The organism is Kitasatospora sp. NPDC053057, from assembly GCF_044546945.1.
Classification (GTDB): Bacteria; Actinomycetota; Actinomycetes; order Streptomycetales; family Streptomycetaceae; genus Kitasatospora.
The window spans coordinates 1-55,244 of sequence record NZ_JBITZP010000005.1; the positions used below are offsets into that span (position 1 = coordinate 1).

At 71.8% G+C, this 55,244-nt stretch carries 52 protein-coding genes, 1 tRNA gene and 2 pseudogenes (1 of these 55 running past the window's edge); 39 read left to right on the forward strand and 16 right to left on the reverse strand.

Features of this window, described 5'->3' with window-relative positions:
* The first annotated feature begins 403 nt into the window (after positions 1 to 403).
* From ACIG5E_RS07840 to ACIG5E_RS07850, 3 genes are all read left to right on the forward strand, one after another.
* Positions 404 to 485, forward strand: a tRNA-Leu gene (locus ACIG5E_RS07840).
* Between the two features lie 141 nt (positions 486 to 626).
* Complete coding sequence (locus ACIG5E_RS07845; protein ID WP_396532290.1) at positions 627 to 1,493, forward strand: Bax inhibitor-1/YccA family protein; 867 nt, start codon at positions 627 to 629, stop codon at positions 1,491 to 1,493.
* 83 nt (positions 1,494 to 1,576) lie between these two features.
* A complete protein-coding gene (locus ACIG5E_RS07850; protein WP_396532291.1) occupies positions 1,577 to 1,945 on the forward strand; it encodes a hypothetical protein in 369 nt (122 codons plus the stop codon).
* Between the two features lie 127 nt (positions 1,946 to 2,072).
* Here ACIG5E_RS07850 and ACIG5E_RS07855 read toward each other — a convergent pair whose 3' ends face one another.
* The 3 genes from ACIG5E_RS07855 to ACIG5E_RS07865 form a co-directional block, all read right to left on the reverse strand.
* The gene (locus ACIG5E_RS07855) at positions 2,073 to 3,014 is read right to left on the reverse strand and encodes a hypothetical protein (protein WP_396532292.1); all 942 of its coding nucleotides are present in this window, start codon (positions 3,012 to 3,014) and stop codon (positions 2,073 to 2,075) included.
* A gap of 288 nt (positions 3,015 to 3,302) precedes the next feature.
* Positions 3,303 to 4,523 carry an acetyl-CoA C-acetyltransferase gene (locus ACIG5E_RS07860; protein WP_396532293.1) on the reverse strand — a complete coding sequence of 407 codons (1,221 nt, stop codon included), beginning with the start codon at positions 4,521 to 4,523 and terminating at the stop codon, positions 3,303 to 3,305.
* Between the two features lie 64 nt (positions 4,524 to 4,587).
* Positions 4,588 to 5,637 (reverse strand): SGNH/GDSL hydrolase family protein, encoded by a 1,050-nt coding sequence (locus tag ACIG5E_RS07865; protein WP_396532294.1) that lies wholly within the window; start codon positions 5,635 to 5,637, stop codon positions 4,588 to 4,590.
* A 213-nt stretch (positions 5,638 to 5,850) separates the two neighbouring features.
* Here ACIG5E_RS07865 and ACIG5E_RS07870 point away from each other — a divergent pair, with 213 nt between their 5' ends.
* From ACIG5E_RS07870 to ACIG5E_RS07890, 5 genes are all read left to right on the forward strand, one after another.
* On the forward strand, positions 5,851 to 7,251 hold the full coding sequence (locus ACIG5E_RS07870) for a cystathionine beta-synthase (protein WP_396532295.1): 1,401 nt from the start codon (positions 5,851 to 5,853) through the stop codon (positions 7,249 to 7,251).
* A gap of 518 nt (positions 7,252 to 7,769) precedes the next feature.
* Positions 7,770 to 8,102 carry a hypothetical protein gene (locus ACIG5E_RS07875; protein ID WP_030286581.1) on the forward strand — a complete coding sequence of 111 codons (333 nt, stop codon included), beginning with the start codon at positions 7,770 to 7,772 and terminating at the stop codon, positions 8,100 to 8,102.
* Between the two features lie 189 nt (positions 8,103 to 8,291).
* Entirely contained in the window at positions 8,292 to 9,569 is a 1,278-nt protein-coding gene (locus ACIG5E_RS07880) for an Ig-like domain-containing protein (RefSeq protein WP_396532296.1), read from the forward strand.
* 94 nt (positions 9,570 to 9,663) lie between these two features.
* A complete protein-coding gene (locus ACIG5E_RS07885; protein WP_396532297.1) occupies positions 9,664 to 10,221 on the forward strand; it encodes a SigE family RNA polymerase sigma factor in 558 nt (185 codons plus the stop codon).
* Positions 10,218 to 11,030 (forward strand): hypothetical protein, encoded by an 813-nt coding sequence (locus ACIG5E_RS07890; protein ID WP_396532299.1) that lies wholly within the window; start codon positions 10,218 to 10,220, stop codon positions 11,028 to 11,030. The genes ACIG5E_RS07885 and ACIG5E_RS07890 overlap by 4 nt, the downstream gene beginning before the upstream one ends.
* Before the next feature lie 10 nt (positions 11,031 to 11,040).
* On the opposite strand, the gene ACIG5E_RS07895 is transcribed toward ACIG5E_RS07890, so the two are convergent.
* On the reverse strand, positions 11,041 to 11,403 hold the full coding sequence (locus ACIG5E_RS07895) for a cupin domain-containing protein (protein WP_396532300.1): 363 nt from the start codon (positions 11,401 to 11,403) through the stop codon (positions 11,041 to 11,043).
* A 152-nt stretch (positions 11,404 to 11,555) separates the two neighbouring features.
* The gene (gene msrA / locus ACIG5E_RS07900) at positions 11,556 to 12,221 is read right to left on the reverse strand and encodes a peptide-methionine (S)-S-oxide reductase MsrA (protein ID WP_396532520.1); all 666 of its coding nucleotides are present in this window, start codon (positions 12,219 to 12,221) and stop codon (positions 11,556 to 11,558) included.
* Between the two features lie 116 nt (positions 12,222 to 12,337).
* Here msrA and ACIG5E_RS07905 point away from each other — a divergent pair, with 116 nt between their 5' ends.
* Entirely contained in the window at positions 12,338 to 13,492 is a 1,155-nt protein-coding gene (locus ACIG5E_RS07905; RefSeq protein ID WP_396532301.1) for a cystathionine gamma-synthase, read from the forward strand.
* Positions 13,493 to 13,500: 8 nt separating this feature from the next.
* Here the strand turns inward: ACIG5E_RS07905 and ACIG5E_RS07910 are convergent, their stop codons facing one another.
* Positions 13,501 to 13,980: a MarR family winged helix-turn-helix transcriptional regulator gene (locus tag ACIG5E_RS07910; protein WP_396532303.1), complete on the reverse strand. Its 480-nt coding sequence runs from the start codon at positions 13,978 to 13,980 to the stop codon at positions 13,501 to 13,503.
* Positions 13,981 to 14,102: 122 nt separating this feature from the next.
* Between ACIG5E_RS07910 and ilvA the strand changes: the two genes are divergently transcribed.
* The 3 genes from ilvA (at position 14,103) to ACIG5E_RS07925 (ending at position 17,485) form a co-directional block, all read left to right on the forward strand.
* The gene (gene ilvA, locus ACIG5E_RS07915) at positions 14,103 to 15,314 is read left to right on the forward strand and encodes a threonine ammonia-lyase (RefSeq protein ID WP_396532305.1); all 1,212 of its coding nucleotides are present in this window, start codon (positions 14,103 to 14,105) and stop codon (positions 15,312 to 15,314) included.
* Positions 15,315 to 15,513: 199 nt separating this feature from the next.
* Entirely contained in the window at positions 15,514 to 16,620 is a 1,107-nt protein-coding gene (locus tag ACIG5E_RS07920; RefSeq protein ID WP_396532306.1) for an ATP-binding cassette domain-containing protein, read from the forward strand.
* A 1-nt stretch (position 16,621) separates the two neighbouring features.
* Complete coding sequence (locus tag ACIG5E_RS07925; protein ID WP_396532307.1) at positions 16,622 to 17,485, forward strand: ABC transporter permease; 864 nt, start codon at positions 16,622 to 16,624, stop codon at positions 17,483 to 17,485.
* An 83-nt stretch (positions 17,486 to 17,568) separates the two neighbouring features.
* On the opposite strand, the gene greA is transcribed toward ACIG5E_RS07925, so the two are convergent.
* Positions 17,569 to 18,069, reverse strand: coding sequence for a transcription elongation factor GreA (gene greA, locus ACIG5E_RS07930; RefSeq protein WP_396532308.1), 501 nt, complete (start codon positions 18,067 to 18,069; stop codon positions 17,569 to 17,571).
* Positions 18,070 to 18,366: 297 nt separating this feature from the next.
* Positions 18,367 to 18,780 (reverse strand): DUF4307 domain-containing protein, encoded by a 414-nt coding sequence (locus tag ACIG5E_RS07935; protein ID WP_396532309.1) that lies wholly within the window; start codon positions 18,778 to 18,780, stop codon positions 18,367 to 18,369.
* Positions 18,781 to 19,020: 240 nt separating this feature from the next.
* On the opposite strand from ACIG5E_RS07935, the gene mca reads away from it, so the two are divergent.
* The 3 genes and pseudogenes from mca to ACIG5E_RS07950 form a co-directional block, all read left to right on the forward strand.
* Positions 19,021 to 19,926 carry a mycothiol conjugate amidase Mca gene (mca, locus tag ACIG5E_RS07940; RefSeq protein WP_396532311.1) on the forward strand — a complete coding sequence of 302 codons (906 nt, stop codon included), beginning with the start codon at positions 19,021 to 19,023 and terminating at the stop codon, positions 19,924 to 19,926.
* 48 nt (positions 19,927 to 19,974) lie between these two features.
* Positions 19,975 to 20,166 carry a hypothetical protein gene (locus ACIG5E_RS07945; protein ID WP_270144532.1) on the forward strand — a complete coding sequence of 64 codons (192 nt, stop codon included), beginning with the start codon at positions 19,975 to 19,977 and terminating at the stop codon, positions 20,164 to 20,166.
* Between the two features lie 113 nt (positions 20,167 to 20,279).
* A pseudogene (locus ACIG5E_RS07950) lies at positions 20,280 to 20,397 on the forward strand (DUF255 domain-containing protein); the annotation flags it as partial.
* A gap of 207 nt (positions 20,398 to 20,604) precedes the next feature.
* On the opposite strand, the gene ACIG5E_RS07955 reads toward ACIG5E_RS07950, so the two are convergent.
* Both ACIG5E_RS07955 and ACIG5E_RS07960 read right to left on the reverse strand, forming a co-directional pair.
* Positions 20,605 to 20,736, reverse strand: a complete 132-nt coding sequence (locus tag ACIG5E_RS07955) for a restriction endonuclease fold toxin-2 domain-containing protein (RefSeq protein WP_396532312.1) — start codon at positions 20,734 to 20,736, stop codon at positions 20,605 to 20,607.
* A 144-nt stretch (positions 20,737 to 20,880) separates the two neighbouring features.
* The gene (locus ACIG5E_RS07960; RefSeq protein WP_396532521.1) at positions 20,881 to 21,579 is read right to left on the reverse strand and encodes a sulfotransferase family protein; all 699 of its coding nucleotides are present in this window, start codon (positions 21,577 to 21,579) and stop codon (positions 20,881 to 20,883) included.
* A 528-nt stretch (positions 21,580 to 22,107) separates the two neighbouring features.
* On the opposite strand from ACIG5E_RS07960, the gene ACIG5E_RS07965 reads away from it, so the two are divergent.
* From ACIG5E_RS07965 to ssuE, 14 genes are all read left to right on the forward strand, one after another.
* Positions 22,108 to 23,928: a non-ribosomal peptide synthetase gene (locus ACIG5E_RS07965; RefSeq protein WP_396532313.1), complete on the forward strand. Its 1,821-nt coding sequence runs from the start codon at positions 22,108 to 22,110 to the stop codon at positions 23,926 to 23,928.
* Positions 23,918 to 26,962 carry a condensation domain-containing protein gene (locus ACIG5E_RS07970; protein ID WP_396532315.1) on the forward strand — a complete coding sequence of 1,015 codons (3,045 nt, stop codon included), beginning with the start codon at positions 23,918 to 23,920 and terminating at the stop codon, positions 26,960 to 26,962. Before ACIG5E_RS07965 ends, ACIG5E_RS07970 begins: the two co-directional genes overlap by 11 nt.
* Positions 26,944 to 27,309: an acyl carrier protein gene (locus tag ACIG5E_RS07975; RefSeq protein WP_396532316.1), complete on the forward strand. Its 366-nt coding sequence runs from the start codon at positions 26,944 to 26,946 to the stop codon at positions 27,307 to 27,309. The genes ACIG5E_RS07970 and ACIG5E_RS07975 overlap by 19 nt, the downstream gene beginning before the upstream one ends.
* A gap of 64 nt (positions 27,310 to 27,373) precedes the next feature.
* Entirely contained in the window at positions 27,374 to 30,826 is a 3,453-nt protein-coding gene (locus ACIG5E_RS07980) for a thioester reductase domain-containing protein (protein ID WP_396532317.1), read from the forward strand.
* On the forward strand, positions 30,823 to 31,683 hold the full coding sequence (locus ACIG5E_RS07985; protein ID WP_396532319.1) for a 3-hydroxyacyl-CoA dehydrogenase family protein: 861 nt from the start codon (positions 30,823 to 30,825) through the stop codon (positions 31,681 to 31,683). The genes ACIG5E_RS07980 and ACIG5E_RS07985 overlap by 4 nt, the downstream gene beginning before the upstream one ends.
* Positions 31,683 to 31,955, forward strand: a complete 273-nt coding sequence (locus ACIG5E_RS07990) for a phosphopantetheine-binding protein (protein WP_396532320.1) — start codon at positions 31,683 to 31,685, stop codon at positions 31,953 to 31,955. The genes ACIG5E_RS07985 and ACIG5E_RS07990 overlap by 1 nt, the downstream gene beginning before the upstream one ends.
* A complete protein-coding gene (locus tag ACIG5E_RS07995; RefSeq protein ID WP_396532321.1) occupies positions 31,948 to 33,057 on the forward strand; it encodes an acyl-CoA dehydrogenase family protein in 1,110 nt (369 codons plus the stop codon). Before ACIG5E_RS07990 ends, ACIG5E_RS07995 begins: the two co-directional genes overlap by 8 nt.
* Positions 33,054 to 34,022, forward strand: a complete 969-nt coding sequence (locus ACIG5E_RS08000; RefSeq protein WP_396532323.1) for a 3-oxoacyl-[acyl-carrier-protein] synthase III C-terminal domain-containing protein — start codon at positions 33,054 to 33,056, stop codon at positions 34,020 to 34,022. The genes ACIG5E_RS07995 and ACIG5E_RS08000 overlap by 4 nt, the downstream gene beginning before the upstream one ends.
* A gap of 27 nt (positions 34,023 to 34,049) precedes the next feature.
* Entirely contained in the window at positions 34,050 to 35,156 is a 1,107-nt protein-coding gene (locus ACIG5E_RS08005; RefSeq protein WP_396532324.1) for an HAD-IIIC family phosphatase, read from the forward strand.
* Positions 35,149 to 36,744, forward strand: coding sequence for an AMP-binding protein (locus ACIG5E_RS08010; protein ID WP_396532325.1), 1,596 nt, complete (start codon positions 35,149 to 35,151; stop codon positions 36,742 to 36,744). Before ACIG5E_RS08005 ends, ACIG5E_RS08010 begins: the two co-directional genes overlap by 8 nt.
* A gap of 8 nt (positions 36,745 to 36,752) precedes the next feature.
* Positions 36,753 to 37,799, forward strand: a complete 1,047-nt coding sequence (locus ACIG5E_RS08015) for a MupA/Atu3671 family FMN-dependent luciferase-like monooxygenase (protein WP_396532326.1) — start codon at positions 36,753 to 36,755, stop codon at positions 37,797 to 37,799.
* A gap of 3 nt (positions 37,800 to 37,802) precedes the next feature.
* Positions 37,803 to 38,762: a 3-oxoacyl-ACP synthase III family protein gene (locus ACIG5E_RS08020; protein WP_396532327.1), complete on the forward strand. Its 960-nt coding sequence runs from the start codon at positions 37,803 to 37,805 to the stop codon at positions 38,760 to 38,762.
* Positions 38,763 to 38,779: 17 nt separating this feature from the next.
* Positions 38,780 to 39,655: a thioesterase II family protein gene (locus tag ACIG5E_RS08025; RefSeq protein WP_396532328.1), complete on the forward strand. Its 876-nt coding sequence runs from the start codon at positions 38,780 to 38,782 to the stop codon at positions 39,653 to 39,655.
* Between the two features lie 82 nt (positions 39,656 to 39,737).
* A complete protein-coding gene (gene ssuE / locus ACIG5E_RS08030) occupies positions 39,738 to 40,316 on the forward strand; it encodes an NADPH-dependent FMN reductase (RefSeq protein ID WP_396532329.1) in 579 nt (192 codons plus the stop codon).
* Here ssuE and ACIG5E_RS08035 read toward each other — a convergent pair.
* Positions 40,300 to 41,274: a LuxR C-terminal-related transcriptional regulator gene (locus tag ACIG5E_RS08035; protein WP_396532331.1), complete on the reverse strand. Its 975-nt coding sequence runs from the start codon at positions 41,272 to 41,274 to the stop codon at positions 40,300 to 40,302. The two genes, ssuE and ACIG5E_RS08035, sit on opposite strands and share 17 nt — an antisense overlap.
* Positions 41,275 to 41,367: 93 nt before the next feature.
* Here ACIG5E_RS08035 and ACIG5E_RS08040 point away from each other — a divergent pair, with 93 nt between their 5' ends.
* The 4 genes from ACIG5E_RS08040 (at position 41,368) to ACIG5E_RS08055 (ending at position 44,905) form a co-directional block, all read left to right on the forward strand.
* Positions 41,368 to 42,234: an NAD(P)-dependent oxidoreductase gene (locus tag ACIG5E_RS08040; RefSeq protein ID WP_396532332.1), complete on the forward strand. Its 867-nt coding sequence runs from the start codon at positions 41,368 to 41,370 to the stop codon at positions 42,232 to 42,234.
* 74 nt (positions 42,235 to 42,308) lie between these two features.
* Positions 42,309 to 42,713, forward strand: coding sequence for a RidA family protein (locus tag ACIG5E_RS08045; protein WP_396532333.1), 405 nt, complete (start codon positions 42,309 to 42,311; stop codon positions 42,711 to 42,713).
* A gap of 75 nt (positions 42,714 to 42,788) precedes the next feature.
* On the forward strand, positions 42,789 to 43,634 hold the full coding sequence (locus ACIG5E_RS08050) for a hypothetical protein (RefSeq protein ID WP_396532334.1): 846 nt from the start codon (positions 42,789 to 42,791) through the stop codon (positions 43,632 to 43,634).
* 62 nt (positions 43,635 to 43,696) lie between these two features.
* A complete protein-coding gene (locus tag ACIG5E_RS08055) occupies positions 43,697 to 44,905 on the forward strand; it encodes an MFS transporter (protein ID WP_396532335.1) in 1,209 nt (402 codons plus the stop codon).
* Positions 44,906 to 45,035: 130 nt separating this feature from the next.
* On the opposite strand, the gene ACIG5E_RS08060 is transcribed toward ACIG5E_RS08055, so the two are convergent.
* Positions 45,036 to 45,317, reverse strand: coding sequence for a response regulator transcription factor (locus ACIG5E_RS08060; RefSeq protein WP_396532336.1), 282 nt, complete (start codon positions 45,315 to 45,317; stop codon positions 45,036 to 45,038).
* A gap of 85 nt (positions 45,318 to 45,402) precedes the next feature.
* Here ACIG5E_RS08060 and ACIG5E_RS08065 point away from each other — a divergent pair.
* Positions 45,403 to 47,468: pseudogene (locus ACIG5E_RS08065) on the forward strand (thioredoxin domain-containing protein).
* Positions 47,469 to 47,506: 38 nt separating this feature from the next.
* Positions 47,507 to 48,370: a GNAT family N-acetyltransferase gene (locus ACIG5E_RS08070; protein WP_396532337.1), complete on the forward strand. Its 864-nt coding sequence runs from the start codon at positions 47,507 to 47,509 to the stop codon at positions 48,368 to 48,370.
* 5 nt (positions 48,371 to 48,375) lie between these two features.
* Here ACIG5E_RS08070 and ACIG5E_RS08075 read toward each other — a convergent pair whose 3' ends face one another.
* A complete protein-coding gene (locus tag ACIG5E_RS08075) occupies positions 48,376 to 48,702 on the reverse strand; it encodes a hypothetical protein (RefSeq protein ID WP_396532338.1) in 327 nt (108 codons plus the stop codon).
* Positions 48,703 to 48,828: 126 nt separating this feature from the next.
* Between ACIG5E_RS08075 and ACIG5E_RS08080 the strand changes: the two genes are divergently transcribed.
* Together ACIG5E_RS08080 and ACIG5E_RS08085 are read left to right on the forward strand one after the other, a co-directional pair.
* A complete protein-coding gene (locus ACIG5E_RS08080) occupies positions 48,829 to 50,499 on the forward strand; it encodes an alpha/beta hydrolase (RefSeq protein WP_396532339.1) in 1,671 nt (556 codons plus the stop codon).
* 44 nt (positions 50,500 to 50,543) lie between these two features.
* Positions 50,544 to 51,113, forward strand: coding sequence for a hypothetical protein (locus tag ACIG5E_RS08085; protein ID WP_396532341.1), 570 nt, complete (start codon positions 50,544 to 50,546; stop codon positions 51,111 to 51,113).
* 9 nt (positions 51,114 to 51,122) lie between these two features.
* Here the strand turns inward: ACIG5E_RS08085 and ACIG5E_RS08090 are convergent, their stop codons facing one another.
* Positions 51,123 to 52,049, reverse strand: coding sequence for a hypothetical protein (locus ACIG5E_RS08090; protein ID WP_396532522.1), 927 nt, complete (start codon positions 52,047 to 52,049; stop codon positions 51,123 to 51,125).
* A gap of 292 nt (positions 52,050 to 52,341) precedes the next feature.
* On the opposite strand from ACIG5E_RS08090, the gene ACIG5E_RS08095 reads away from it, so the two are divergent.
* On the forward strand, positions 52,342 to 53,007 hold the full coding sequence (locus ACIG5E_RS08095) for a papain-like cysteine protease family protein (protein WP_396532343.1): 666 nt from the start codon (positions 52,342 to 52,344) through the stop codon (positions 53,005 to 53,007).
* Between the two features lie 8 nt (positions 53,008 to 53,015).
* The gene (locus ACIG5E_RS08100; protein WP_396532345.1) at positions 53,016 to 53,939 is read left to right on the forward strand and encodes a hypothetical protein; all 924 of its coding nucleotides are present in this window, start codon (positions 53,016 to 53,018) and stop codon (positions 53,937 to 53,939) included.
* A gap of 73 nt (positions 53,940 to 54,012) precedes the next feature.
* Here the strand turns inward: ACIG5E_RS08100 and ACIG5E_RS08105 are convergent, their stop codons facing one another.
* Together ACIG5E_RS08105 and ACIG5E_RS08110 are read right to left on the reverse strand one after the other, a co-directional pair.
* Positions 54,013 to 54,684, reverse strand: coding sequence for a TetR family transcriptional regulator (locus tag ACIG5E_RS08105; protein ID WP_396532346.1), 672 nt, complete (start codon positions 54,682 to 54,684; stop codon positions 54,013 to 54,015).
* A gap of 8 nt (positions 54,685 to 54,692) precedes the next feature.
* Positions 54,693 to 55,244, reverse strand: the end of a protein-coding gene (locus tag ACIG5E_RS08110; RefSeq protein ID WP_396532347.1) for an MFS transporter. It continues 1,053 nt past the right edge of the window; only the last 552 of its 1,605 coding nucleotides appear in the window; its start codon lies beyond the right edge, outside the window — the gene reads right to left on this strand; the stop codon is at positions 54,693 to 54,695.

The window sequence follows — 55,244 nt, forward strand, 5'->3', positions numbered from 1 at the left end:
GTCGAGGGCGACGACCCGGGTGTCCCCCTCCCCGTAGACCTTGTTCAGACCGGTGGCGCGGGCGGCCGCCAGGCCGGTGTGGACGGCGGTTGCGGTCGGCGTGGTCACGGGGGTGCTCCTTGCTGGTTCGCGGATTCGTACCTCCATGCTCCGCTACGTGATCATGGTCCGGCGTCGCTCCGCCGGACGGTTGGCCCGACCACCGCAGGGCGTAGGGAGGGGTGGCACCCTCCTCCTCCGGTATGACGGGGACCCTGAGCTCCGGCGCGGTGGCCGGAATCACGTGCTTCGTGGCCGGATGCCGAACAGTTCGTCAGATGGCAAGGAAACATGACAACTTCCCGGGCCAGGAACATGCGAAAGGGTGATCCGGGCGACTACTCTCAGGGGTGGTTCGCAGAACGCCCGGATGGTGGAACGCAGACACGGGCAGCTTAAAACTGCTTGGCCGCGAGGCCGTGCCGGTTCGAGTCCGGCTCCGGGCACCGCGACGACCCGCGGGGGCGCCGCCGGCGCCCCCGCCGGGAGTCGTTCACCGAATCCTCCTCGCGGCGTATCCCGTAATTTTTGCCAAGCCATTACCCTGGTGCGCGGGCGGTGCAGTGCCGCCACGGAGGGAATGAGCAATGAGAAGCAGCAACCCGGTCTTCTCGCGGGAAGGGTCGTTCACCCGCGAGCCCGGTTACGCGGGGTTCGGAACGAGCGGTCAGGCCGGGGGCCCGTACGGCAACCCCTACGCGGGGACGCAGTACGCCCAGCCCCAGGGGCAGGGCCCGCTGACGGACGAGCAGCTCTACCAGATGTACAACGGGCAGTCGGCCGGCCCCGCGGCCACCGGGCGGATGACGCTCGACGACGTGGTCGCCCGCACCGCGATGACGCTGCTGACCGTGGTCGCGGCCGGCGCGGTGTCCTGGCTGACCCTGCCGTTCGAGAACTACGGCTTCGCGATCGGCGCCTCGTTGGTCGCCGCGATCGTCGGTCTGGTGGTCCAGTTCCGGGAGAAGATCAGCCCCGCCCTGGTCCTGACCTACGCGGCTTTCCAGGGCTTCGCGCTGGGTGCGCTCACCCACGTCCTCAACACCATCTGGTCCGGCATCGCGATCCAGGCGGTGCTGGGCACGGCGGTGGTCTTCGGTGCGACGCTCTACGTCTACAAGAGCGGTCGGCTCCGGGTCGGTTCGAAGTACCGCAGGATCGGCCTCGCGATCGGCCTGGGCTTCTCGGGGCTGCTGCTGATCAACTGCATCGCCTGGGCCTTCGGCGGCGGCCTCAACACCTGGGGAGGCCCGCTGGGCGTCGGCATCGGCCTGCTCGGCGTCGCCCTCGGCGCGTTCTACCTGACGCTGGACTTCAGCGAGGTCGAGGAGGCGATCGCCCGGGGCGCCCGGCAGGAGGAGGCCTGGCGTGCCGCCTTCGGGCTCACCTTCTCGCTGGTGTGGATCTACGTCGAGATGATGCGCCTCATCGCGAGCCTGCGCGGCGACGACTGACGCCCACCCCCGCCGTACCACTGCCGCCGGGCCCCGGAGCACGCCGCTCCGGGGCCCGGCGGCGTTTGGTTAGGCTCCTGTGCATGCATGACGTACAGCCCCTGGTCGAAGCCGTCGACAAACTGGCGGATCGTTTCCGCTCGCTGCCGCAGAGCAAGCTGCTGGGCGCGGTGCCCGGGTACCCCTCGCGGGCGGCGGCCGTGCTGGCGCTGGCCCGGCGGCTGGCCGGGCTCGCGCTGGCGGCGGAGGGCGGGCCTGAGCGGGAGTTCCCGGACGCCGGGGCCTTCGCGGCGGGGGACCAGCTGGCCGTCGCCGGGCACGACCTGGCGGCCGCGCTGACGGCGCTGCCGGAGGGCGCCGCGGTGGCGCTGCCGGACGGGCCGGTGGCGGCGGGCGAGGTGCTGGCCGGGGCGGTGGCCGCAGTGCGGGAGACCGCCGAACTCTGTGCCTGACGTGCCTGACGTGCCTGACGTGCCCGATCCCCGGAGTGGCTACGGACGCGGACACGCCGAAGGCCGGCCCGGTTGCTAACCCCTTGACCCGGCCGGCCTTCGGTCCCGCTGCGTGGATGAGGTGGCGTCAGATGCTGGCGACCACCCGGTCCGCGAGCACGTAGACGGCCTCGTCGTCGGTCGAGAAGGTCAGCGAGTACGAGCCGGAGAACCGCGAGCCGCCGAGCAGTCGGACGTGCTCACCGGCACGGACCGCGTCGATCAGCCGGTAGGCGGCCTCCCGGTCGCCCGGGGCCACGCACAGCGTGGTGCCGTCGGCGAAGGCGTACACGTCCAGGGTGCCCAGCGGGCCCGGGCGGACGTCGATCAGGGCGACGGCCTCCTCGGCGAGGGCGGCGAGCCGGGTGTCGGTCCACTCGTGGGAGGGCGTCTGGCTCGGCACGAAGTCGGGGTGCGAGGGGTGGCGGCGCGGATCGGGCGCGGCGACCGGGGCGTCCTCCACGGCCGGCTCGGCGTCCAGCAGTCCGGCCTCCAGGCCGGTGGCCAGCAGGTCGGCCTCACGGCGGGCCCGGGCGTCCTTGGCGGTCTCGCCGACCGGGTGGCCGGGGCGCAGCGGGGTGCCGCCCTCGGTGCCGGGCTCGGCCGGGCCGGTGCCGCCCTCGCTGATCAGGTCCTCCAGCGCGGAGCGCAGCGCCTCGCCGAACTCCGGGTCCATCGTCCCGGAGTTGTCCGCGGCGTCCTGCGGGCCGGTGGGGCGGGGGAAGAACAGCGGCCACTCGTCGGCGTCGGTGAAGGTCCCGGTGAACGGGGAGTCGAACAGCGGTGCGTCCTCGGCCGCGCGGGCCTCCTGCTCGGCCCAGAACGCCCGGGCCTCGGTGATCTCCCGCTCGCGGTCGGCGGCGAGCGCCTCGGCGACGGCCCGGCGTATCGCGGCCTCGTCCACCGGTGCGGGCACGGCCGGGGCCGCGGCCTGCGCGTCCAGCCGGCGGGAGATCCCGCGGAGGCGGAGCAGCACGGCGGTCGACACGGTGATCAGGATCAGCAGCAGGATGGTGTAGACGGCGCTCACGGAACGTACTCCTAGCGAGGAGCGGAACGGGGTTACGTGTCCACACTGCCGCATGCGGGGCTGTTACCGCAGTGGCGAATGTCTAATTCGTCCGGGACTTTCGCTCTTGTCCCCAAATTGTTAGGTAACACCGTTCTACGCAGTGGAGTTGATCCGCTCCGCAGTGTCGATTCCGGGGTCGGAAATGACGGAGAAGAGGGCCGGATCGACCTCGCGGTGTGATCCGGCCCTCAATTACGCTGCGTCACTCCAAATGGGTGGTCCAGACCCTTCGGAGGCGCGGGTGGGTCAGCTGAGGCGCTCGATGACCATGGCCATGCCCTGGCCGCCGCCGACGCACATGGTCTCCAGGCCGAACTGCTTGTCGTGCCACTGCAGGGAGTTGATCAGCGTGGTGGTGATCCGGGCGCCGGTCATGCCGAAGGGGTGGCCGACCGCGATGGCGCCGCCGTTGACGTTCAGCTTGTCCAGGTCGATGCCCAGGTCGCGGTAGGAGGGGATCACCTGGGCGGCGAAGGCCTCGTTGATCTCGACCAGGTCGATGTCGTCGATGGTCAGGCCGGCCCGCCGGAGCGCCTGCTTGGAGGCCTCGACCGGGCCGTGGCCCATGATCTCGGGGGAGAGGGCGCTGACGCCGGTGGAGACCACCCGGGCGAGCGGGGTGATGCCGAGCTCGCGGGCCTTGGTGTCGGACATGATGACCAGCGCGGCCGCGCCGTCGTTCAGCGGGCAGCAGTTGCCGGCGGTGACGGTGCCGTCCGGGCGGAAGACCGGCTTCAGGCCGGACACGCCCTCCACGGTCACGCCGGCGCGCGGGCCGTCGTCGGTGCTGACCACGGTGCCGTCCGGCAGCGTGACCGGGGTGATCTCGCGCTCCCAGAAGCCGGCCTTGATGGCGGCCTCGGCGAGGTTCTGCGAGCGGACGCCGAACTCGTCCTGCTCGGCGCGGGTGATGCCCTTGAGTGCGGCCAGGTTCTCGGCGGTCTGGCCCATCGCGATGTAGGCGTCCGGCAGCAGGCCGTCCTCGCGCGGGTCGTGCCACTGGCCGCCGCCCTCCTCGGCGCGCTTGGCGGTGCGGGCCTGGGCCTCGTCGAAGATCGGGTTCATGGTGCCCGGCAGGCCGTCCGAGGTGCCCTTGATGCTGCGCGAGACGGTCTCGACGCCGGCCGAGATGAAGACGTCGCCCTCGCCGGCCTTGATCGCGTGCAGCGCCATCCGCGTGGTCTGCAGCGAGGAGGAGCAGTAGCGGGTGATGGTGGCGCCGGGCAGGTAGTCCATGCCCATCTGGACGGCCACGATGCGGGCCAGGTTGTGGCCCTGCTCGCCGCCGGGCAGGCCGCAGCCGAGCATCAGGTCGTCGATCTGGCGCGGGTCGAGCTGCGGGACCTTGGCGAGGGCGGCCTGGATGACGTGGGCGGTCAGGTCGTCCGGGCGGACGTCCTTGAGCGAGCCCTTGAAGGCCCGGCCGATCGGCGAACGGGCGGCGCTGACGATGACGGCTTCGGGCATTGCGGTGCTCCTCGCTGAGTGACGACGGACTGGCGGTCCGGGAGGAAAGCTACCGGTTGGTAGCTCAACCGTCACCGGCCCCGGCGTGTGAGCTGGCCGACGTGTTCCCGGGGCCCTCCCCCGCCTCCGGGCCGACCCGCAGCCGGTGGCGCAGCAGGGCCCAGCGCCGGCCCGCGCCCTCCGCCTCCACGGCCGCCACCTCGGTGCCCGCCCGCCCGGCCGCCGCGGCGGCGGCCACCGCGACCGGCAGCACGGTCTCGCCCGGGACGGCCGCGTTCGGGCGCTCCTCCTCCGGCCACAGGCCCAGCGCGGCGCACACCGAGGGCAGGACGGCCATCGCGGCGGTGGCGTAGCCCTGGGCGGAGGGGTGGTAGCGGTCGGCGGCGAACATCTCCGGGCGGGCGGCGAACTCCGGGCCGAGCAGTGAGCCCAGCGAGACGGTGCGGCCGCCCGCCTCCACCACGGCGATGGTCTGCGCGGCGGCCAGCTGGCGGCTCAGCCGCCGGGCCACCCAGCGCAGCGGCGGGCGCACCGGCTTGATCGTCCCGAGATCCGGGCAGGTGCCCACCACCACCTCGCAGCCGTTGGCGCGCAGGGCGGCGACGGCCTCGCCGAGCTGGCGGACGGCGAGCTGGGCGGGGCTGTGCCTGGTCACGTCGTTGGCCCCGACCATGATCACTGCGATGTCCGGGCGGTGCCGCAGTGCCTGCTCCAGCTGGCCGGAGAGGTCGGCGGAACGGCCGCCGGAGCGGGCCACGTTGACCATCCGCACCGGGCGCTCGGCCACCGAGGCCAGACCGGCGGCCAGCAGCGCGCCCGGGGTCTCGCGGGCCCGGGCCACCCCGAGGCCGGCGCCGGTGGAGTCGCCGAGGACGGCCAGCACCAGCGGTGCCTGCGGGGCGGCGCAGCGGTCGGCGAAGGCCTCGCCGTAGACGCCGTCGGCCTTGGGCGGGACGGTCTCCAGGACGCCGATGGCCTGGATGGCGAGCTTGCTCTCGGTCAGCAGCACGCCCACCAGGCCCACGCCCAGCAGCCCCAGCCCGCCGCCGCCGTACGCAGCCGCGGTGGCGATCCGGCGGGCCACCCGGGCCCGCGAGTCCTGTGCGCCTGGCATCCGGCGCCCCCTTCGCGTCATCGTGCCGTCCCCTCCGGGCACGGCAACGCCTGCACAGCGCTCTTACCCGCACCGGGGGTGGGAGTACCGGGGGCACGGGTGGGGGTGGGCCATTGGGGGCGGTGCGCCGGAGGGGAACCCCGGGGCGCCACCCACGCCCTAGGCTTTGCAGTACCGAATGCACTCGCATGCCCATAGACCGGGAGGACCCCCGTGCGGTACCACAACTCGATCATCGACCTGGTCGGCAACACGCCGCTGGTCAAGCTGAACAAGGTCACCGAGGGCATCAGCGCGACTGTGCTGGCGAAGGTCGAGTACTTCAACCCCGGCGGCTCGGTGAAGGACCGCATCGCGATGCGCATGATCGAGGCCGCCGAGGCCTCGGGCGCCCTCAAGCCGGGCGGCACGATCGTGGAGCCGACCTCCGGCAACACCGGCGTCGGCCTGGCGATCGTGGCCCAGCAGAAGGGCTACAAGTGCATCTTCGTCTGTCCCGACAAGGTGTCCACTGACAAGATCAACACTCTGCGCGCCTACGGTGCCGAGGTGGTCGTCTGCCCGACCGCCGTCGCCCCGGAGCACCCGGACTCCTATTACAACGTCTCCGACCGCCTGGTCCGCGAGACCCCGAACGCCTGGAAGCCGGACCAGTACTCCAACCCGGACAACCCGGCCTCGCACTACCACTCCACCGGTCCGGAGCTGTGGGAGCAGACCGACGGGAAGATCACCCACTTCGTGGCGGGCGTCGGCACCGGCGGCACCATCTCCGGCACCGGCAACTACCTGAAGGAGGTCTCCGGCGGCAAGGTCAAGGTCGTCGGCGCCGACCCGGAGGGCTCGGTCTACTCGGGCGGCACCGGCCGTCCGTACCTGGTCGAGGGCGTCGGTGAGGACTTCTGGCCGACCGCCTACGACCGCAACGTCGCGGACGAGATCGTCGCGGTCTCCGACAAGGACTCGTTCCAGATGACCCGCCGCCTGGCCAAGGAGGAGGGCCTGCTGGTCGGCGGCTCCTGCGGCATGGCCGTGGTGGCCGCGCTGGAGGTGGCCCGCAAGCTCGGGCCGGACGACGTCGTCGTGGTGCTGCTGCCGGACGGCGGCCGCGGCTACCTGTCGAAGATCTTCAACGACGACTGGATGGCCGACTACGGCTTCCTGCCCTCCTCCACCGACGAGGCCCACATCGGCGAGGTGCTGGCCCGCAAGGAGTCCATGGAGCAGGGCGGCGTCCCGCAGTTCGTCCACATGCACCCGAACGAGACGGTCGCCGAGGCGGTCCGGGTGCTGCGCGAGTACGGCGTCTCGCAGATGCCGGTGGTCTCCCCGGGCGCCGGCCACCCGGACATCATGGCCGGCGAGGTGATCGGCTCGGTGGTGGAGAAGCTGCTGCTGGAGGGCATCTTCGCCAAGGAGATCGAGCTGACCGACACCCTGGACAAGGTGATGTCCAAGCCGCTGCCGGTGGTCGGGTCGGGCGAGACCGTCACCAACCTGATGACCGTGCTGGAGAAGGCCGACGCGGCGGTCGTGCTGGTCGAGGGCAAGCCGCAGGGCATCGTCACCCGGCAGGACCTGCTCGGCTTCCTGACCACCCGCGGCGCGCACTGACGCCCGCTCGCGGCGTCGGTACGCGCTGACGCCCGCTCACCCGGCTTCGCCCGTGGACGGATCGGAGGGATTCGTCCACGGGCGAAGTGGTACACCGGCGTCACCTGCCCGCAGCACGTGGTTAACAACGCTCCGGCATCGTGGTGGTCAACGGCGAGACGCCGAGCGAGACGGCAGCGGTCGACCGGGAGCGGCTCCCCGGCGGGCGCGGCCGGCTCCGGACACGTCGGACGGTCCTGACCCGGCCACCGTGTCCGCCCTCCCCGACCGGCATCGGAGGGAGGGGCCCTCCGCGGGAGGCGCCGTCGTCCCGCCCCTGTCCGGCTCCGGCCGGTCGACAGGGTGCGGCGGCTCCCGCGGCGATCACCGCGCCGCACGGCGCGGCTCCGCGGTTCCCGGGTGGGGGAGCCGATGCGGAGAAGACGGTGGGGCCGGTCCTGTTCCCAGGGCCGGCCCTTCCCGTTCGCCCGGCCTCCGTGTGCGCGCCGGGGTGCCTTCGTTCCCGTACGCTCGCACGCATGACCAGCACTGAAACGACCGACGCCCCGCGCTACGTCAAGCTCAAGATCGAGCTCATCGCGGAGATCACCGACGAGGGCGCCCTCAAGGCGGCGGCCCTGCAGCAGGTCGCCGGGGACGAGTACCTCGACGACGAGGAGCGGGCCCAGTCCGTCGAGGCCATCGAGGTGGACCCGTCGGGTTCGCTCGCCCACTTCATCGACCCCGTCGCGCTGCTCGGCGACGTCCCGGGCGTCGAGCTCGCCTCGGCGACCTGGGAGTCGGCGCAGACCGAGTTCGACCCCGAGAGCGAGGAGTGGGACGAGTACACGGTGGAGGAGTCCGCCGAGTAGCGGCCGACGTGCCGTGACTGCCCGTGAACGCCCGGTCCGCTCTCGGCGGGCCGGGCGTTTTGTCCATGTTCAGCGGGAAGTTGGGTCATCTCATACGATCGCTTACCCTTCGGTGATGGAACCGTGAGCAGCCGGATTGCGTTTCTGTATCCGTAATCGCCCGGGAAGAATTCAGCAGGGAGACGCGACGTGACGGCACGGGACGGTCAGGGGCGGGTGGCCGGGGGCAACTGGAGCCGACGCGGAGTGCTCGCGGGCCTGATCGGTGCGCCGGTCCTGCTGCTCGCGGCCTGCAACGACAACAGCGGCGGCGGCAGTGGCGGCAACGCCGGCTCCGGCGGTGGCGGCGCCAGCGGCACCCCGGGCTCGGGCGGCGGCGCCACCCCGAAGACCTCGGCCGCCGTGATCACCGTCACCCCCGCGGACGGCACCACCGGCGCCAGCTTCAGCGAGCCGGTCAAGGTCACGGTCAGCAACGGCACCCTGACCACCGTCAAGGTCACCGACTCCACCGGCAAGGAGCTGGCCGGCCAGCTCTCCTCCGACAACACCAGCTGGACCTCGGCGGCGGCCCCGGCCAGCGGTACCAAGTACTCCGTCACCGCCAGCGGCGCCGACAAGGACAAGCTGGAGGCGGACGCCAACGCCACCTTCACCACGGCGACCCCGGCCAACACCTTCGTGGGCTACTTCACCCCCGAGGACGGCTCGGTGGTCGGTGTCGGCATGCCGGTCTCGATCAACTTCAGCAAGCCGATCACGGACAAGAAGGCCGTCCAGTCGGCGATCACCGTGATAGCCGAGCCGGGCGTCGAGATCGTCGGCCACTGGTTCTCCAGCACCCGCCTCGACTTCCGGCCGCAGGAGTACTGGGCCAAGGGCACCAAGGTCACCCTGAAGCTGCGCCTCAAGGACGTCGAGGGCGCCAAGGGCGTCTACGGCACCCAGTCCAAGGACGTCAGCTTCACCATCGGCCGCGCCCAGACCAGCGTCGCCGACCTCGGCACCAGGAAGCTCACCGTCACCACGGACGGCCAGGTCAGCGCCGTCTACAAGATCTCCGGCGGCGCCCCCGAGCACACCACCTGGGGCGGCAAGATGGTCATCTCCGAGCAGTTCACCCAGACCCGGATGAACTCGCAGACCGTCAACCTGGGCAGCGAGTACGACATCGCCGACGTGCCGCACGCCCAGCGCCTGACCACCTCCGGCACCTTCATCCACGGCAACTACTGGTCCTCGCCGTCGATCTTCGGCGGGCAGAACACCAGCCACGGCTGCGTCGGCCTGCAGGACGCCAAGGGCGCCTCGGACAGCAGCACGGACGGCTACAAGTTCTACAAGTCCTCGATGGTCGGCGACGTGGTCGAGGTCGTGAACTCCGGCGACAAGACCGTCGCCCCGGACAACGGTCTGAACGGCTGGAACCTGAGCTGGGCCGACTGGAAGGCCGGCAGCGCGGTCTGACCCGCGTCCGGGCGGCAGCTGCGCCGCTGCTGACCCGCGTCTCTGAAGAAACCTCCCGGGCGGACCGAACCTCGCGGTCCGCCCGAGGAGTCAGATGGGTGTGAAACGCGAGCAGAGACAGCGACAGGACGCCGAGTTCAGCGCGTTCGTCGCCGGGAGCGGCCGCCAACTGCTGCGGCTGGCCGAGCTGTTGACCGGCGATCCGGAGCGGGCCAAGGACATCGTGCAGTCGGCGCTGGAACGTGCCTACCTGCACTGGCACCGGATCACCGGCGACGACCCCACCGCGTACGTCCGCCGGATCGTGGTGAACCAGCACCGCGACTGGTGGCGCCGGTTGCGCAACCGCGAACTGCCCACCGACCACACCCCCGACCGGCCGCTGGCCGAGGACCTCGCCGAACGGCAGGCCGAACGGGCGCTGCTGCACCAGGCGTTGGGCACCCTCACCCGCCGGGAGCGGACGGTCGTGGTGCTGCGGTACTACGGGGACCTCACCGAGGCCGCCATCGCGGCCGAACTGGGAATCGCCCGGGGCACCGTGAAGAGCACGCTCAACCGGGCGCTGTCGAAGCTGCGCGCACACCCCGAACTCGCCGACCGCACCGGCGGCCCGGCGGGTCCCATGGCGCACATCGAGGTGACGGTATGAGCTTCGAGGACCGACTCGGAGAGCTGTTCAGGAACGAGGACCCGCACGCGGCCGGGCCGGAGCCGGCGGCGGTCATCGCCGGCGCCCGGCGGCGCCGCGCCCGGCGCAGGGTGGGGGCCGGGGCGGCCGCCCTGGCCGTGGCGCTGGTCTGCGGGGCGACGGCACTGACGGCCGGCGGCGCCCGGCCGACCGGGGACGCCAGGGCAGAGGCGGGGGCGGCACGGACCGCCTCTGCGGGGGCGACCGCCCTGGTCCCGGCCGCCCCGGCTGCCCCGGCCGCCTCTCCGACAGCCATTCCGGCCCCGACGACGACCTCGCTGCCGCTCTCACCGGTGCGGCAGGTCGCCCCCGGGGAGAAGATCGAGATCGTCGACGGGGCCCAGATGTGGGTCACCGCGAACGAGAAGTGCGACGACTACCGGGTCGGCGGCACCTGGGGCTCCGGTAGCGGCTGCCGGGACATGCGCAGCGACAACCTGGAGCACGACAGGCCCAACATCGCCGCCCAGACGCACGGCGACCGGGACAGGTCCGTCGTGGCCAGCTTCTACATCGGTCCGACGCCAGCCCGGATCGTCGCGTTCTACGACGGCAAACCGACCCTCGCCACGCTCGTCACCACCACCGGGATGAAGGGCTGGATCGGCTACTACGTCGTCCTGCCCCCGATGCCGGCGCCCGATGCGAACCGGCACCGCCCGCCGGCCAGCCCGGCGCTCGGGGCGTACGACGCCGGGGGCAGGCTGCTGGCGACGCTGTCCGGCTTCGCGGCGGACGGCACCGAGGTGAAGGCCCCGGACCGGCTGTGACCGGGCCCGGTCACCGCTTCGCGTAGTCCGCGAAGCCCTGCCAGTCGACGATCACACAGGCCTGGTCGCCAACCGTCCAGGCGTCGTGCCCGGGCGGGCAGATCATCAGATCGCCGGGGCCGACCTCGCACTCCTGGCCGTCGTCCATGACGAGCTTCATCCGGCCGGAGATCACGTACCCGGCGTGGGCCGCCTGGCAGCTGTCGGTCTTGGCGATCGGCTTCACGTGCTTGGACCACTGCCAACCCGGCTCGAACACGGCCCGGCCCACCGGGCCCGCGTCCAGGTTGACCAGCCGAAGCTCCCCCGTGCCCTCCTCGAAGGGGCGGACTTCCTCGGGATCGTCGAAGTTCCGCTGGTAGAGACCGGCCATGGCGCACTCCTCTCCACACGACGGCTCGGCCCGGCCACCGGGGGGTGGCCGGGCCAGCCCTCTCCGGCCATTCCAGTCTGCGCCCGGGCCGGGGAGCGGTCACCTTGAGTGGCCGTTCCCCAGCCGGGCCGGGCCGGGCCGGGCGGCGGAGGTCAGTCCTGGGTGCGGGCCACGCCGATCGGGCAGGAGGCGCCGGTGCCGCCCAGACCGCAGTACCCGTTGGGGTTCTTGGCGTCCGACAGGTACTGCTGGTGGTACGGCTCGGCCGGGTAGAAGGGGCCGGCCGGGGCGATCTCGGTGGTGATCGGGCCGTAACCGAGCGCGGTCAGCGCGGGCTGGAAGGCGTCCCGGGTGGCGGTCGCGGCGGCGGCCTGGGCGGGGGAGTGGGTGTAGAGCGCGGAGCGGTACTGGGTGCCCACGTCGTTGCCCTGGCGGTTGCCCTGGGTCGGGTCGTGGGCCTCCCAGAAGGCCTTCAGCAGCCGCTCGTAGGAGATCACCGCCGGGTCGAACACCACCCGGACCGCCTCGGTGTGCCCGGTCAGCCCGCTGCACACCTCCTCGTACGTCGGGTTGGGCGTGTGGCCGCCCTGGTAGCCGACCAGCGTCGTCCAGACGCCGGGCAGCCGCCAGAACGTGCGCTCGGCGCCCCAGAAGCAGCCCAGCCCGAAGTCGGCCACCTCCAACCCCTCCGGGTAGGGCCCGGTGAGCGGGTGGCCGAGCACGGTGTGCGGCTCGGTCAGGGCGAAGCCCGGGGCCTGGCGGCCGGGCAGCGCCTGATCGGCGGGGACGAGCGAGGTCTTGTGGCGGTTGAACAGCACGGCCTGCTCCAGCGGGTAGGAAGGGTTGCCCAGGGTTAAACGCACCGGGCCGCCCGCGGATTCCGGTCCGCCGATTCCGGCGAGCGCGCGGCCGTACGGCCATTAGGCTCGGAGCCATGACCGAGCACCAGCTTCCCCACGGCTTCGAGACCCTCGCCATCCACGCGGGTCAGGAAGCAGACCCCCAGACCGGGGCCGTCGTCACGCCCATCTACCAGGTGTCCACCTACAAGCAGGACGGGGTGGGCGGCCTGCGGGGCGGCTACGAGTACAGCCGCAGCGCCAACCCGACCCGCACCGCGCTGGAGGAGTGCCTCGCGGCGCTCGAGGGCGGCGCCCGCGGCCTCGCCTTCGCCTCCGGCCTGGCGGCCGAGGACACCCTGCTGCGCACCATCCTCAAGCCGGGCGACCACATCGTGATCCCCAACGACGCCTACGGCGGCACCTTCCGGCTGTTCGCCAAGGTGCTGACCCGCTGGGGCGTCGAGTTCTCCGTCGCCAACACCCAGAAGCTGGACGACGTCCGGGCCGCGCTGCGCCCGAACACCCGCGCGGTGTGGGTGGAGACCCCGTCCAACCCGCTGCTGGGCATCACCGACCTGGCCGGGCTCGCCGAGGTCGCGCACGGCGCCGGTGCGCTGCTGGTGGTCGACAACACCTTCGCCAGCCCGTACCTGCAGCAGCCGATCTCGCTCGGCGCGGACGCGGTCGTGCACTCCACCACCAAGTACATGGGCGGCCACTCGGACGTGGTCGGCGGTGCGCTGGTGCTGGCCGAGGCGGGCCTCGGCGAGGAGGTCGCGTACCACCAGAACGCGATGGGCGCCGTCTCCGGGCCGTTCGACGCCTGGCTGGTGCTGCGCGGCATCAAGACCCTGGGCGTCCGGATGGACCGGCACAGCTCCAACGCGGAGAAGGTCGCCGAGCTGCTGAGCAGCCACCCCAAGGTCAGCCAGGTGCTCTACCCGGGCCTGCCCGAGCACCCCGGCCACGACATCGCCGCCAAGCAGATGAAGGCCTTCGGCGGCATGGTCTCGTTCCGGGTCGCCGGCGGCGAGGAGGCGGCCGTCGAGGTCTGCAACCGCGCGCAGCTGTTCACCCTGGGCGAGTCGCTGGGCGGCGTGGAGTCGCTGATCGAGCACCCGGGCCGGATGACCCACGCCTCGGCGGCCGGTTCGCCGCTGGAGGTGCCGGCCGACCTGGTGCGCGTCTCGGTGGGCATCGAGTCCATCGACGACCTGCTGGCCGACCTCAAGCAGGCGCTCGGTTAGGGCGTGTCTCACTGCCCCTGCTGGTCCGCCGTGTACGACTCCATCGCGAGGTTGAAGCGGGCCAGCAGGGTGCAGAACGCCTGCTGCTCCTCGGGCGGCCAGTCGGCCACCAGGCGGCGGGTCAACTCGGCCCGCCCGTCCCGGACTTCGGCTAGCCGACCGGTGCCGCAGGAGGTCAGCGCGAGCCGTACCGCGCGGCGGTCGGCCGGGTCCTGCACCCGGCCGACCAGCCCGGCCGCGACCAGCGGGGCGACCTGGCGGGTCACCGTGGAGGAGTCCACACCGAGCGCCTCGGCCAGCGCCTTGACGTTCGCCGGCCCGTGCCGCTCCAGGCGGTCGAGCAGCAGGTAGGCGGCCCGGTCCAGCGTGCCGACGCCGCCGGAGGTCCGGACCTGTTCCATCCGGCGGGCGAACACCGCCAGCTGGTACTGGAGTTGGGTGTGCACGGGCTCGGTTCGGTCGGTGGCCTGGGGCGAGGTCGTCGTCATCGCGGCTCACGATCGTCATGCGGTGAGAGAAGCTCAGAAGCAGCAGCGTACGCGGGCGGAGCGGGCCCGGGAACAGGACCGACGTCCCCGATTGCCGCTGCCGCGAGCCCTAGGCTGGGATCATGCACAACTGGCCGATCACCCTCGACGACGTCCGCGGCGCCCAGAAGATGCTCGCCGGGGTCGCCCGGGTGACTCCGATGGAGGGCAGCCGGCACCTGTCCGGGCTGATCGGCGCGCCGGTCCACCTGAAGTGCGAGAACCTCCAGCGCACCGGCTCCTTCAAGCTGCGCGGGGCGTACGTGCGGATCGCGGGACTCTCACCGGTGCAGCGGGCCGGCGGGGTGGTGGCGGCGAGCGCCGGGAACCACGCCCAGGGGGTGGCGCTGGCGGCCTCGCTGCTGGGGGTTCGCTCGACCGTGTTCATGCCGGTCGCGGCGCCGCTGCCGAAGGTCGCGGCCACCCGTGAGTACGGCGCCGAGGTGCGGCTGCACGGCACCACGGTGGACGAGGCGCTGCAGGCCGCGCAGCGGTACTCGGAGGCGACCGGGGCGGTGTTCATCCACCCCTTCGACCACTGGGACGTGGTCACCGGCCAGGCGACCGTCGGCCTGGAGATCCTGGAGCAGTGCCCCGAGGTGCGCACCATCCTGGTCGGGGTGGGCGGCGGCGGGCTGCTGGCCGGGATCGCGGCGGCGGTCAAGCCGTTGCGGCCGGACGTCCGGGTGGTCGGGGTGCAGGCGGCGGCCGCGGCCGCGTACCCGCCCTCGCTGGCGGCCGGGCGGCCGGTGACGCTGGAGCACTTCGCCACCATGGCCGACGGGATCATGGTCGGGCGCCCCGGGGACATCCCGTTCGAGGTGGTCAACACCCTGGCGGACGGCATCCGCACGGTCTCCGAGGACGCCCTGTCACGGGCCCTGCTGCTCGGCCTGGAGCGGCTGAAGCTGGTGGTCGAGCCGGCCGGGGCGGCCCCGATCGCGGCGCTGCTGGAGCAGCCGGACTCCTTCGAGGGCCCGGTGGTGGCGGTGCTGTCCGGTGGCAACATCGACCCGCAGCTGATGCAGCGGGTGCTGCGGCACGGGCTGGCGGCCGCCGGGCGCTACCTGTCGCTGCGGGTGCGGCTGACGGACAAACCGGGCTCGCTGGCGGACCTGCTGGGGGTGCTGACCAGGGTGGACGCCAACGTGCTGGACGTCGCGCACGTCCGGATCGACCCGCGGCTGGGGCTCACCGAGGTCGAGGTGGACCTGCACCTGGAGACCAAGGGGCCGGAGCACTGCGCGCTGGTGGTGGGCGAGTTGCGGGACGCGGGGTACGTGGTCGCGGGCTGAGCGCTTGTTCGACTCCCCTTCTCCGATTTTCGAACCCCTCTTCTCCAAATCCCCTTGACGCGATGTATCGCGAGTTGCCACACTCGCGATACATCGCGTTCTGTGTCGGTGGTCGGAAACCGAGTCGCCCGTGCGCCCGAATGGGGGGGGGCAAATTGGGACAGATCGCTCACATTTGCCCGAGGAGATGAGGCAGGCCATGGCGCCAGCCATCCAAGCCGAGAACCTGGTCAAGACCTTCGGCGACGTACGAGCCCTGGACGGCGTCAGCCTCGACGTCCCCGAGGGCACGGTGCTCGGACTGCTCGGCCCGAACGGCGCCGGCAAGACCACCACCGTGCGCGTCCTCACCACCCTGCTGCGCCCCGACTCCGGCCGCGCGGTGGTGGCCGGCGTCGACGTCCTCGAGCACCCGGACCGGGTCCGCAGCCTGATCGGGCTGTCCGGCCAGTACGCGGCGGTCGACGAGTACCTGACCGGCTTCGAGAACCTCACCATGGTCGGCGAGCTGTACCAGATGCGCACCCGCGACGCGAAGGCCCGCGCGCTGGAGCTGCTGGAGTGGTTCAACCTCACCGAGGCCAAGGACCGCACCGCCAAGACGTACTCCGGCGGCATGCGCCGTCGCCTCGACCTGGCCGCCGCACTGGTGGTGCGGCCGCCGGTGATGTTCCTGGACGAGCCGACCACCGGCCTCGACCCGCGCAACCGGCTCGCACTCTGGGAGGTCATCGAGACCCTGGTCGAGCAGGGCACCACGCTCCTGCTCACCACCCAGTACCTGGAGGAGGCCGACCGGCTCGCCCACGACATCGCGGTGGTCGACCACGGCCGGGTGATCGCCCGTGGCACCGCCGACCAGCTCAAGGCGCAGATCGGCGGCGAGCGGATCGAGGTCGTGGTGCACGAGCCGGGCCTGGTCGCGGACGCGGTCGCGGCGCTGTCCGGGTACGCGCTGGGCGAGCCGGCGGTGGAGAAGAACACCCGGAAGATCACCGTGCCAGTCAGCGGCGGCGCCCGGGTGCTCGCCGACGCGATCCGCGAACTGGACGGCCGGGGCATCGAGATCGACGACATCGGCCTGCGCCGCCCGACCCTGGACGACGTCTTCCTCACCCTCACCGGACACGTCGCCGAGGCGGTCGAGGACGGCGACGGCGACGGCGCCGGCTCCAAGGGCCGAGGCCGGGGCGGCCGGGGCGGCCGGGGCGGTCCCGGTCGCGGGAAGAGCGGCGGCGGCACCGACGGCGACGGCGGTCAGGACCCCGACCAGCAGCAGGCCGTCACGGCCGGAACGGAGCGCTGAGATGAGCACCGGCACGACCATCGGGCACGCCATCGGCGGGGCGGTGCCGACGCCCCGCCGGGGCCTGTCCGCGACCCTGCACGACTCCTGGGTGGTCGCCAAGCGCAATCTGCGCAGGATGTCCAGGATTCCCGAGATCGTGGTGTTCGGGCTCATGCAGCCGGTCATGTTCGTGCTGCTGTTCTCGTACGTCATGGGCGGAGCGATCAAGATCCCCGGGGCGAACTCCAGCTCCGACACGTACATCCAGTTCCTGATGGCCGGCATCTTCGCCCAGACCGTCACCTTCGCCACCGCCGGGGCCTCGGCCGGCATCGCGGAGGACATGACCAAGGGCCTGGTGGACCGCTTCCGCTCGCTGCCGATGGCTCGCTCGGCGGTGCTGGTCGGCCGCACCCTCGCGGACCTGTGCCAGACCGCGTTCACCGTGGTCGTGCTGGCGCTGGTCGCGCTGGCGGTCGGCTGGCGGATCCACGACGGAGTGCTCAGGGCGCTCGGCGCCTTCGGCCTGCTGCTCCTGCTCGGCTACGCCTTCTCCTGGATCGGTGCGTTGATCGGACTGTCGGTGCGCAGCCCCGAGGCGGCCACCTCGGCCGGGCTGATCTGGCTGTTCCCGCTGACCTTCGTGTCCAACGCCTTCGTGCCGGTCAGCTCGATGCCGGACTGGCTGCGGGGCATCGCGTACTGGAACCCGTTCAGCGCGACGGTGCAGGCCTGCCGGGACCTCTTCGGCAACCAGCTCGGGCCGGTGGACAGCGCCTGGCCGATGCAGCACGCGGCGCTGGTGTCGGTGCTGTGGTCGCTGGTGATCACGGCGGTGTTCTCCTGGCTGTCGGTACGCAAGTACCGCTCGGCCGTGGGGTGAATCGTCACTGCCGGAAACGCCCGAGGGCGGCCGCGGGGGTCCTTCGGACTCCGCGGCCGCCCTCGGCGGTGTTCGGGGTCGGGTCAGCCGGCGTGCGGCACGACCTTGACGATCTTCACCATGGCCGGCTTGCCGTTCGGCAGTTCGTAGGTGGCCTCGTCGCCGATCTTCTTGCCGTCGATCGCGCGGCCCAGCGGCGACTGCGGCGAGTAGACGTCCAGGTCGTCGGCGCCCGCCACCTCGCGCGAGGCGAGCAGGAACTCCATGAGGTCGTCCTCGTCGCCGTCGAAGGCGACCGTGACGACCATGCCCGGGGCCACCACGCCGGAGTCGGCCGGGGCCTCGCCGACCTTGGCGCGCTCCAGCAGCTGGGTCAGCTGGCGGATGCGCAGCTCGGTCTTGCCCTGCTCCTCCTTCGCCGCGTGGTAGCCGGCGTTCTCCTTGAGGTCGCCCTCCTCGCGCGCCGCCTCGATCTTCTCGGCGATCTCGATGCGCCAGGGCCCGGTCAGGTGATCCAGCTCGGCCTTGAGCTGGTCGTAGCCGGCCTGAGTGAGCCAGGTCACGTTCTCACTGGTCTGGGTCACGGGTGCTCCTCGTAGGTGCTGGGGCTGTGCTGAGGGTGTGAGTCGTCAGCAGGTTGTCGGTGATATCGGTCTCAACTACAAAGCAACGCCCGCTCCCGTACCATCCGGTGCGGAAGGGGCGAAACCACGAGCGTAACAAGTCCTGCCGACAAGCGGGAGAGGCGTCGTCGTGGCATTGACGGTGGCGTTACGCCACGGTGTACAGGAACCGGGTGCGGGACTTCCTACGGATGCCCGTTCCGACGGACGAATATGCGTCCCCGGGCCGTTCCGCGTCCACTTCCGCCCACTTCCCGCCTACTTCGCCGGGGTGCAGCCCAGCAGCTCGGCGGTGGTGCCGCGGGCGGTGGTGCGCAGGGTGACGGTGGCGTCGTAGTTCGACCCGGCCGCCGGGACCGGGAAGTCGGCCACCCCGACCACCGCGTGGTCGTCGCTCTGCGAGCGGACCGTGCAGGTGCCTGCCGTCCCGTCGCTCTTGCTCACGGTCAGGTGCAGCCGCACCTCGGAGTCGGAGAGCACCTGGAAGGTCGGCACCGAGCCGTTGATCTTCGACTCGCGCAGCAGGTAGGAGCCGCCCAGCCAGGCGATCAGACCCAGCCCGAGCACGCCGCAGACCGCGCCGACGACCTTCAGACGGCGGTCCGACTCGCTGTCGCCGCGCCGGCCGTAGCGCCCCTCGGGCAGCTGCGTGGCGTTGCTCTGTGCAGTCATCGGACTCCGTCCTCTCCTAGGGAGGGGCCGCGCGGGCGGTGCAGGGGAATGCGACGGTCCTCCAGTCCGTCACTATAGGAGGGGCACGCCCGCGGCCGGTCCGGCGGGGGCGGGGCTCGGCCGCGCCGGAGACCGGCCGCAGGCCGGCCTTGCGGCGACGCGGTCCCGAAGTGAGCGGTTCGTACGGTGGGCAGACCGGACTTCGCGGAACGCCCGATGATGTGGAAGGAACGCAAGGCGTTGACTGAGCAGTTGCGACTGATGGCGGTGCACGCCCACCCGGACGACGAGTCCAGCAAGGGCGCGGCCACCATGGCCATGTACGTCGAGCAGGGTGTGGACGTGCTCGTGGCCACCTGCACGGGGGGCGAGCGCGGGTCGGTTCTCAACCCCAAGCTCCAGGGGGACCCGTACATCGAGGAGAACATCCACGAGGTGCGCCGCAAGGAGATGGACGAGGCGCGGGCCATCCTCGGCGTCGGGCAGGCCTGGCTGGGCTTCGTCGACTCCGGCCTGCCGGAGGGCGACCCGCTGCCCCCGCTGCCCGAGGGGTGCTTCGCCCTGGAGGACGTCAAGGAGGCGGCCGAGCCGCTGGTCCGGCTGATCCGCGAGTTCAAGCCGCAGGTCATCACGACCTACGACGAGAACGGCGGCTACCCGCACCCGGACCACATCATGACCCACAAGATCACCATGCTGGCCTTCGACGCCGCGGGCGACCCGGACGCCTACCCCGAGGCCGGCGAGCCCTGGCAGCCGCTCAAGCTGTACTACAACCACGGCTTCCCGATGGACCGCATCCGCGCGCTGCACAAGTACCTCACCGAGCACGGCCACGACTCCCCGTACGGCGAGTGGATCGCCGGCTGGGAGAAGAGCGGCCGCAAGGAGCGCGAGATCACCACCCGGGTCCGCTGCGGCGACTGGTTCGAGACCCGCGACCGCGCGCTGATCGCCCACGCCACCCAGATCGACCCGGACGGCCCGTGGTTCCGCGTCCCGCTGGAGGTCCAGCGCGAGGTCTGGCCCACCGAGGACTACGAGCTCGCCCGTACCCTGATTGACGTGGACCTCCCGGAGGACGACCTGTTCGCCGGACTGCGCACCCTCACCCTGGCAGCCGAGGCCGCCGACGTGCGCGACTGACCCACCCCCGACGGCCCGGCTCGGCGTGAGCCGGGCCACCATAGAGATATGAGTGCCCCCGTGAACCTCATCCACCTCGCCGCTGACCTCGCCGTCGACGACGCCAAGGTCACCCCCGGTCTCCTCGGCTTCGTCGTCTTCGCCGCCCTCGGCGTGGCGACGTGGTTCCTGGCCAAGTCGATGAACCGGCAGTTCAAGAAGGTCGACTTCACGGAGGAGCCGGAAGCCCCGAAGGAGTGACCCGCCACGGCCGGTCCCCCGCCTCCGACGGCGGGGGACCGGCCTTCGGCGGACTCGGCGAGGCCCGGGCCGGCCTGACGCGTGGGTGGAGGGCGATGCGCGAGGATGGGGGCATGCCGAGCCGTCTCGCGGACGCGACCTCGCCGGACCTGCTGCAGCATGCCGAGAATCCGGTCGACTGGTGGCCGTGGGGGGGTGGAGGCCTTCGAGGAGGCGCGGCGGCGCGGGGTGACGGCGTACCGGCGGCCTCGTCGTCCCAGCCGTCGCTCCCCTGAAGCTGGGTGAACGCCTCGGGCTCGCGAGCCAGCAGGGCTTGCTCGAACGCTCCGGGGGTCATGCCCCAGGTGCTGCCTTCGGCCGGGGTGAAGATCCAGTACAGGGTCTGGTCTTCGGTGGGCCACGGCTGTTCGGTGTACATGCGCGTCCTTGTCGTGCTCTTCAGGGAACGTAGCGGGCGTAGCCCTTGACGCCGTAGGCGGCCATCATGGTGCGCCAGTACGATGCGGAGTCCTGGTTGTTGGTGTCGATCTCCAGGCCGCGGAGCTGACCTTCGTTGCGAGGGTCGGCCATGGCCGCAGCGTACTTCTGAAGTTCCTGCGGTCCTTGTCGAACAGGACGTCTCGTTTGCCGGTTTGGTGGTTCTGGATCAGGCCCATCGCGGTGCTGCGGTAGTCGGGTGAACTGCCGTGGCACTCCGTGAGGCAGTTCATCGGCTCACCCGGCGTACTCCCATTTCTCACACCAGGACTTGAGTGGGGGCGGGACTTCGGTGCGCTGTGGCAGTGGGGTGGCGGCCTGGACCTGCCCGGATGTGATCTGGGGCGACCAGTCTCCGATGCCGTAGATGAACGGGCCGTGGTCGTGGCGGCCGTAGTCCAGCATCGCGGGATCCCAGGGGGTGCCGATGTGCTCGCACAGGGCCTTGCAGGCAGCCGCCGGGTCGGCGGTGAGCTGCTCGTAGGTGAGGTGGGCGACGTTGGGCAGGTTGGCGGCGGCCTCATCGAGGGCGGCGGCGAACTTGTCCATAGTCACAGCCGCTTCGGCAAGATCGGCGGCGTCGCCGGCGCGGCGGATGGAGTCGGCGATGGCGATCGGGTGCCGGCGCAGGACGATGTACCGGGCCTCTGGCCAGCACGCGGCGAGGCGCCGCCAGATGAACACATTCCCAGGGGACTTCTCGACCAGAACGTTCTTGCCTGCCTCGGTGAGCTGGCGGTGCAGCAGCCGGTCCCACAGGAGGTGTTCGAGGTCTTCGCGGCCGAGGCCGAGGGTGCGCATGGCGAGGTCGGTGTACTCGTCGTCGACGGTGACGGTGAGGCCGACGAGGTGGAGTTCGTGCGGGGCGTGGACGTCGGGGTGGGAGCCGAGCAGGCGGCGTAGCAGGGTCGATCCGGAGCGGATCGGGGAGAGGATGAAGACGGGGGCGGGAACGAGGCGCTGCTAGTGGAGGGGTTGTCTCTCGATACGTATTCCAAGAGTGTTGACAGGCCCGTCGACCTTGGATATGCCCGCTTTGCGGGTGAAAAGGCGGATCGTTGACGGGCCGCCCCCTGCGCGATCATGCATTGCGTGAACATGCCGAATGCTGGCGTTGTGTATCCGGGGTGGCCTGTGAAAACGTCGATGATGTTGATCGCGGATGGACAAGTCCAGACTAGGGGTTTTGCATGTTATGCACGGCGCTGGATGGCTGGGTGGTTCGTGTGGGAATGGTTCCCGCGACCGGCCCCGCGATGCGGCTGGGACGTGGGTCGCAGATCGGGAGCAATTCGCTGGCGCCGGCTGACCACGGATGGGGTCCGGCGATTATCGCGGATATTACGGTCGGTTCACAGCTGGTTTGACCGGCAATTTTCTTCGGACTTTCGTCGAGCTGATTCTTCTTACAGCTGTCCTTTCCCTGCCTTTTTCTGGCTGTTCGGTCGGAGGTGGAGCTTCGCCATGTCGGCAACTTCTGAGCTGGTGCACGAGCTGGTAGAGCAGTGGGTCGAGCGACGGCCGGACCTCCCTGCGGTCAGCGACCCGGTCACTGGTGAGGAACTCACCTACCGGGAACTCTGGACGCGGGCCGGCCGACTGGCGGCCGACCTGGTGGCCGCGGGGGTGGGCCCGCACGATCTGGTCGCGATCGCCCAGGAGCGCTCGGTCGAGTTGGTGGTCAGTTTCCTGGGTGTCCTGCGGGCGGGCGCGGCGTACCTCCCGCTGGATGTGATGGCTCCGGCTGACAGGATCGCCGACATCCTGGAGGACGCGGGCATCGACCTGGTGGTCTGTTCCGCGTCCCGCGGTTCCGGAACCGCGGACCGCTGGCACCACCTGCCGCCCGGTCCGCGGGTGATCCCGGTGCCCACGGGTGGCACCGACGACGTTCCCGAGGCGGAGCTGACCCGGGAGTCGCCGGCCTACGTGGCGTTCACGTCGGGATCCACCGGGCGCCCCAAGGGCGTCGTCGTGCCGCACCGGGCCGTGCGCCGACTGGCGGTCGGGTCGAAGTTCTGCACGGTCGACCCGGGTGACCGAGTGGCCAGTTCCGCCAATCCGGCGTTCGATGCCACCACCTTCGAGATCTGGAACACGCTCACGGCCGGCGGCACCGTGGTGGTCTTCCCCGGGATCACCGAACTGCCCATCGACGACTGGATCGCGCTGGTTCGCGGCGAACGCATCGACAGCATGTTCCTCACCACCTCGCTGTTCCACACCGTGGCGCGGGAGCGGCCGGCGGCCTTCGGGGCGCTGCGCAACCTGGTGGTCGGCGGCGAGCAGCTCGAACTCGCCGCGGTACAGCGGGTGTTGGCCGCGGACCCGCCCGGGCGACTGGTGAACGGGTACGGGCCGACCGAGACCACCACCTTCGCGGCCTACTTCGACTGCACCACGGAGAGCCTGGCGGGGCTGGGCCGGATCCCGATCGGCTACCCGCTGCAGGACACCACGCTCCTGGTGCTGGACGAAGCCCTCGTGGCGGTGCCGCCCGGTGAGTTGGGCGAGCTGTGCGTGGGCGGGCCCGGTGTGGCGACCGGCTACCTGGGGCGTCCGGAGCTCACCGCGGAGAAGTTCGTCGTCCACCCGGTGAGCGGCGAGGTGCTCTACCGCACCGGTGACCTGGCCCACGAGCTGCCCGGTGGGGCCATCGAGGTGTCGGGCCGACGGGACCGCCAGGTCAAGCTGCGCGGTTTCCGGATCGAGCTGGAGGAGATCGAACGGGAGGCGGTGGCCACCGGGCTGCTCGACGCCGCGTTCACGGAGAAGGTCGGCGAGGGCCCGACCGCGATGCTGGTCGGCTTCGCTCTGCCCGCCCCGGACGCGGCGGCGGTGGCCGACGGTCTGGTGGGCGAGCTGCAACGGCTGCTGGGCGCGCGGCTGCCGAGCTACATGCTGCCGTCGCGGTGGCTGGTCCTCGACCGGCTGCCGATCGGCCCCACCGGGAAGACCGACCGGGCCGCGCTGCTGTCGCTGCTGGAGTCCGCCGGCGCCGGCCGCCCGGCCGCGGACGACACCGCACCGGCCGATTCCGCCCCGGCGGGTGCCCGGGCCGACGGGCTGCGCGAGGTGTGGCAGGAGGTGCTCGGCGTCCCGGAGGTCGATCCGCAGGCCAACTTCATCGAGCTGGGTGGCAATTCCATCCTGGCCATGCAGGTGTCGGCCCGGGTGCTCCAGCGTTTCGGGCTGCGCATCGACGCCGTGGACGTCCTGATGGCGGACACGCTGGCCGAGCTCGCCAGCCGGGGCGGGAAGGCGGCGCAGTCCCATGCGAGCTGAGGAATTCGCCACTGGCGACCGGTCGTCCGGCCGCATCGGCCGAGCCGTGCCCCTGTCGACCGCGCAGGAGCGGATGTGGTTCGCCGACGCGGCGGCACCGGGCAACGCCACGTACAACGTTCCGCTGTTCTTCCGCAGCCGCGAGCCGGTCGACGCCGCCGTGCTGGCGGTGGCGTTGGAGACGGTGGTGGCCCGCCACGCGGTCCTCAGGACGTGCTACCGCCTGGTCGACGGCCAACCGGTTCAGGTCGTCGCCGACGCGGTGCGGCCGATGGTGGAGGAGATCGACCTCGGCGGTCTGCCGGACGCCGCCGAGCAGGCGCTGGCCCAGGCCCGGGAGCGCGGCCGAGAGCCCTTCGACCTCTCCGGTGGCCCGGTGCTGCGCTGCACCCTCTGGCGGGGCGTCCCCGGTGGTGACGCGGTCCTGCTCGTGGTGCACCACATCGCGGTGGACGGCTGGTCCCTGGCGCCGCTCTTCGAGGAGTTGGCGGCGGCCTACCTGGCGGCACGCTCCGGGCAGGCGCCCCGGCTTCCCGAACTGCCGATCCAGTACGGCGAGTTCGCCGTCCGGGAACGTGCCGAGTCGGTCGGCGTGGAACTGCGCGAACAGATCTCCCAGCGGGCGAAGCAACTGGCCGAGGTGGCGGGTGGCCTGACGCTCGCCGGCTGCCGTCCGAATCCGGCGGCCCCCGACGGTTCGCGCCCGGGGGACCAGCAGGTCTTCACCGTCCCGGACGAGGTGGTCTCGGCCGCCGCCCAGCTGGCGAGGTCGCTGCGTGCGACCCCCTACATCGTGTTCTCCGCCGCCGTGCAGGCACTGCTGCACCGGTGGTCGGGGCGCGGGGAGTTCCTGCTCGGCTCGATGACGGCCAACCGGCAGCAGGCCGAGTTGGAGCGTCTGATCGGCTTCTTCGTCAACACCGTGCCGGTGCACTGCGTGGTGACGTCCGAGCAGTCGTTCCGGGAACTCTGCGTCGGCAGCAGGACCGAGACGTTCCACGCGCTCCGCCACCAGCGGATCCCCTTCGACCTGTTGACCGCGGCGGTCGGCGAGGTTCGGGGCGGGGGGCGCAGCGCCCTGGTCGAGATCGGTTTCGTCCTGCAGAACATGATCGCTCCGACCGCCGACGACCGGCTGCGGTGGCAGCCTCCGCTGGTTCTCGGCACCGGGACCGCCAAGTTCGACCTGCTGTTGATCATGGAGGACGGGCCGGACGGGCTCACCCTCACGGTCGAGCACGACACGGACCGCTACCCGGCCGAGGCGGTCCGGGAACTGGGTGAAGGTTTCGTCAGCCTGCTCACGGCGGCGGTGGCCGACCCCGAGCTCCCGATCGGTGCGCTGCCTGGTGGGCCGGACTCCTTCCGGATTCCACAGGCGCCCGCCGACCGGCCCGCGCCCGTGAGGCCGCGAGCAGCCGCGGGACCGCTCGACGCCCAGCAGCTTCAGGCGGCCGAACTCTTCACCGCCGCGCTGGACGCGGGCGCCGGTTCGGCCGCGGGCCAGCCGAGCCGACTCGCGGCCGAGGCGAACTTCTTCAGTCTGGGAGGGCACTCGCTGCTGGCCGTCACGATGCTGGCCGAGGCCCAGCGCCGGCACGGCATCGTGGTGCCGCCACGGGAGTTCCTCGCCGACCCGACGGTCGCCGGGCTCGGCCGACTGCTGGCCCGAGGTTGGTCGGTCACCGCTGCCGAGGATCGCCCCGACGCGATCCCCGACGGCGGACCCCATCCGGCCAACGCGGTGCAGCAGCGGTTCTGGACCATCGACCGCATCCCCTCGCTGCGCTCCGCCTACCTGATCCCCACGGTGGTGGAGTACACCGGCCCGGTCGACCCCGAAGCCCTTCAGCGCGCGGTGGACACCGTGCTCGCACGGCACCCGGCACTGCGCTCCCGCTTCGCGCTGGACCGCCGGCTGCGCCGGGTCGCCTACCGCACCGATGGCGCACCGGCCTCGGCGTCGGTGATCGACGCCTCGGCCTGGAGCGCCGGAGAGCTGCGCGAGCACCTCGCCGAGGTCTGCTGGCGCGGCTTCGACCTGGCCGCCGACGCGCCGGCCCGGGCCGAGCTGCTGACGGCCGGCGACCGCACCCTGCTGGTCCTGGTGATCCACCACATCGTCTCCGACGGCTGGTCGCGGCAGTTGCTGCTGGCCGAGGTCGCCGAGGTGTACCGGGCCGGGACCGAGGGACGGGATCCGGTGCTGACCGATCCGGTGCACCCCGCCACGGTGACCGAGGTCCGCGAGGACGGGCCGGTGGCAGCCCTCGCCGAAGCGGTCACGGCTCGGCTGCGCGGTGTACCGACCGACATCGAGCTGCCGCGAGACCGGCCGCGCGGGGAACTGCAGGGCACCGAGGCCGTCTGCCGCACCGTCGCCCTGGGCGAGGAACTCGCCCGCCGGGTACGCCGGGTGGCGACCGAGGAGCTCGGTTGCTCGGCGTTCGTGACGGCCGCCGCGCTGCTCGCCACCACCCTGGGCCGCCGTAGTGGGCAGCGGGACTTCCTCTTCGCGTTCCCCTGGGCGGGCCGCGAGGACGCCCGCAGCGTCGAGGCGGTCGGCATGTTCGTCAACACGCTGGTCCTGCGGGTGGACCTCTCCGACGGCCCGACCTGGCGCGAGCTGCTGACCCGGGTGCGCGAGGAGAGCGTCTTCGCCTACCGCCACGCCGAGGTCCCGTTCGACATGGTCGTGGCCGCCCTTCATCCGGACCGCGATCTCAGCCGTCCGCCGCTGACCCCCGTCTACCTGAGCTCCCAGGAAGGCCCCGACTCCCCGCCGCCGCTCGGCCCGGGGATCACCGCCGGGGCACGGGCGCTCGATCCGCTGCATCTGAAGTACGAACTCGAGTTCGTGGTGACCGAGTCGGGGGAGGACCTGGAGCTGGCCCTCTCGTACGCCGTCGACCTCTTCGATGCCGCCACCGTCACCGCCCTGCTCGACGACCTGGTGGTCGACGCCGGTGACCTGGCCGCCGATCCGGACTCACACCCCATGCGAAGGAGACCGTTGTGGACAACACCCAAGTAGCCGAAGGTCCCGCGCTCAGCCACTCCGAGCTGCTGGCGGCGGTGCGCCGGGCCTGGGCCGAGGTCCTTGACCTGGACTCGGCCGCGGCCGTCCCGCTGGACGTCAAGTTCCTTGAGGCAGGCGGCAGTTCGCTTCTGCTGATCATGCTCTGGGAGGAGCTGCACCCGCTCACCGGCCGCACTCTGAAGGTCTCCGACCTGTTCCAGCACAGCACCGTCCGGGCCCAGGCGGCGTTCCTGGCCGAGGAGGACGAGTCCGCGGCCACGGCCGACTTCGGCGCCACCGAGCGCGGCCGGCTGCTCGGACTCGCCCGCCGCGCCGGTTCGGAGACCGGAGGGGCCGCATGAGCGAGCTGACCATCAAGGGGTGCGTGCCGCGTGAGGCGCGCACCGAGCGGACCGAGGTGTGGACATGAGTACCGGTACCGAGATCGCGGTCGTCGGCATCGGCTGCCGCTACCCCGACGCCTGGACGCCGCAGGAGTTCTGGCGCAACATCGACGAGGGCGTCATCTCCATGCGGGAGTTGAGCCCCGAGCAGCTGGCAGCCGGTGGTGTCACGCCCGAGCAGGCCGCCGCCCCGGGTTTCGTGCGGATCGGGGCCAGCCTGCCCGGCGTCGACCAGTTCGCCGCCGACTTCTTCGGCTTCCCGCCCCGGGAGGCCGAGACCATCGACCCCCAGCACCGGATCTTCCTCGAGGCGGCCTGGGAGGCGCTTGAGGCCGCGGGCCACCCGCCGCGGACGGACGGCCCCGTGGTCGGGGTCTTCGCCGGCGGCGCGTCCGGTGGCTACTCCGCGGCGCTGCTCGCGGCCAAGGCACGGGAAGGCGGGCTGCGGGCCGCCATCGACGACCTGGACCTGACGGTCGGCGGCCAGGCCGACTTCATGACCTCCCGGGTGGCCTACAAGCTGGGGCTGCGCGGGCCGGCCGTGAGCATCCAGACCGGCTGCTCCTCCTCGCTGTACGCCGTGCACTACGCGACCCTCAGCCTGCTGTCCGGCGAGTGCGACATCGCGCTGGCCGGCGGTGCGACCGTGCTGGAGCCGTTCCGCGGCTACCAGCACGTGCCCGGGGGAGTGCTCTCGGAGGACGGCTTCTGCCGCTCCTTCGACGCCCGCTCCACCGGCACCACCTACAGCTCGGGCGTCGGCGTGGTCGCTCTGCGCCGGCTCTCCGACGCGCTGGCCGACGGCGACGACATCCTGGCGGTGCTGCGCGGCAGCGCGGTCGGCAACGACGGCGCCGACCGGCTGGGCTTCATCGCCCCGAGCCCGGTGGGCGTGGCCGACGTGGTGGCCGCGGCGCTGCGGGTCGCCGATGTCCCGGCCGACCAGCTGCGCTACGTGGAGGCGCACGGCACCGCCACCGCGGTCGGCGACCGCATCGAACTCCTCGCGCTCACCTCGGCGTTCCGCCGGAGCACCGAGAAGACCGGGTACTGCGGTCTCGGCTCGGTGATGACCAACATCGGGCACACCGGCCCGGCCGCCGGTATCGCCGGATTCATCAAGGCGGTACACGTCGCCCGTACCGGCCGGCTGCCCGCGCATCCGATGTTCGAGCGGCCGCGCGACCCGGGTGTGCTAGCGGACAGCCCGTTCCAGGTGCTCACCGAGGCCGGGCTCAACGAGGAGTCGGACCGGCACGTACTGGTCAACTCGATGGGCGTCGGCGGCACCAACGCGTCCGCCGTCCTCGCCCCGCCGCCGCAGCCGGTGCGCCGCGCCGCGCTGCAGCGGCAGCTGGTCCGGCTGGTGGTCTCCGGCCGCAACCGGGCCGAGCTCGACAAGCAGTCCAAGCGGCTGGCGGACTCCCTGGAACAGCGGGACCTGTCGCCGGCCGACGTCGCGCACACCCTCAAGGTGGGCCGGGCGGCCTTCGAGGACCGCCGCGTGGTCACCGCACCCGCGGAGAACCTGGCCGCCGCGCTGCGGCTGCCCCGCCCGCCGGCCGCCAGGACCGCCAAGGCCGCCCCGCACCGGGCGATCCTGGTGCGACCCGTCGACGGCCCGTCGGTGGACGACCTGCTGGCGCGACTGCTGCCGGCCCTCCCGGACCGCACCGAGGTGGTCACCGGCCCCATGGAGTCCGTACCGGCCGAGCGCTTCCTGATCCAGCTGGGTGAGGGCGAGCAGGGCCCAGGACGGCACCTGGTCGCGACTCGGCCCGGTCTCTCCGAGGACGAGCTGGCCGACCTGGTGGACGAGGCGCTGACCGCCGCCTGGCTCGTCGGCGTGCAGGTGGACTTCGAGGCCGCGGCCGGCCGGACCGGTCGCCGCGTCGCGCTGCCCACCTACCCGTTCGACCGCAAGCGCTACTGGGCGCTCGACCGCTACCGGCTGGACGCCCCCGCTCCCGCGGCGGTCGCGGCCGCCCCCGCGGAGGCGGCGGGCGACGGGACGCTCGAGAGCGACCTGACCGGAATCTGGCGGAACCTGTTCGGGATCGACGCGATCGGCCTGGACGACGAGTTCGGCTCGCTGGGCGGCACCTCGCTGCTATCCGTCCAGATGGTGCTGGAGATCCAGCGCCGGCACGGTGTCCTGATCAACATCCACCGGGCGGGCGGCAGCCAGGCGACGATCCGCCGACTCGCCACCATCGTCGACGGCCTGCAGTCCGGCGCCGAGCCGGGCGCGCCGGACGTCGATCCGGCGGCCGACGGCGACGGCGCCCTGGTCGACCGCGATCTCCAGATTCCGCTGGGCGAGTTGGCGGACTTCGAGGCCCGCGGCAAGGACGTCCTGCTGACGGGTGCCACGGGCTACCTCGGCGCCTTCCTGCTGCACGAGCTGCTGAACGCCTCCAAGGGCCGGATCTACTGCGTGGTCCGGGCCGCCGACGAGGCCGAAGGGATGGCGAGGCTGCGGGCCGCTGCGGCGAAGTTCAGCCTGCCCGAGCCGGATCCGGAGCGGGTGCACGCCGTCCCCGGCGACCTTCGCGGGATCGGGGAGATCTGCCGTGACTACCGGGGCGGGGAACTGGCGCAGCGGATCGGCCATGTGCTGCACTGCGCCGCCAAGGTCGTCTTCACCGAGCCGTACCGCGAACTGCGGCACGACAACGTGCTGCCGATGGTCGACCTGCTGGTGTGGATGCGCGGGAACGGCATCCGGGACTTCAGCTTCATCTCGACCGTGGCGGCCACCGGCCCGGCGGGCTCCGAAGGCCGTCTGCTGGAGACCCGGGAGCAGCCGCTGGACCCGCAGCTGGGCGGCTACGGCGTCAGCAAGTGGGTGAGCGAGCGGCTGCTGGAGCGCGCCGACCAGGACGGCATGCGGATCCGGGTGTTCCGCCCGGGCCTGATCATGGCCTCCAGCACGACCGGTGCCTGCAACGACAAGGACCTGATCTGGTTCGCGCTGACCAGCGGTCTCGCGGTCGGGGCGCACCCCGAGGACGACCGCGGCCTGCCGCTGTCCCCGGTGGACATGCTGTCTCGCGCGGTCGCCGAACTGGCGCTGTCACCCGGATCGGTGGGACGCGCCTACCACCTGGTGCAGGAGAAGTCCCCGGGCCTGCGCCGGCTCTTCGAGCTGCTGGCCGAGGCCGGCCTGCCGACCCGCCCGATGCCGCTCAAGGACTGGCAGAAGCTGGTGGCGGCCCGGGCGCTGGAGACCGGCAGCACGATCCTCTCGGCCATGGCTCTCTACGAGATCGACGGACACGAGCTGGACGAGGACGGGGTCCAGGCCCGCGGTTGGCAGCCGTGGCTGCGCAAGCGCGGCCTCGATCCGGTGATGACCGGCAGCCGCCTGCGCGACGGTCTGGCCTTCCTGGCCCAGCGGACGGAGGAGGTCGGCCGGCTCCTGCCGGCGTTGGCCGGCACCGAGGGGAATGACACCGGGGAGGGGAACCGATGACCGCGATCACCGATCACCGCCTGGCGGTCCTGGGCGCCGGTGTGATGGGCACCGCCATCGCGACGCTCGCCACCGGGCAGGGCCTGTCCGTGACGCTCGTGGACGTGGACCGGGAGATCCTGGAGCGCGCCGAGACCAACGTGCGCAACCAGCTCCGGCTGGCCCGAATGATGGGCCGGCTGCCCCGGGACGGCGCGACCGGCGAACTGACCACCACCACGTCGATCGAGGACGTCGCGGGTGCCACCGCGGTGATCGAGGCAGTGACCGAGCACGCCGACATCAAGGCGAAGGTCCTGGCCGAGGCCTCGGCGGCGGTCGATCCCGGCACCCTGCTGATCTCCAACACCTCCGCGGTGCCGATCGACGAGCAGGCGGACTGGATCGCCAGGCCGGAGGACCTGGTCGGCGTGCACTTCATGAACCCGCCGTACCTGATCCGCACCGTCGAGGTGATCCGGGGTCCGCGGACGGGCGCCGCCGCCCTGGCGGCCGCCACCGAACTGCTGGACGTGCTCGGCCAGCAGGGTGTCGTCGTCGGCGACGGCCCGGGATTCGTGATCAACCGCATCCTGCAGCGCATGATCAACGAGGCGGCCAGGATCGTCCAGGAGGGGATCGCCGCCCCCGCGGACGTGGACGCGGTCTTCCAGGGCTGCCTGGGCCACACCACCGGCCCGCTGGCCACCGCCGACCTGATCGGTCTCGACAACGTCGTGGACTCGCTGCGGGTGCTGCACGAACGCACCGGGGACGCCGGCTACCAGCCGTGCGAGCTACTGCTGTCGAAGGTGGCAGCCGGTGACTGGGGCCGTAAGACCGGCCACGGATTCTTCGAGTACGGAGGTACTGTCTGATGTCTGCTCCCACCGCTCCGGCCACTGCGGAGACCATCCGGCGGAACCTGGGCGAGTTCCTCGCGGGCCGCACCAAGCAGACCGTGGCCGACGACGTCGACCTGTTCGGTACCGGTCTGGTCACCTCGCTCTTCGCCATGGAGCTGCTGGTCCACCTGGAGCAGTCCTTCGCCGTGACGATCGCCGGGCCCGACCTGACCCTGGACAACTTCCGTACCGTGGACGCGATGACCGCCCTGGTGCTGCGCCTCAAGGGCGGCACGGGTGTCTGAGCGGTCGAGCGAAGCGGCCGGCCTGGTCGCCGGCCTGGTCGGTGACCAGGCCGGCGACTGGGACCGGGCCGGACGGATCCCCGAGGAGCTGGTCCGCCAGCTGGGCGGCAAGGGCGTCCTGTGCGCCCAGGTGCCCGCGGAGTACGGAGGCATGGGACTGAGCGCCGAGGAGAACGGTGAACTCACCGCCTCCGTCGGCAGTCTGTGCTCGTCGCTGCGGAGCCTGATGACCTCGCACGGCATGGCCGCCTGGGCGGTGCAGCGGTTCGGCAGCCGGGAGCAGCGCGACAGCTATCTGCCGCGGCTGACCTCGGGCTCGCTCGCCGCCGTGTCGTTCAGCGAGCGCGAGGCCGGCAGCGATCTCTCCGCGATGGGCACCCGGATCGCCCTCGACGGCGACACCGTGGTCGTCACCGGAGCCAAGATCTGGGTCACCGGTGCCGACTACGCCGACCTGATCGCGGTCTTCGGCCGCTACGGCGACGGCGCGGCGGTCGTCCTGGTGCCGACCACCGCCCCGGGGGTGACCGTCCGCCGGGTGGAGGCGCCGATGGGCTGCCGGGCCGCCGGGCACGCGGACGTGACGCTGGAGGACGTCAGGCTGCCCGCCGACGCGCTGCTCGGCGGGGCGGGCCTGCCGATCGACTGGCTGGTCACCTCGGCCCTGACCTACGGGCGGCTGTCGGTCGCCTGGGGTTGCGTGGGCATCCTGCGCGCCTGCCTGAAGGCCACCACCCGACACGCCAGGGAGCGACGGCAGTTCGGCAAGCCGTTGGTCGAACACCAGCTGGTGGGGCGGCACCTGGCGGAGCTGCTGGTGGCGGAGCAGGCCGCGGCGCAGGCCTGCCTGCACGCCAGCCGCTGCTGGGACGAGAACTCGCCGGAGTTGGTGACCGCCGCCGTGGTGGCCAAGCACCTGGCGGCCGGCAACGCCACCACCGGCGCCCGGTCCGCCGTGCAGCTGCTCGGTGCGGCCGGCGCCCAGGACGGCCATCCGGTGGCCAGGGCGTACCGCGACGCCAAGCTGATGGAGATCATCGAGGGCAGCAACGAGATCTGCCAACTGCTGCTGGCCGACCGCGCACTGGCGGTGTGGGCATGAGCGAGGAGATCGGCATCGGCGCGATCCACTGCGTCCTGCCCGAGGTCGCCCGACCGGTGACCGAGCTGCCCGAGTACGGGATGCTGGGCCACGAGGAGGCGGAGTTCGTCCGTTCGAGCGGCATCGGTACGGTCGGCGTGTTCGAGGACACCCCGTCCGCTGAACTGGCGGCCCGCGCCTGCCGGGAACTGCTGGAGCGCGAGCCCGCCAAGCCCGACGTACTGATCCTGGTCGGCCCCCGCTCCCCGGACGTCCTGCTCGGCTCGGACGCGTGCCGGGTGCAGGCCGAGGCCGGACTCGGCTCCGGCGTCGCCTTCACGGTGGACGGTCTGGGCTGCACCGGCTCCAGCGCCGCCTGGGCGCTGGCCCGGGACCTGCTGCTGGCCGACCCGTCGCGGCAGAGCGTGCTGGTCGCGCACGCCAGCCGCCCGACCGGCCTGGACCGGGTGCGGTTCCCGGTGACCGTCATCGGCGACGGCGGGTACGCGATGACCATGGTGCGCGGCGGCCGCCCGGTGCTGCGGGCGCACCGGATGGAGAGCGACGGCACCTTCCACGACCTCTTCTCGGTCGACTACAAGCAGGTGCCCTGGTACGAGTGGCGCGAGGTGTGCCAGTCGCCCGACCGGTACCGCTTCGAGCTGGCCATGAACAGCCGACTGCGGTTCGGCCGGCTGGTGGACGAGGTGCTCGCCGACGCCGGTGTCGAGCGCTCGCAGGTCGCCGCGGTCCTGATGCAGAACGTCACGGCGAGCGCGTACCAGTTCTACGAGTCCCTGCTCGGGCTGAAGATCCACCCGGTCTGTGGGGAGCACCTGGCCCGCTACGGGCACCTGGGCGCGATGGACGTGGTGCTCAACCTCGACCGGATGGTCAGGACCGGCGAACTCGCCGAGGGCGATCTCGTCCTGGTGCTGAACAACAGCCCGGTCGCGGCCTGGGCGGTGACGTTGTGGGAAATCTGACGAACCTCTCGAACCGGGGGAGCGAGTATGTCTGACAATCCGTCGATGGTGACCGTCAAGTGCCTGGTCTGGGACTTGGACAACACCCTGTGGAAGGGCACGCTGCTGGAGGACGGCGTGGTGACCCTGCCCGACGGGATCAGGGACGTCATCACCGAGCTGGATTCCCGGGGCATCCTGCAGTCCGTGGCCAGCAAGAACGACCACGATCTGGCGTGGGAGCGACTGGAGCGGCTCGGTGTCGCGGAGTACTTCGTCCTCCCGAAGATCGGCTGGATCCCCAAGTCCGGCTCCGTCCGGGAGATCGCCGACGAGCTCAAGTTCGCCCACACCACCATCGCATTCATCGACGACCAGCCCGCGGAGCGTGCCGAGGTCGCCCACCACCTGCCGGAGGTGCGAAGCTACCCGGCCGAGGCCGCCCTCACGCTCCCCGACCTCCCGGAGTTCCGGCCCGCGACGGTGACCGAGGACTCCGGCCGCCGGCGGGAGATGTACCAGGCGGGCTTCCGGCGCGAGGCTGCCCGGCAGGACTTCGTCGGAGCGGACGAGGAGTTCCTGCGCTCGCTGGAGCTGGAGATGGAGATCTCCCGGGCCACCGAGGCGGAACTCGCCCGCGTCGAGGAACTCACCCTGCGCACCAGCCAGATGAACGCCACCGGCGTGCACTACTCCGACACGGCGCTGCGGGGGCTGCTCACCGACCCCGCGCACGAGGTGTTGGTGATCACCCTGCGGGACCGCTTCGGCCCGCACGGCGCCGTCGGCATCGTGCTGCTGGAGCGGCTGCCCGAGGTGTGGCACCTCAAGCTGCTCGCGACCTCCTGCCGCGTGGTCTCCTTCGGCGCCGGCACGGTCATCCTGCGCTGGCTGATCGACCAGGCCGCCCGCCACCACGTCCACCTGGCCGCCGACTTCCGGCGCACCGACCGCAACCGGATGATGGAGGTCGCCTACCGCTTCGCGGGCTTCACCGACGAGCCGTGCGACTGCCGGGCGACCGTGCCGCAGGCCGGCACGGAGGGTGTCGAGCTGCTGCACATCCAGCCCGTCGAGCAGCCGGCGCCGACCACCATGAAGCTGACCGCCCCGACCATCGGCGGGCTTCCGGAGCGCGAGGCCGAGCATGGCTGACCGCACCCTGTACCGCTGGTTCGCCGACTCGGCCGAACGCCACCCCGAGGCCGTGGCGGTGGAGACTGGGGAGTTCAGCCTCAGTTACGGCGAGTTGCTCCGCAGCGCCCTGGCGCTCGCCGGGCGCATCCTGCGTGAGCACGGCTCGGTGCCCGCCAGGGTGGCGCTGCTGGCCGCGCACGGCCCGGCCGCCTTCGCCGGCTACCTCGCGGCGCTGCGCCTCGGCGCGGCCGTCACCCCGCTCAATCCGGGCTTCCCGGCCGCCCGTAACCGGCCGGTCTGCGAACTCGCGGGGATCGACGTCCTGTTGGCCGACAGTGCGGGGGCCGTCCAGCTCGACCGCGAGCTGGACGGCGCGGTCGGCACCGTTCTGAGGCTCACCGACCACGAGGTCGTCGCGGCCGAGGCCGGGGCCGGGGCCGGGGACGACGCCCTCCCGCCGTACGCGGGTTCGCTCCAGGACCTGGCCTACATCCTCTTCACCTCGGGTTCCACCGGTCGGCCCAAGGGCGTCCCGATCCGGCACCGCAACGCGTCGCCGTACGTCGCCCGGAACATCGCCCGCCACGGCGTCGGCCCGGGCTGCCGGATGTCGCACACCTTCGATCTGACCTTCGACCCCTCGGTCTTCGACCTCTTCGTCACGTGGGGAGCCGGGGCCACCCTGGTGGTTCCGGACCGGGGCGAGCTGCTGACCCCGGTCGACTACCTGGTCAAGCGCGAGATCACCCACTGGTTCTCGGTCCCCTCGGTGGTCTCCGTCGCGGCCGAACTGGGCAACCTGGGGACCGGGCGCGCGAGCAGTCTGCGCCGCAGTGTCTTCATCGGTGAGCAGCTGACCGTCGACCAGGCCGCCGCCTGGTGGTCGGTGGCACCGGGGGCGGTGCTCGAGAACGTCTACGGCCCGACCGAACTGACCGTGGCCTGTACCGAGTTCACGCTTCCGGCGGACCGGGCCGACTGGCCGGCCACCTCCAACGACACCGTGCCGATCGGCCCGGTCTACCCGTTCCTCGACCACCTCGTCCTGGACGAGGACGGCCGGGCCGCCGAAGAGGGCGAGCTGTGTGTCCGCGGCAGCCAGCGCTTCGACGGCTATCTGGACCCGTCCGACAACCGGGGGCGCTTCCTCTCGTACGACGGCGAGCGGGCCACCGACTACGACGGCACCGGCGAGCTGACGCCGGAGCACTACTACCGCACCGGCGACCGGGTGCGGTTCGAGTCCGGGCAGCTGGTCCACCTCGGCCGCCTCGACAACCAGATCAAGCTCCGCGGCTACCGGATTGAACTGGGCGAGATCGAGGCGGTGCTCCGGCGCCACCCCGAGGTGCACCAGGCGATCGTGGTGACCCTCGGCAGCGGGGCGGATCTCGCACTCGTGGGCTGCTACACGGGCGCCGAACTGGCTTCGCAGGATCTGGTGCGCTGGCTCCGCAAGCGGCTGCCGATCCACATGGTGCCCCGCCGCCTGCACCGGCTGGACGAGGTGCCGCTCAACGCCAACGGCAAGGCGGACCGGGGCAGGCTGCGCGAGCTCCTGCACGCCACCCCGAGCCGGACACCCGACGCGACGACGGCAAGGTGATCGCCGACATGGACTTCAGTCTGTTCTACTTCGCCAACGACAGCCGGGAAGAGGACGGCGATCGCTACCGACTCCTCATGGAGGGCGCCAAGTTCGCCGACCGCAACGGGTTCGAGGCGGTCTGGACGCCGGAGCGCCACTTCCACCCTTTCGGCGGTCTCTACCCGAACCCGGCCGTGGCCGGCGCGGCGATCGCTGCGGTCACGGAACGGGTGAAGATCCGGGCCGGCAGCGTGGTCGGCCCGCTGCACCACCCGCTGCGGATCGCCGAGGAGTGGTCGGTGGTGGACAACCTGTCCGGCGGCCGGGCGGGTGTCTCGTTCGCCTCCGGCTGGCACGCGGCGGACTTCGCGCTGCGTCCCGAGAACTACGAGAACCGGCGCACCGTCATGCTGGAGCAGATCGAGCAGGTCCGGCACCTCTGGCGGGGCGGCACCGTCACCGTGACGGACGGCGTGGGCAGCACCCGCGAACTGGGCTCCTTCCCCCCGCCGGTGCAACCGGAGCTCCCGGTCTGGGTCACCAGTGCCGGTGGTGTCGAGACCTTCCGGAACGCCGGGCGGATCGGCGCCGGACTGCTCACCCACCTGCTCGGTCAGGAGCTGGACGACCTGGCCGAGAAGATCGCCGCCTACCGTGAGGCGGTGGCCGAGCGCCCGGAGAGCGACGGCTGGCCCGGCCACGTCGTCCTGATGGTGCACACCTACCTCAGCCCGGACGAGGAGAGCGCCCGGGCCACCGTGCACGGGCCGCTCACCGACTACCTGCGCAGCTCGCTCGGCCTGCTGCTCGGCGCCCAGCTGGACGGTGCCCGCCGCATCGATCCGTCCCGACTCTCGCCCGAGGACACCGACTTCATCGTGGAGCGGTCCTTCGACCGCTACTTCGACGGCGGCGGGCTGCTGGGCACGGTGGACAAATGCGAACGCACGGTCGACCGCTTCCGGCAACTGGGTGTGGACGAGGTGGCCTGTCTGATCGACTTCGGCCTTCCCTCCAAGACCGTGCTGGACGGACTCGACGAACTCAAGCAGCTCGTGGTCAGGAGCAGGTGAACGATGGGTGGAATAGTCGACTTCGAGGTGTGCCTCCCCTCGGGGCGGGCGAGCGTCCACGAGATGGCCGCCGCCTCCGGGCTGCCGGTCGCCGACATCCTGGCGATCACGCACTGCGAGGAGTTCCCGGTGCTCGGGGACGACGAGACGGCGTGGGAACTGAGCGTCGATGCCGCGCGGACCGTGTTGCAGCGCACCGGGGTCGACCCCCGGGCCATCGGTAAGGTGATCTACGCCGGCTCCGGTGAGTGGGACATCCCGTTCTGGTCGCCCGCGGCCAAGGTCGCGCACCAGCTGGGCACCACCGAGGCGCACTGCTTCGAGGTGACCAACTTCTGCAACGCCGCCGCACTGGCCCTGCGGGTCGCCATGGACGAGCTCACGCTCGGCCGCAGCGAGCACGTCCTGGTGCTCGTCGGCGACCGCCTGAGCCAGTTGGTGGACTACACCGACCCCGACTCCAAGATCCTCTACAACTTCGGGGACGCGCCGGCCGCCGTGCTGCTGAGCGCGTCCGGCGCGGCCTTCGAGATCCTGCACAGCGCCATGCGGACCGACCCGAGCTGGGCGGACTACTACCAGGGCGAGCACGACGAGTACGTCGTCCACATGCGCCGCCGCGGCCGCCGCCAGGGGCTCGGCGACGCCTACCTCGCCAACTACCCCGCCCTGATCGACCAGTCGCTCACGGCCCTGGGCCGCGGCCGTGAGGACATCGCCTACCTCCTGCTTAACCAGGGGGACAAGGGCATGCACGAACGGCTGATGGAAGAGCTGGGGCTGCCGCTGGAGAGGACCGTCCTCAACTACCACCGGCTGGGCCACATGGGCGGCGCCGACACGCTCATCGCCCTCGGCGGCCTGCTGGAGGAGAAGCGGCTGAGCGCCGGCGACCTGGTCCTGCTCGGCAGTAGCGGCATGGGCTTCAGCTGGGGCGTCACCGCCCTGGAGTACCGGGGTTGAGGATGATCCTGCCCGATGTGACGCGGACCCCGGCCGGGCCGGGCCTACGGGACCTGCGCACCTGGTCGAGCGGCGCGGCGCACGGCGCCGGGTCGCCCGTGCCCGAGTTCACGGTGCTGCTGCTGCACCACGCGGGCGGCTCGGCCGCCGCCTACCTGCCGTTCGTCCGCCACCTTCCGCCGCACTGGCAGCTGATCGCCCTGGAGCTTCCGGGGCGGCTGATGTCCATGGAGGAGCCGACCTGCCGAAGCGCGGAACACGCGGTGGAGTGGCTGCTGCCCTCCGTCGAGTCCGAACTCGTCGGCGAGTACGCGGTGTTCGGGCACAGCATGGGCGCCGTCGTCGCCTTCGAACTGGTCCGGGAGCTGGAGCGCCGGGGGAACCCGCCGGTCTGGCTCGGCCTGTCCGGAAGCCCGGCGCCGCGCCATGTCGCCCTGCGCCACGGCTCGCGGCGGGACCTGTGGCCGCGGGAGCGGCTGGTGCAGTTCATGCGCGGGCTCGGCGGCACTCCGGAAAGCGTGCTGGATCACACCGAGCTGGTCGACGGCATGGTGCGGACCCTGCGCGGAGACCTGGCAGTGGTCGACACCTACCGGTACCCCGGGGGACCGTCGCTCGGCATGCCGGTCTCGGTGTACACGGGCCGGGACGACCCGGTGGCGACCGACGAGGTCGTGCGACCGTGGGTCGACCACGCCGATGCGGGGATCACCTTCCGCAGTTGGGCCGGCGGCCACTTCTACCTGTTCGACCAGGTGGAGTCGGTCGCCGAACAGATCCGCCAGGACATCCTGGCCGCCCGCCGGAGCCGGCCCGGTGCTCCGCACGCCGGCGACGCCCTCGCACCCGAACCGGAAGGGCCCCGTCCACCGCACCACCCCATTGGTCTGTAGGAGGAACCCCGATGTCCCGCCGTCCGTTCACCCCGGAGCCCGTGGCCGAGGGGCACCCCGACCCGCGCGCGGAGGCCTGATCATGGCGACCGTCCTGTCCATCGCCGGTTCCCCCTCGCGCGTCTCACGCACCAGCGGTCTGCTGCGGCACGTCGGTGGCCGCCTCGCCGACCGCGGTCACCGGGTGGTGTCGGTCGAGGCACGCGAGCTGCCAGCCGAGGCCCTGCTCGGCGGCGACCGCGACCATCCCGACGTCGCCCGGGTGCTGGATCTGGTCGACCGGGCCGACGGGGTCGTGATCGGCACGCCCGTGTTCAAGGCCGCGTACTCGGGCCTGCTCAAGGCGTTGCTGGACGTCATGCCGCAGCGGGGGCTGGCCGGGAAGGCGGTGCTCCCGCTCGCCACCGGTGGGTCGGCCGCGCACGTGCTGGCCGTCGACTACGCGCTCCGCCCGGTGCTCACCTCGATGGGTGCCCCGTTCATCACCCAGGGCTGGTTCGTGCTGGACAGCCGCATCACCGTGCTCGCCGACGGGGCCGTCCTGCTCGACCCCGAGACCGAGCTGGTGCTCGGGCCGCTGGTGGACAGCTTCGAGGGAGCGCTGGACCACCTGGGTGCCACGGCGGGGGAGAAGCGCCATGTGGTCAGTCCTGCCTGCTGACCAGGCCGTTGACCGCGATCAGGTAGCCGAGCTGGGTGCGGCTGGTGCTGCCGAGACGTTTGGAGATCCTGCTGACGTGCTCGGCCACGGTACGCCGGCCGATGCCCAGGTTGCGGGCGATCTTGTCCTCGGTGAACCCCTCGACCAGGAGCCGCAGGATGCCCTGTTCCAGGTCGGCCACCACCGCGTGCGGACGGCGCTCGCCCCTCACCCGGATCGGTATCGCGCGGTCCCAGACCCGTTCGAAGACGTTGACCATGAAGCGGACGACGGCCGGATGACGGATCTCCAGTGCCTCCTGGGCGTACTCCGGACTCGTCGGGATGTAGGCGACGGTCCGGTCGCAGACGATCAGCCGGTCGAACAGCTCGTCCACCGTGCGCACTTCGCCGCCCGCGGACACGATCTTGGTGGCGTAGCCGAAGGTCGGGCTGTCGGAGCGTGCCGCGTGCTGGTAGAGGGTGCGCTGGCGGACGCCCCGCCGGAGCAGTTCGAGGTTGCGCGTCAGGGCGGTGTCGAGGATCGCCTGCGGACGGCGGCCGCCGGGCTGAGCGGTGATCAGTTCCGATTCGCAGCTGTTCACGCTGGCTTCGATGGCCCGGTCGATGAGTTCGCCGCCGCGGAGCACGGTCACGCTCGGCAAGCGCTGCTGCCGGGCGCTCCGGTAGAGGGCCTCGACGGACTCGAAGACCGAGTTGAGCGACTGCATCTGCCGTCGCAGTCGCGCCGTCTCCTGTTCCAGCGGGATGAACGCGCGGCCGGACGCGACCACCGGGGCGACCGGAACCACCCGCTCGTCGTGCTCCCTGACGGGTTCCAACAGGCCGAGCAGGGTGAGGCAGTTGGGTATGCCGGTGGTGGTGGTGGAGCCGTTCTCCACGGCTTCCCGGTACCGGCGGATACCCGCCTCGCAGATCCCGGTGTCGCAGCCACCCGACCCGCACTCCGGCGTATCCAAGCCACACCTCCAACCCGGCATGTTCATGCAGCGCACGAAGATGTTAGAAGCGCTCCGTTGTCAATTGATCTTCAGAGTGTAAGCGTGTGCACCATGACGAGCATTGCTTTTCTCGGACTTGGTCGGATGGGCTCGCTGATGGCCGGTCAACTGGTGAAGGCGGGCGCTGACGTGGCCGTCTGGAATCGGACCCCCGACCGGGCCGAGCCGCTCGTGCGGGCCGGTGCGAAGGAGGCGTTGACGGCGGCCGACGCGGTCGCTGGCCGTGACCTGGTCATCAGTATGCTCTCCGACCCGGCCGCTGTGGAAGACGTCTTCCTCTCCCCGGGCGGTGCCGCCGCGGCCCTCAAACCGGGGAGCCTGGTGGTCGAGATGTCCACCATCGGCCCCGAGGCCGTCGGCGGACTGCGCCGCGGACTGCCGCTCGACGCACGGCTGGTCGATGGCCCGGTGCTGGGCAGCCTTCCGCAGGCGGCCGCGGGACAGTTGAAGATCTTCCTTGGCGGCTCGGCGGAGGACGTGGAGTCCGCCCGGGAGCCGCTCGCTCCGCTCGGCACCGTGGAGCACGTCGGGCCGCTGGGCAGCGCCGCCGCGCTCAAGCTGATCCTGAACAGCTCGACGGTGTCGCTGTTCGTCCTGCTGGGCGAAGTCCTGGCGATGGCCGACTGCTTCGGTCTGAGCACCGAGCACGTCCTCGACGCCCTGCCGGGGACGGGCATCGGCCCGTTCCTGGACCGGATCCGCGGCCGGATCGGCGACCCGGCCGTGGCGACCAACTTCGCGCTCGGTCTGGCCGAGAAGGACCTCCGGCTGGCGCTGGCCGACGGTACGGAGGACGGCGCCGAGGCCGGTCTGCTGGCGGCCGCCCGGGCGCGTCTCGCCGCGGCGGTCGAGGCCGGCCTCGGTGATCGGGACGTCAGCACGGCCATCGGCTTCCTGCGCGGCGAACGAATCACCTGACACGGCGACAGCACCCGTGCAAGCCTTCCCCGGTAACACCGTTGTCCACTTACGAACAGATTGAGGTTGCTGGTATGGAGATCTCCATCGACAACCCGGCCGGCGCGCCGGCCCCGGCAGGCCCCTACTCCCAGGTGGCCCGGGTCGACCTCGGCACCGGCGCGCTGCTCTTCCTGTCCGGCCAGGTCGCCCTCGACGAGAACGGCCAGGCCGCCGCACCCGGCGACATGACCGTCCAGTCAGAGATGATCATGGAGGGCATCGGGCAGCTCCTGGCAGCGCACGGTGCGACCTTCTCGGACGTGATCAACATCCGTACCTTCCTCACCGACATGAGCCGGCTGAAGGAGTACGCGGACGTCCGGGTCAAGTACCTCACCGGGACTCCGCCCACCAGCACCACGGTCGAGGTGTCGAAGCTCTTTCGCGAGGGCGCGCTGATCGAGGTCGAGATCGTCGCGGCGATCAGCGCGAAGTGACCTCGGCATGACCCCCGCACGTCAGTTACCCCGGGCGTGCCAACCCCCTGACCGGTGAGAGGCAAGGAGAGTAGGTTGTCCCCCAGGCTCCATGACCAGAAGTTCCAGCAGGCGGTCGACGGCTTGAAGGTGCCCGGCATGGGCACCGAGGTGGTTGGTCCGCTGCTGGCCAACCTGATCCAGCTCACCCGTCCCGAGCGGGTGCTGGAGGTGGGTATGGGCTTCACCACTCCCTTCCTGGCCGCCGCGCTCGCCGACGCCGAGGAGCTCGTCCAGGCCGAGGCCGGGGCCCTGGCCGCCAAGACCCAGCGGCACCTGGCGACCGAGGGTGAGCTGAACGACTCGTGGCTGCTCTCCGAGCCGCCGCTGGTCGCCCCGGTCTCGCACCTCGCCCCCTACCGCCCGAGGCTGGTGGCGGTCGACAACCTGTCCATCGCGGACTCCTCGGCCGGACGGGTGCAGAAGGTGCTCGGCGAGCTGGGGTTGGCAGACCGGGTCACCGTGGTCAACGCCGACCTGCGGGACTCCATCGAGCGGCTTCCGGAGGACTTCGCCCCGATCGACTTCGCCTGGGTCGACGCCTGGGAGTGCCTCTACTTCTTCGACCACTTCTGGGAGTTGATCAACCCCGACGGCGGGTTGGTGGTCATGCACTACCTGATGACCTATCCGGAGGGCGAGGCACTGCTCCGCTACATCCGGGAGTTCCAGAAGGCGCATCCCGGCGAGCTGGAGACCGTGAACCTCCTGGAGTCCCAGAAGCTGATGCAGAACAGCATCACCATCCTGCGCCGCACCAGCGGGGTGCGGGAGCGCCGTTACGCCGGCGCCGGTGGCAACGTGCGGTACACGCCGGAGCTCCGGGAGCAGGCGGAGCGGCAGGTCGCGCTGGCGTCGGACCGAGGAGACACGGCACTGTGACGCGTGGTCGGCTCGGCAGGGCGTTCGGCTCATGGTTGTCGGAACTGCTGCCCGCACCAGGCATGGCGCGCAGACTCGCGTTCCTGACCGTCGTGCAGTCGACGGGGTACGGCCTGTTCCTCACGTCGAGTGCCATCTTCTTCCGGCGGGTCATCGGCCTGAGCGCGACGCAGGTCGGTGTGGGGCTCTCGATCGCGGGGCTCACTGGTCTCCTGTTCACCGTCCCCATCGGCCGGTACGCCGACCGGGTGGGAGCGCGCGGACCGCTGCTCGCCGGCTACCTCTCGCTGATCGTCCTGTTCTCCCTGTACTGCGGAGCCACGAACTTCGTCGGCTTCGTCGTGCTCGCGAGTCTGATCTCGATCGTCGAGGCCTCCATCACCCCGCTGCGGGCGGCGCTCACCTACGAGGTGTTCCAGCCCGAGGAACGGGTGCGGGTCAGCGCCCAGATGCGCAGCATGCTGAACATCGGCTTCATGGCGGGGGCGGCGATCGCCGGCGCCGCCCTGGCCGTGGGCACGCGTGGGGCGTTCAACACGGTGGTCCTGCTCACGGCCGCGGCGCACGCCAGCTGCGCGTTCATCGTGTCGAGGATCCCCCGGAGCGAGCGGCCCGACGCCGCGGCGAAGCCCGCCGCTAAACCGCGCTCCGGGATCCGGGACGTGCGCTTCGTGTCCCTCGCTCTCCTCAGCGGCGTGCTGGAGTTCTACCAGCCGATCCTGACGGTCGCCCTGCCGCTGTGGATCGCCGCTCACACCCACGTGCCGAGCTCGGTGAACGCGGTGCTCCTGATGCTGGACACCATCCTGGTCATCGTCTTCCAGGTCGCCGCCAGTCGTGGGGCGGAGACCGCTTCGGGGGCGGCGAAGCTGCTGCGGCGTTCCGGCCTGGTGCTGGCCGTGTGCTGCCTGGTGTTCGCGTTGACCCAGGAGGCCCCCACGGCCGTCGCGGTGCCGCTGCTCCTGCTGGGGACGGCGGTGCTGGTCCTCGGTGAACTCAGCCAGGCCTCGGGCGCCATGGGCCTCGCCCTGCATCTGCCTCCGCCGGGGAAGCAGGGCGAGTACCAGGGCGTGTTCGCCCTGGGCCGCGGCCTGCAGCAGACCGCCGGGCCCGTTCTGGTGACGACCCTCGCGGTGAGCGTGGGCCAAGTCGGCTGGGTCGTCCTCGCCGGGCTGCTCGCGGTCGCCGGGCTCGTGGTCCCCCCGCTCGCCCGGGCGGCCGAAGCGGGCCGCGAGGCGGCGCCGGAGTCCGGTCTCGAACCCGCGCGCTGACGGGACGGCCACACCCCTGCCCCAGCGGGCCCGCCGGAGACGGCGGGCCCGCTGTTCCCGTTCGGGGGGAGCTGGCGCATCTGGAGAACGCGGCGAACTCGTGGTCGGCGATCGTTCTTCTCATCCTGCCCTACCGTCTACCCGGCGTGAGTCCGTTCTCGTAGGCGGTGATCGCCAGGTGGACGCGGTCCCGGGCCTGGAGCTTGGCGAACAGGCGCGCGACATGGGTCTTCGCCGTCGCCGCGCTGATCACCAGCCGCTCGGCTATCTCAGTGTTCGACAGTCCCTGTCCGACCAGTGCCAGCACCTCGCTTGGTCGCCGCGTTCCCGTGCGGACGGTGACCGATCCACCGCACGAAGTCGGCACGGCCGGACCGACCGCACGCTGCTGCGGAGGTGAGGTCGGCACCATGGGCGGGAGCCGGGACATTTCGACCGCGGCGTGGTTCGGCGTCGAAAGCTGGGCTGGACGGTGCACAGCATGGGACGATGCAGCCATGAACCGACTCGCGGACGCGACGTCGCCGTATCTCCTCCAGCACGCTTCCAATCCGGTGGATTGGTGGCCATGGGGAGAGGAGGCGATCAATGAAGCCAAGCGGCGGGACGTGCCCATCCTCTTGAGTGTGGGCTATGCGTCCTGCCACTTATGCTTCTGCTAATTCACTGGTGTCATGTGATGGCGCACGAGAGCTTCGAGGACGCCGGGCTCGCCGGGTACCTGAACGAGCGGTTCGTCGCGGTCAAGGTGGACCGGGAGGAGCGGCCGGACGTCGACGCGGTGTACATGGAGGCCGTGCAGGCCGCGACCGGGCAGGGCGGCTGGCCGATGACGGTCTTCCTCACGCCCGACAAGGAGCCGTTCTACTTCGGCACCTACTTCCCGCCGCAGCCCCGGCACGGGATGCCGTCCTTCCGGCAGGTGCTGGAGGGTGTGGACGCGGCCTGGCGGGACCGGCGGCAGGAGGTCGGGGAGGTCGCCGGGCGGATCCGGGCCGACCTGGCCGAGCGGGCCGCCGTCTACTCGGCCGGCGCCCACCACCCGCCGGGCGACGCCGACCTGCACCAGGCGCTGGTCGCGCTCAGCCGGGAATTCGACCAGACCCGCGGCGGCTTCGGCGGAGCCCCCAAGTTCCCGCCGGCCATGGTGATCGAGTTCCTGTTGCGCCACCACGCCCGGACCGGTTCGGAAGCGGCGCTGGAGATGGCCGTCCGCACCGGCGAGGCGATGGCCCGCGGCGGCATCCACGACCAGCTCGGCGGCGGCTTCGCCCGGTACGCGGTGGACGCCGGCTGGGTGGTGCCGCACTTCGAGAAGATGCTGTACGACAACGCCCTGCTGCTGCGGGTCTACCTGCACCTGTGGCGGGCCACCGGCTCGGAGTTCGCCCGCCGGGTCGCGCTGTCGACGGCGGACTTCCTGCTGCGCGAACTCCGAACGTCCGAGGGCGCGTTCGCCTCCGCGCTGGACGCCGACAGCCTGGACGAGGAGACCGGCGCCTCCGCCGAGGGCGCCTACTACGTCTGGGAGCCCGGCCAGTTGGTCGACCTGCTCGGCCCCGCCGACGCGGCCACCGCCGCCCGACTGTTCACCGTCACCGCCGACGGCACCTTCGAACACGGCACCTCCGTACTCCAACTCCTCACCGACCCCGAGGACTTCGCCGAGTACGAGACGATCCGGGCCCGGATGTTCCAGGCGCGTGCCGCCCGGCCCGCACCCGCCCGGGACGACAAGGTGGTCGCCGCCTGGAACGGCCTCGCCATCGCCGCGCTCGCCGAGACCGGCGCCCTGCTCGAGCGCCCCGACCTCATCGAGGCCGCCGAACGGGCCGCCGACCTGCTGCTCGCCGTCCACCTCACCCCCGACGGGCGGCTGCTGCGCACCTCCCGGGACGGCCGGCCCGGCACCAACGCCGGCGTCCTGGAGGACTACGCGGACACCGCCGAGGGCTTCCTCGCGCTGTACGCCGTCACCGGCGAGACGGAGTGGCTCCAACTGGCGGGCGGTCTGCTCGACACCGTGCTCAAGCACTTCACCGACGAGACCTCCGGCGCCCTCTACGACACCGCCGACGACGCCGAGGAACTCATCCGCCGCCCCCAGGACCCGACCGACAACGCCACCCCCTCCGGCTGGACCGCCGCCGCCGGAGCCCTGCTCGGCTACGCCGCGTACACCGGCTCCGACCGGCACCGCACGGCCGCCGAACGCGCCCTCGGCATCGTCGGCGCACTGGCCGGACGGGCCCCGCGGTTCATCGGCTGGGGCCTAGCCGTCGCCGAGGCGCTACAGGACGGGCCGCGCGAGATCGCCGTCGTCGGCCCCGCCGACGACCCCGCCACCGCGGCGCTGCGCCGGGCCGCGCTGCTGGGCACGGCGCCCGGGGCGGTGGTCGCGGTCGGCGCACCCGGGGAGGCCGCCGCAGAGGTGCCGCTGCTGGCGGACCGGCCGCTGGTCGGCGGCGCGCCCGCCGCGTACGTCTGCCGGCACTTCGCCTGCGAGGCGCCGACCACCGATCCCGCCGTGCTCGGTGCGGGGCTGGGGGTCGTACTCGAATAATCGTTGGCGGGCGGGCGTCGAGCGGGGGAGGATGGGCCATGACCTGGACCCTCAGCACCTCGCTCGACGACTTCCGCGGCCGGGCTGACGACTTCCTGGCCGCCCGCCCGGCCGAGAACACCGTCCTGCTGACCATCGCCCACCGGCTCGCCGAAGCCGGGCTCGACGCGTTCGGGGAGCGGCCGCCGGTCTTCGGCTGGTGGCAGGCCGAGCCGGGCGGCCCGGTCGAGGGCGCCTTCCTCCAGACGCCGCCGTTCGCCCCCAGGCTCTCCGCCATGCCGCAGGCCGCGGCCGCCGAACTGGCGGTCCGGCTGGCTGCCGCCGGAGCCGGGTTCACCGAGGTCGCCGGGGTCGGCGGGGGAGCCGAGCCGGTCCGGGCCTTCGCCGAGGCCTGGACGGCCGCCACCGGCGCCGGGCAGTCCGTCCGCGTCGAGGAACGGCTCTACCGGCTCGGCGAGTTGGCCGACCCGCCGCGCCCGCCGGCCGGCCGCCACCGGCTCGCCCGACCGGCCGACCGCGAGCTGGCGATCCGCTGGTGGCAGGAGTTCCTGCTCGAAGTGAACGTCCAACCCCACGACGTGGCAAGGGCGGTGGACGACAAGATCGCGTCCGGCGGCCTCCACCTCTGGGAGGACGCGGGCACCCCCGTCGCCCTGGCCGGCAGCAGCCCGGTGCTCGCCGGGATGTCCCGCATCGGCCCCGTCTACACCCCGCGCGACCGCCGTGGCCGCGGCTACGCCAGCGCCGTGACCGCCGCCGCGTCCGCCCACGTCCTCGGCCTGGGCGCGGAGGAGGTGCTGCTCTACACCGACCTCGACAACCCGACCAGCAACTCCATCTACCAGCAGATCGGCTACCGGCCGGTGGAGGACTGCCTGGTGCTGGACTTCCAGGCGCGGTAGGGCGGTTACGCGTCCTTGGTCAGGTGGCCGCCGGTCACGCCGACCACCTTCGTCTCGAAGGGGTCGGAGACCGGCGCCGCGGCGGGCGGCGGCAGGTGGTCGGCGTTCTGGTAGTCGTGCGCGCAGGTGATCAGGTGGCCCCCGGCCGTCTTCATGTCAGTGGAGAGCCCGTCCAGCAGCGTCTTCCAGGCGCTGCTGCACCCCGTCAGCGCCGCCCCGCTCTGCCACCCGGCCAGGCTCCCGGCAGCCGTGCTGCTGGGCTCCACCAGCTTCGCCGTCTCGTCGGGGACCTTCCCGGCGACCGTCAGCGCGTTGTTCCCGGCGGCGGTCAACTCGCCTGGTTTGACTGTGAATCCCGGGTCCTGTCCCATCGGTTCCCCCTGACATCCGTGTCGGCTGCGGGCGCTATGGTAGCTGTGAGTGTCGTGGGGGACACAGGGCACACAGGGGGGCCTGGGATGGACATCGCAAGCCTGCGGAACGCCAAACTGGCGGACCTCTACACGGCGGCGGGGGCGTACGACACGCTGTGCAAGGCGATGGCGCAGCACGCCACGGACTGGAAGAGCGGGACCGCCGACCGGGTCCACGGTTCCCAGTGGACCGGGCCGACGGCCGACGCCGCGATGCCGGTGCTGGACGGCCTCACCGGCGAGATGCGCGCGGCGGCGACGGAGCTCGGCCTCATCGGCAAGGAGATCCGCGACTGCGCCGACGCCATGACGCTGGCCCAGGGCAGGCTCACCAATGCGCTGTCCGATGCGCAGGCCAAGGGCTTCACGGTCAGTGACACCGGCGCCGTGAGCTGGCCCGCGTCGACCAACCCGTACCAGGCTCCGGACTGGGAGACCAAGCAGAAGACGGCCGCCGACGGGATCAGCAAGCAGATCGCCAAGGCCCTGGCCGACGCGGCGGAGGCCGACGACGCCCTGACCGCAGGGCTCAACCGGTTCGCCGGGCACGCCAAGGACAAGTCGGGCCTGGACGAGAAGACGGCCGGCGCCGACGTGTACATGGACCAGTTCGGCGATGCGTCCAACCCGGTGTGGCAGCGGAACATGCCCCTCAAGGACGCGCCTCCCACCGAGGTCAACTCCTGGTGGAAGGGGCTCGGCCCGCAGGGCCAGCAGTGGTTCATCAGCCACCACCCGGAGGTGCTCGGCAACCTCGACGGCGTCCCCGCGGAGATCCGGGACCAGGTGAACCGCAAGCACCTGGAGGACCTGATGGGGCATATCAGGGGCAAGAAACCGCAGGAGCTGAACGCCAACGAGAAGGCCCTACTCGCGCTCTACGGGCCGATCGACGCCCGCCTCGCCGGCAGCAAGGGTGATCCGCCGATCTACCTGTTGGGCCTCGGTGACGAGGGCCAGGGCCGGGCGGTCCTCTCGTTCGGGAACCCGGACACCGCGACCGACATCTCCGCATACGTGCCAGGAATCACCACCACCATGGCCAGCCTCGGGCCGGGGGCGAACGACGGGACCAACGAGGCGGAGAACGCGCTGAACCTCTACCGCGCCGCGAGCGGCAAGGCTCCGGCGGGCCACTCCGTGGCCTCCGTCGTCTGGCTGGGGTACGACTCGCCGGGGATGGACTTCGGGGCCGCGTCGACGAAGGCGGGCAAGGACGGCGCCCCGGCGTACGCCAAGTTCATGAGCGGGGTACGGGCGAGCCACGAAGGCACCCAGCCGCCGCACGTCACCGCAGTCGGGCACAGCTACGGTTCGTACCTGGTAGGCCAGGCCACCAAGCTCGCCACCCAGCCGGGGTCGCACTACGTGCCGCCGGACGACGTGGTCTTCATCGGCAGCCCGGGCGTCGGCGTGGACAAGGCCTCCGACCTCAAGATGCCCCCTGGCCACGTCTGGGTCGGTGCCGCCGACAACGACATCGTGACGCACGCCCCGCCCAAGTTCAGTCTCGACCCGGACGAGCGCTGGTACGGACGGGACCCTTCGAGCAAGCACTTCGGCGCGAACCGCTTCACCGTCGACGACTGGAGCCGTGGCAACCCCATCGATGCGCACACCAAGTACCTGAACGGGCGGGGCGGGCCCTCGCTGGACAACATCGCGGCCGTCGTCACGGGCAGCGGGGGCGTCAAACTGCAGGGTCAACGCGGGTGAAGCGGCCGCGACCTGCGCTGGGCTGTTCCGTGGTGGCGGCGGTTGTGCTGGCCACCGGGCTGGGGCTGTTCTACAACGGGTACGGGCCGATGGCGCTGAAAGACCGGGATACCACCCAGCTGAGCCCGGGTGAGGCGAAGGCGGGGCTGGATGGTAGCTTGCAGGCGGCCATGGGGGCGATCGTTCCCCCGATGGCTTACTTCGGCGGGTTCTACGCCGTGGACCGCGGGCCAGAGCACGCCGACGGTGAGCCGAGCCTGTTGTCCGGTGTCAGGGAAGTGGTCTCGGTTCGGACGAAGGTGACCCCCGCGAAGGTGCCAGTGCTGCTGGAACAGATGACGCGGCTTTGGGGCAGCGACTGCCGGCAGCCAGACACCACGGGCGGCATGGCGACGAACTACACCGAATTGCACTGCCCCGGACACGGAGACACCCTGTTCACGCTGTCGGTGGTCAGTTCCACGAATGACTCGACCGTGCAGGTGCTCATGAGCGCAGAGGCGTTCATGGTGCGCTACCAGCCCGGAAGGGATTACGGCGCCCCTCCGATCGGCGAGCGGCCTACCGGGCACGAGCTCGCCCCCGACGTCGACGACCCCTACTGGTCACACTGACCGCCCGCCTCACTCCCAGTCCCACCGGATCCCCAGGATGCACGGCCGTACCGCCGTCGCCACCAGGTGAACGCAGTGGTGGCCGTCGAGGGTCAACTCCTCGTTCTCGTAGGGGGTTTCGCCGGGGGAGTGGAGGGCGAAGCGGTGGCAGCGGACGGGGAGGGCGGCGGGGTGGAAGGTGATCTGGAGGACGTACTGGCCGGCGCCGGAGTTGAAGCCGCGGACGTATTCGCAGCTGGGGTCGGGGGAGGGGGCGTCGTCGAAGCCGTAGCCGAGGAGGTGGGTGTCGCCGGCGCGGAGGCGGCGGTCGAGGAGGAGTTCGGCGGCGAGGAGGTGGTGGGTGTGGTCGCGGCGGACACGACCGGGGCGGCAGTTCTCCTCGGCGCGGACGCCGACCAGGGTGATGTCGCTGCCCGGGTCGCCCTGGTAGAGGGCGAGGTAGCGGTCGATGCCGTCGCGGTGGGCGCGCAGGGCGTGTTGGGAGTCGCGGCGGGTGACTTGGCGGTCGGGGCCGATCCGGACGCGTTCGATGTGGGTGATGGTGTGCAGGCCGGTGTCGCGGGGGCTGGCGAGGGTGGCGAGCAGGTGGTCGACGGCGGTGGCCGGGGAGATCAGGTCGCGGTACGGGCGTACGGGGGGTCCGACGGTGGTGGTTGCGCGGCGGGGGCCGAGCAGTCGGGTGAGGGAGTGCTCGGGCAGGTCGAGGACGTCTTCGAGGGCGGCGACGGCGCGCAGTGACTCGGGGCGTTCGGGGCGGCGTCGGCCCTGTTGCCAGTAACTGAGGCTGGTGAGGCCGACGGTGACGCCGCGCAGTGCGAGGTGACGGCGGATGCGGTGCAGGGCGAGGCCGCGGGCGGTGATGGCGGTGCGCAGGGCGAGGTGGAAGGGGCCGGTGCGCAGGGCGGCGGCGAGGTCGGCTGGTTCGCTTCGGTGGATGGCGGCCTCCTGGCTGACGCAGGGCTTACCGGGCTGAGCGGGTGCAGCCCGGCGCGGACCGGGTTTTGACCGTGAATATTCACATCCGCGCGGCGGTTTGTCACCGGTCCGGGCGTCTCGCGCTGCGGTTTCCCGGGTGCCGTTCACATCCGGGCCGCTCCGTTCACACCGTGATCGGGCCCCGTCCGGGCCCGTTGACCAGCCTCCGACAACGGCGCGATGCTCGGGGCGCGATCCGGACCGCGCCCCCCACACAGCACCACGCTCCACTCGTGCAAGGAGGCATCCCCCCATGCCAGTTCCACGGATACGGCTGCGCCGTGCGGTCGCCCTGCTCGCCCTCGGCGTGCTGGGTCCGGCGCTCACCGCCGCGGCGACCACCCCCGCGGCCGCCGCCCCCGCCGCCCCCGCCCAGGACCGGGCCTCGCACCAGGTCCGCCGGGCGGCGGCGCCCGGCAGTACGGCCGACCTGGCCGGCACGTACAAGAAGCTCAACATCACCATGCAGCAGCAACAGCAGACCAACTGGTGCTGGGCGGCGAGCGGCAACACCATCGCCACCTGGTTCGGCTACAACTACAGCCAGAACCAGTTCTGCAACGCCGCGTTCGGCCGCTCGATCGACTCCAGCTGCCCCAACAGCCAGGCCTCGCTGGCGGACGTGCAGAACGGGCTGGACTGGGTCGGCATCAACCCGGGCTCGTACGTCACCGGGTACCTGCGCTACGGCACCGTGCAGTCCGAGGTCGACGCCAACCGGCCGGTGGAGACGCGCATCCAGTGGAGTTCGGGCGGCGGGCACATGCACGTCCTGTACGGCTACGACACCGGCAACAACTGGGTCTACTGGGGCGACCCGTGGCCGTCCAACTACCGCTACAACTGGGCGGACTACTGGTACTACGTGAACAACGACACGTTCTCGTGGACCCACTCCCTGTACCGGATCGGCGCGTGAGGACGACCATGACCGAGCTCAGCAAGGCCCGTCAGGCCGCCGTCACCGCCCTGCTCGCCGCCGGCCTCGCGCTGGTGACCGCCCCGGCCGTGCACGCCGCCCCCTCCGTACAGGGCGCCCCCTCCGCGCAGGGCGCCCCCGAACCGGTGCCCGCCGCCGACCTGGCCCGGGCCCACCGCGCGGTCCAGGACCCGTCGGTGCTCGACAAGGTGGGCCACTTCTTCGCCCGCAAGGGCGTTCCGCCGACCCAGCAGCTGACCATCGGCGCCGCCGAGGAGGCGAAGGCGGCGGACGACGCGGCGCCCCGCCTGGCCGGGGACACCGTGCCGGTCTACACCCTGGACGCCGGTTTCGTGGCCGGCACCCCGGGCGCCCCGGTGGCGAAGGCCGAGTTCACGGCGAGCAAGGTGGTCGCGGCGGACGGGCAGACCGCCTCGGTCTGGACGGTCCGCCAGGGCGACGCCTGGCGGGTCGTCAACATCGCCTCCGGCGGCGACGAGAGCGACTACGCGGCGAAGGCGGCGGACGGCGGCGGCGGTACGGCCTTCCGGGAGCCGCAGGTCAACGCCTGGTACGTGCTGCGCGGCGGCCGGGTGCTACCGCTGGACGACGAGGCCCGGCGCTCGGTGGGCGCGGGCGGGGTGTCGCTGGCCGCGTACCAGAAGCTGGTGCACCAGCGGTACGGGGACAAGCTGCCCGGTTCGGCGTACGACCGGGAGGGCAAGGGCGGCGGCTACCGGCTGGACGCCGCCCCCGAAGCCGCCCCCGAAGCCGCCCCCGAAGCCGCGCCCGAAGCCGCCGCGGAGCCCGCGGCGGACAACGACTCGGCGCTCCCGGCCGTGACGGCGGCCGCGGCGCTGGGCGCCACCGCGCTGGCAGCCGCGGGCGTGGGCGCGGGCGCGGTGCTGCGTCGGAAGCGGGTCGCCCGCTGAACCGGCGGACACCCACCGGGGCCCGGCTCGGCGAGCCGGGCCCCGAACCGCCATCGTGCCGGGGCGAACCCGCTCACACCCCGGCGAACCCGCTCTCCAGCAGCGCGAAGGTGCGGTCGACCAGGTCGGCGATGTCCTCCTTGCCGTCGTCCGCGGCCCACTGCAGCACGGCCTCGGTGGTGGCGGCGCCGATGGCGGCGGCGGTGACCCGCATCTCGTAGGTGGGTTCCTCAAGGCCGGCCCGTCGGGTGAGGACGGCGAGGTAGAGCTCGTGCGGGCTGTTGCCGGTCCGGAACAGTCCGGCGCGCAGCGCGGGGACCTGGGTGACCAGCCGCATCCGGGTCAGCAGTTCCTGGCGTTCGTGCTGGAGCAGGGTGCGGATCAGATCGATGAGGGTCTCCCGGCAGGAGCGGAGGAAGGGTTCGCCGGCCGGGCGGTCCATCAGGGCGGCGATCATCGCCGGGTCGTACTCGTCGGTGAGGACGAGGTCGTCCTTGGTGGCGAAGTACCGGAAGAAGGTGGAGGGGGAGATCTCGGCGGCGGCCGCGATCTGCTCCACCGTGGTGTTCTCGTAGCCCTGTTCGGAGAACAGCCGGTACGCCTCGCGGCGCACGGTCTGCCGGGTCTTGAGCTTCTTGCGCTCGCGCAGCGACAGCGGCGCCTCCAGCAGGGCCTGGACCGGGTTGGTCGGGGCGTCCGGGAGGGCCGCGGTCGGCTGCTCGGTCTTCATGTCCCCGATCTTCATGTCCCCGATTATCGGCGATCTGCGGCGCTGGTGGGTTCGGCCTCCGCCGCGGCCTCCTCCGTGGCCTCCGCCGCGTCCTCGTTCGCGGGCTCGGCAGCGGGCATCCGGGCCGCGACCAGCACCGCCGAGCCGACCGCGACCAGCCCGGCGACCAGCAGCACCACCGTCATGCCGTGCACGTACGCCACGTGCGCGGCGGCGCTGAGCGCCGGCCGTCCGGACTCCCGGGCGATGGCGTCGGCGGCGACCACCGACTTCCCGGCCCGGTGGGCCGCCTCGGCCGGCAGCGCGCCGGTGTCGAGCGCGCCCCGGTACGCCCCGGCCAGCAGGCTGCCGAAGGCGGCGATCCCGATGGCGCCGCCGACCTGCCGCAGGGTCTGGAGCAGCCCGGAGCCGACCCCGGCCCGGGCGGGCGGCAGGGTGATCAGGGCGGAGGACTGGGCGGTGATCAGCGACAGGCCCATGCCCACGCCGACGACGGTGAGCCAGATCGCGGCCCGCCCGTACCCGTCGGAGGCGTCGGTGCGGCTGCCGAACAGCAGTGCGGCGCCGAGCAGGGC

What these genes read in the sequence shown, in the direction of transcription:
- ACIG5E_RS07845 (WP_396532290.1), top strand. Translation starts at nt 627, where the DNA reads ATGAGAAGCAGCAACCCGGTCTTCTCGCGGGAAGGGTCGTTCACCCGC.
- ACIG5E_RS07850 (WP_396532291.1), top strand. Translation starts at nt 1,577, where the DNA reads ATGCATGACGTACAGCCCCTGGTCGAAGCCGTCGACAAACTGGCGGAT.
- ACIG5E_RS07860 (WP_396532293.1), bottom strand. Translation starts at nt 4,523, where the DNA reads ATGCCCGAAGCCGTCATCGTCAGCGCCGCCCGTTCGCCGATCGGCCGG.
- ACIG5E_RS07865 (WP_396532294.1), bottom strand. Translation starts at nt 5,637, where the DNA reads ATGCCAGGCGCACAGGACTCGCGGGCCCGGGTGGCCCGCCGGATCGCC.
- ACIG5E_RS07875 (WP_030286581.1), top strand. Translation starts at nt 7,770, where the DNA reads ATGACCAGCACTGAAACGACCGACGCCCCGCGCTACGTCAAGCTCAAG.
- ACIG5E_RS07885 (WP_396532297.1), top strand. Translation starts at nt 9,664, where the DNA reads ATGGGTGTGAAACGCGAGCAGAGACAGCGACAGGACGCCGAGTTCAGC.
- ACIG5E_RS07890 (WP_396532299.1), top strand. Translation starts at nt 10,218, where the DNA reads ATGAGCTTCGAGGACCGACTCGGAGAGCTGTTCAGGAACGAGGACCCG.
- ACIG5E_RS07895 (WP_396532300.1), bottom strand. Translation starts at nt 11,403, where the DNA reads ATGGCCGGTCTCTACCAGCGGAACTTCGACGATCCCGAGGAAGTCCGC.
- ACIG5E_RS07905 (WP_396532301.1), top strand. Translation starts at nt 12,338, where the DNA reads ATGACCGAGCACCAGCTTCCCCACGGCTTCGAGACCCTCGCCATCCAC.
- ACIG5E_RS07910 (WP_396532303.1), bottom strand. Translation starts at nt 13,980, where the DNA reads ATGACGACGACCTCGCCCCAGGCCACCGACCGAACCGAGCCCGTGCAC.
- ilvA (WP_396532305.1), top strand. Translation starts at nt 14,103, where the DNA reads ATGCACAACTGGCCGATCACCCTCGACGACGTCCGCGGCGCCCAGAAG.
- ACIG5E_RS07920 (WP_396532306.1), top strand. Translation starts at nt 15,514, where the DNA reads ATGGCGCCAGCCATCCAAGCCGAGAACCTGGTCAAGACCTTCGGCGAC.
- ACIG5E_RS07925 (WP_396532307.1), top strand. Translation starts at nt 16,622, where the DNA reads ATGAGCACCGGCACGACCATCGGGCACGCCATCGGCGGGGCGGTGCCG.
- ACIG5E_RS07935 (WP_396532309.1), bottom strand. Translation starts at nt 18,780, where the DNA reads ATGACTGCACAGAGCAACGCCACGCAGCTGCCCGAGGGGCGCTACGGC.
- ACIG5E_RS07945 (WP_270144532.1), top strand. Translation starts at nt 19,975, where the DNA reads ATGAGTGCCCCCGTGAACCTCATCCACCTCGCCGCTGACCTCGCCGTC.
- ACIG5E_RS07955 (WP_396532312.1), bottom strand. Translation starts at nt 20,736, where the DNA reads ATGGCCGACCCTCGCAACGAAGGTCAGCTCCGCGGCCTGGAGATCGAC.
- ACIG5E_RS07965 (WP_396532313.1), top strand. Translation starts at nt 22,108, where the DNA reads ATGTCGGCAACTTCTGAGCTGGTGCACGAGCTGGTAGAGCAGTGGGTC.
- ACIG5E_RS07970 (WP_396532315.1), top strand. Translation starts at nt 23,918, where the DNA reads ATGCGAGCTGAGGAATTCGCCACTGGCGACCGGTCGTCCGGCCGCATC.
- ACIG5E_RS07980 (WP_396532317.1), top strand. Translation starts at nt 27,374, where the DNA reads ATGAGTACCGGTACCGAGATCGCGGTCGTCGGCATCGGCTGCCGCTAC.
- ACIG5E_RS07985 (WP_396532319.1), top strand. Translation starts at nt 30,823, where the DNA reads ATGACCGCGATCACCGATCACCGCCTGGCGGTCCTGGGCGCCGGTGTG.
- ACIG5E_RS07990 (WP_396532320.1), top strand. Translation starts at nt 31,683, where the DNA reads ATGTCTGCTCCCACCGCTCCGGCCACTGCGGAGACCATCCGGCGGAAC.
- ACIG5E_RS08000 (WP_396532323.1), top strand. Translation starts at nt 33,054, where the DNA reads ATGAGCGAGGAGATCGGCATCGGCGCGATCCACTGCGTCCTGCCCGAG.
- ACIG5E_RS08005 (WP_396532324.1), top strand. Translation starts at nt 34,050, where the DNA reads ATGTCTGACAATCCGTCGATGGTGACCGTCAAGTGCCTGGTCTGGGAC.
- ACIG5E_RS08010 (WP_396532325.1), top strand. Translation starts at nt 35,149, where the DNA reads ATGGCTGACCGCACCCTGTACCGCTGGTTCGCCGACTCGGCCGAACGC.
- ACIG5E_RS08015 (WP_396532326.1), top strand. Translation starts at nt 36,753, where the DNA reads ATGGACTTCAGTCTGTTCTACTTCGCCAACGACAGCCGGGAAGAGGAC.
- ACIG5E_RS08020 (WP_396532327.1), top strand. Translation starts at nt 37,803, where the DNA reads ATGGGTGGAATAGTCGACTTCGAGGTGTGCCTCCCCTCGGGGCGGGCG.
- ssuE (WP_396532329.1), top strand. Translation starts at nt 39,738, where the DNA reads ATGGCGACCGTCCTGTCCATCGCCGGTTCCCCCTCGCGCGTCTCACGC.
- ACIG5E_RS08040 (WP_396532332.1), top strand. Translation starts at nt 41,368, where the DNA reads ATGACGAGCATTGCTTTTCTCGGACTTGGTCGGATGGGCTCGCTGATG.
- ACIG5E_RS08045 (WP_396532333.1), top strand. Translation starts at nt 42,309, where the DNA reads ATGGAGATCTCCATCGACAACCCGGCCGGCGCGCCGGCCCCGGCAGGC.
- ACIG5E_RS08055 (WP_396532335.1), top strand. Translation starts at nt 43,697, where the DNA reads ATGGCGCGCAGACTCGCGTTCCTGACCGTCGTGCAGTCGACGGGGTAC.
- ACIG5E_RS08060 (WP_396532336.1), bottom strand. Translation starts at nt 45,317, where the DNA reads ATGGTGCCGACCTCACCTCCGCAGCAGCGTGCGGTCGGTCCGGCCGTG.
- ACIG5E_RS08070 (WP_396532337.1), top strand. Translation starts at nt 47,507, where the DNA reads ATGACCTGGACCCTCAGCACCTCGCTCGACGACTTCCGCGGCCGGGCT.
- ACIG5E_RS08080 (WP_396532339.1), top strand. Translation starts at nt 48,829, where the DNA reads ATGGACATCGCAAGCCTGCGGAACGCCAAACTGGCGGACCTCTACACG.
- ACIG5E_RS08095 (WP_396532343.1), top strand. Translation starts at nt 52,342, where the DNA reads ATGCCAGTTCCACGGATACGGCTGCGCCGTGCGGTCGCCCTGCTCGCC.
- ACIG5E_RS08100 (WP_396532345.1), top strand. Translation starts at nt 53,016, where the DNA reads ATGACCGAGCTCAGCAAGGCCCGTCAGGCCGCCGTCACCGCCCTGCTC.
- ACIG5E_RS08105 (WP_396532346.1), bottom strand. Translation starts at nt 54,684, where the DNA reads ATGAAGATCGGGGACATGAAGACCGAGCAGCCGACCGCGGCCCTCCCG.